Origin of the sequence: Planococcus sp. ISL-110 (assembly GCF_018613575.1) — a bacterium.
Lineage (GTDB): Bacteria > Bacillota > Bacilli > Bacillales_A > Planococcaceae > Planococcus.
The window spans coordinates 1-57671 of sequence record NZ_JAGGPX010000027.1; the positions used below are offsets into that span (position 1 = coordinate 1).

Genomic DNA, 57671 nt, shown 5'->3' on the forward strand with positions numbered 1-57671 from the left:
CTGGTGAACAATAAAGGTGATAAAAAAGAGTCAGAAGGCAGGGAAATCCTGCCTTCTGACTCTTTTTTTAGTCTCCGCTGATTTAAAGGGAGGGTTTTTCAGTGGCCTCGAATTTCCGCCATGCTTTTTGCGTACTTATGAATGGAAAAGAAGAAGTTTGCCTGCAGGTGATGCCAGGCGATGGGTTTGTTTGATCAACTCTTTTTCTTCCAGGATGGCTTTTCCTTTATCACTTGCTTCTTCGTCTGTTTCGGCCGTAAATGTTTCGTCCAATATCTGTTTCCCCGTTTTTTCGAATGCTGTCAGTTTATAGGTTCTCATATGGAATCAATCCTTTCTGAATGGATATTCATTTTAAGTATAAAGGGTTTCTTTTGAAAAGTCCTGCAATTTTTGAAACATTTTGGCAAATGCTTCGTAGTAAGTAGAAAGAAAGGGGCGAACGAAAATGGCTTTGCACGTTGAACAGGTAACAAAAAAATTCGGTGATTTTACAGCGGTGGATAATCTTTCGCTGTCAATCGAAGAAGGAGAGATGCATGGTTTTCTCGGTGCCAACGGAGCCGGCAAAACGACGACATTCCGGATGATTCTGGGCCTGCTGGATCCCACTCAGGGTACAGTCCGTTGGAAAGGAAAACCCATTACATATGCAAACAGCCCGGAAATCGGCTATTTGCCGGAAGAGCGCGGACTGTATCCGAAAATGAAGGTAGAAGAACAACTGGTGTATTTGGCACAGTTGCGCAAAATGTCGAAGCCGGATGCCAAGCGCGAAACGGCTGCCTGGCTGGAACGCTTTGAAGTGCCGCATTACGGGCAGAAAAAAGTGGAAGAGTTGTCAAAAGGCAATCAGCAAAAAATCCAATTGATTGCATCGCTCTTGCATAAACCGTCGTTGCTGATATTGGATGAACCTTTTTCGGGACTCGATCCTGTCAATGTGGAAATGCTGAAAGGAGCGATCCTGGATTTTCAGAAGCAAGGGGCGACCATTGTCTTTTCCAGCCATCGCATGGATCATGTCGAGGAGTTATGCGATGACATGAGCATTTTGGACCGCGGAAAAGTGGTAGCTGGTGGTTCGATAAAGAAAGTGAAACGGTCATTCGGCAAGCAGAAAGTCCGCTTGAATATGGAAGGTGATCTCAGTGGCTTGAGCGCCATCGCGGGTGTCGATCACTTTACTAAAACCAAAGACGGCGCATTGTTCCAGATTACGGATGAACATGTTGCGCAAGTTCTACTCGCTAAAGCGATAAATCTCGGAACACTACGCCATTTTGCAATAGAAGAACCTTCCTTGGAAGAAATTTTCATTGCGAAGGTGGGAAAAAATCATGCATAGTTTCTGGATTATTTTCAAACAGGCGTTTATAACCAAAGCCAGAACGAAATCCTTTATTATAACAACACTGGTTGTCGTTGCCTCCTTTTTTCTTTTGGCGAATATTCCGAACATCATCGCGCTTTTCGATGGCGAAGAATCTGAGGAGAATTTGCTGCATGTCCTTGATGAAACCTCGGGCCTTGTGCCGGAACTGCAGACCCAGCTTGATTTGATGGACAGTGGGATTGAAGCTGTACCGACTTATTTGACTGAAGAGGAATTGCAGAAAAGCCTGGCCGAAGGAATTATTGACGATTACCTGGTTTTAACACAGAATGGCCAATTGAGTGCCCGTTACATCTCAGAATCTGCCAATGAATTGGGCGGTGGCATTGAGATTGAAAATGCGGTTCAGGCAGTACATACGGCATTGACTGCCGAATCGCTCGGATTGGATGACAGCCAAGTGTGGCAGTTGTTCATGCCGGTCGAATTTGAGCGGGAGGCTGTTTCGGAATCTTCCAAATCACAGGAAGAGTTGAGTCAGTCCAGAGGGCTTGTTTATGTCCTGATCATGCTCATCTATGTGGCAGTCATTTACTATCCAAACATGATCGCCATGGAAGTAGCCACTGAAAAATCTTCCCGTGTCATGGAGATTCTTATTTCCAGTGTGTCGCCAGTTAAGCATATGTTCGCAAAAATCTTAGGCATCGGCAGCCTGGGGATTTTGCAAATGATGATTTTCGGACTGTCCGGCTATTTTGCCATTAAGACAGCGGGCACGGATTTAACTGAAGGCTTTTTCAGCGTCATGGGCTTTTCTGAAGTCAAAATCAGTACATTCCTGTTCGCCATCCTCTTTTTCCTGTTAGGCTATTTCCTGTATGCGGTGCTCGCAGCATTGCTGGGGTCTTTGGTCAGCCGGACAGAGGATGTGCAGCAATTGATGTTGCCAATGATGATTTTAGTCATCATCGGATCACTCATCGCGTTTTCCGGCATCTCGATACCGGAAGCCGGCTATGTGACCGTCTCATCCTTTATTCCATTTTTTGCGCCTTTAGTGATGTTCCTGCGTGTCGGCATGCTGGATCTGCCCTTGTGGGAGCCGCTGTTGTCCATTGGTATCATGCTGGTGACCATAGGGATACTGGGGTGGTTCGGCGCCCGTGTCTACCGTGGAGGAGTGCTGATGTATGGCTCCTCCCAGTCCCTGAAGGACATCCGCAAAGCTATTCGATTAGGGAATAATAAGTAGTCGAGAGTTAGCGCCGTTATAGAAAAGCCACTCTTTTATAAAAATAGACTTCTTATATAAGTTGAACTAATCATTTTTGATGGGCTATACTTTGCTGCTTCCTTGGGAGTCTCCACTGGTTTGCTCCATATCTTTTATGATTACAGGGGAAAACATAGAGTTGCTTCGAATTCACTAAATCCCTTAGCGCCGGTGCGTCCAAGGGCTGGGCAAAGCAAGAAGACTGGCGTCCTTTGCCTGGCTTCTTGCGGGAGCCATGCCCAAAGCGGCCGAAGCGTTGGATAAAAGCTGATTTCTTTAGTTCAGCTTTGATAGAACATAAGAAAGCTGTTTGCAGGAAGTTTCTTGCAAACAGTTTTTTTTATGGGATTTCCATGGTAAAATAAGAACAAATATTCGGTCTTTAAGAGGGGTTAATTATGGAATCTATTCGATTTATCCACACCGCAGATCTGCATTTGGGAAGCCCGTTCATCGGCATGAAGGGCTTGCGGAAAGAACATTGGAAAAAGCTGAAAGACAGCACGCTGGATGCATTTGATGGGCTCGTTCGGTATGCGCTCGATGAGAAGCCTGATTTTGTGCTGATTGTCGGCGACATCTATGACGGGGAAGACCGCAGCATACGCGCGCAAGCCCGTTTTCAAAAAGGAATGCAGCAGCTTGCTGAACAAGAGATTCCGGTAATTATCAGCTACGGCAACCACGACCACCTGAGCGGCAATTGGACGCGTTTTGAATTGCCCAAAAATGTCCATGCATTTGACGATTCAGTCTCCCAGTTCAGGCTGGAAACCGCCGGTGGTCCAGTGGTTTTTACCGGCTTCAGCTACGGCAAACGCCATGTCAGTGAATCGATGGTGGAACAGTATCCGGCAGCAGAAGGTTTGGAGAGCTACCAGATCGGCATGCTGCACGGCAGCCTGGACGGCGATGCGACACATGCGGTTTATGCGCCTTTCAAAAAAGAGCAGCTGCTCAGCAAACAGTATGATTATTGGGCGCTTGGCCATATCCATAAACGTCAGGAGCTTCACCGTGAACCGTCCATCGTTTATCCCGGCAATATTCAAGGGCGCCACCGTAAGGAGTCCGGAACAAAAGGCTTTTATGATGTGACCCTGTCAAAAAGGGATACTTCCTTGGAGTTCATTCCGACGTCAGTCGTTCAATTCGATCAGGTGGCCGTTTCGATCAAGGGAATACTCCATATGAATGAATTGATTGATGCTTGCCGAAGAAAGCTTAGTCTTTTTGGAGAAGCAGCAGGAACGGCGATTGTCGATATAGTGTTTACCGAAATGGATGGAGAGAGTTTTCAGCTCTTAACTGAAATTCCGGAAAGTGAACTGCTGGAAACGCTGCAAGAATCAATGGAAGCACTGGATCATTTTATCTGGATCCAAGAGATTCGGTTTCAAGAGGCAGATAACGAAGCAGAACTTTCTCCACTCGGGGCTGTGCTGGTCCAGACAATCGAAGGGTGGAACACAGAAGAATGGAAAACGATCTTGAAGGATTTATACAGGCACCCGAAAAGCAGCCGCTTTTTAGCGCCTTTGGAAGATCAATCCATCGCAGATCTTCAACTGGCAGCCGCCCAAAAAATTCGACGCAGCATGCAGGCAGGAGAGTGACGGAATGAAAATCGAAAAACTGATCATTTATGGTTTCGGCAGGCATGAAAACCGGACCATCGATCTGACTGGCCAAATGGCCTTGTTTTATGGCCCAAATGAAGCCGGAAAAACAACCATGCAGCAATTTATCGTCCAGATTCTTTTCGGCTTTCCTGCACGCAAAGGGGCATTATTGCGCTATGAACCGAAAAATGGTGGGAAATATGGCGGTCAAATTCACATATCCGATCCGCATTACGGAAAACTGGTGATTGAGCGGATAAAAGGAAAATCTGCCGGAGATGTCACTGTCTGGTTTGAAGACGGCAGGCGTGGGGCAGAAGCCGAACTAAAGCAGCTGCTGCGCAATTACGACCGCGCCTCGTTTGAAGCGATTTTTTCATTTTCCATCCATGAATTGCAAGGACTTGACGGACTGAGTGAAAAGGAATTGAGCCGTACCCTGCTGGCCTCCGGAACTACAGGCATTGATGCGGTAACACGATTGGAAAGCCAGCTGGAAAAGGAAATGGCGCTGTTGTTCAAGAAGAGCGGGCGAAACCCGGAAATGAATGTGCTTGCTGATGAGCTCCGCAGCATCGAAGGTGAGCTGAAGGAATATCGGCAGCGGACAGAGTTATATGGTCCTTATATCGAACGGCTGCGCGAAATTGACAATCGCCTGATGACTATCGAAGCTGAAGAAAAGGAAACAGACCAGGAACTGAAAAAACTCGGGAAATGGCAGCAGATGGCTCCATTGCTGGCTGATAAAAAGACTTTGGCAGAGCAGATCAAAGCATTGCGAGTTGTCCAATTTCCATTGGACGGAAAAAGGCAGATGGACCGGCTGGTGGACAAGCTGTCAGAAACAAAAGCTGGTGCAGAGCATTTGGCCAATCAGCAGAACAGCTTGCCTGCCGTTGAATCAGGAGAGCCTGTATCAGCTTTGGAAAATCTGTTGAACCGTGAATCAGATTGGCATCAGCTGCGTCTTCAATTGGAACACAAGAACAATGAACATCTGGAACTTTCGGAAGATCGCCAGTCCACATTGTCCCTTATCGGGCTTTCTGAGCAGCAGGCTTTAGAAGTGGATGTCTCTTTAAGAAACGAAGAGCAATTAGTTGGCAGGCTGAAGGATTTGGATGTGGAAGAAGAGGATCAACGTTTCCGGATGCGCAACCTGCAGGAAGAAAAAAAAAGACTGTCACAAACAGAAGCGGAGCTGACGTATTTCTTGGTGGGGGAACCTGTTGGCAAAGAGCGGCTCGCTGCGGAACAGTGGGCAGCCATTTCTGGGGAGTTAGCGGAAGCCAGAGTAGCGTCAAAAATTCAAACAGTCAACAGCGGAAATGGACAGATCGTCAACTACGCGTTGGTTGCAATGGGTTTGATTATGGCAGCTTATGGCTTTGTACAATCAACTATGCTGTTAATGGTATTAGGTCTTGCCGTAATTGGGGCAGCAGTTTGGTTATTCCTGAAAACGGCAAAGCCCGCAGAGCTCTCGGGACATTACCAGACACTCCTAAACGAATATGGCGGAAAAGAAAGTGAGTACGAGGCAATTTCGAAAAAAGTTTCAGAATTTGATCATCAACTGGATGGCTTAATAGCACAGCGGGACGCCATCAAAAAGAAAATCGCCGTCTATTCAGCAGAAAAAACTTCTTCTCCTGCAAAAGCTGCCTATCAAAAGCTTCTGCTGGAAATTGGCCTTCAGCCGGGAGCAAGCCGGACGATGGTCCTGGAACTATTCGAAAAACTTCGTGAAGTGCATAACATCCACTCGCGGCTGCAGCGGATCGACAGCGAAGTCCGCGTATTGGAAGAGCGGCAGGAAGAATGGCTTGAGAAAGCGCAAGCAGCATGCGGCAAAGAACTGGCAACCGGTGAACTGATGCCTTCTTTGCGTTCAGAGCTTGCACTGCGGAAACAGAAGCAGGAAGAATGGATCAAAGTAAATGAGAAACAAGGGGAGCTGCTGCAGGAAATCAGCCGCTTGACTATTTACCAGGAGCAGCTTGAAAAAGAGCAGCAGGCGCTGCTGGAATATACCCATGTGGAAGATGTTTTTGACTTTTACCGGACGGCGGATACCTGGGAGCGAAAACAGCAACTTGAAAAAGAGTGTGCACTTGTCGATGGGCAGTTGGAGTCTATTGGAAAAATTGATTTGCCGGCTGGCTGGCAGCCAGATGATGCTGAAATGGCTTTAGAGCGCTGGCAGATTCATCTCGCAAAGCTCAAAGCGGAGCGGAACGAGCTGCTGGCGGAACAGGCTGATAAGCAGCAATTGACCCGTTTATTATTGTCGGATAGTTCTTATGAAGAAAAGCAGCAGGAATTTGAAGAGAAGAAAGCGGAATTCATCGATTTGGCCCACCAGTGGTCCATCAATAAAGCTGTTGTGGAAGCAATCAGCCAGATAATGGCTGAATTGAAAGACAAGAAATTGCCGGCAGTGCTGGACAATGCACAGCTTTATTTCAACCGGTTGACCGCCGGTGCTTATCAGAAATTGTCCATGAATATGTCAGGTTATTTTGAAGCGGAGAGACAGGATGGAACGTATTTCCGGATTGCTGAGCTCAGTCAGGCGACGAAAGAGCAGGCTTATCTGGCGTTGAGGCTGTCTTTAGCTGTATCGATGAAGAACAGCCATCCGTTTCCTATTATTATGGACGACGCTTTTGTCCATTTTGATCGCAGTCGGCTGCAGCAAATGATAAACTTAGTAACAGAGCTGCAAAAAGAGCATCAGTTCATTTATTTCACTTGCCACGAAGGCATGCAGCAGGCTTGGCCTAATGCGCAGATCATCAAGGTGGCCAATACCGAAAGGAGCGTTCATTCATGACTAAAGGAATCACACAGCGTGCAGTCGGAGAGACGATTGATGAATTCCTGCTGATCAAGCAGTCAGTCAAAGGAGTCACAACTACTGGAAATCCGTTTATTTCATTGGTATTACAGGACAAGAGCGGAGATATTGAAGCAAAATTATGGGATACGAAAGATGAACAGGAAAAATTATTCGCAGCGGAAACAATTGTCCGTGTCGGTGGCGAAATCCACAATTACAGAGGCAAAAACCAATTGCGCATCAAAAGCATCCGGCCGGCGAAACCAGAAGAGAACCAGTTAATTTCAGACTTGATGCCGTCGTCTGAGAAATCAGCGGACGAGTTGCTCGAAGAAGTGATGAAGTATCTTTTCGAGATGGAGAATCCACAAATTCAGCGGATTACACGTTTTATGCTGAAAAAATACCAGCAGCAATTCCTGACATTTCCGGCAGCAACGCGCAATCATCACGACTATGTTTCCGGTTTGGCAGATCATGTCGTTTCCATGCTGAAGTTGGGCAAGGCATTGATCGATATCTATCCGGGCTTAAACAAGGATTTGCTGTTTGCGGGGATTATTTTGCATGATATCGGCAAAGTAATCGAGCTCTCCGGTCCGATTGCAACAAGCTATACTGTGGAAGGCAATCTGATCGGACATATCTCCATCATGGTGACAGAAGTGGCGAAAGCTGCAGAAGAGTTGGAGATTGAAGGGGAAGAAGTTATGCTGCTGCAGCATATCATCCTTTCGCACCATGGCAAGGAAGAGTGGGGCAGTCCGAAAAAACCGATGCTTAAAGAAGCTGAAATTCTGCATTATATCGACAATATCGATGCCAAGATGATGATGATGGACCGCGCTCTTGGAAAAACCAAGGAAGGCGAATTTTCTGAACGTGTCTTCGCATTGGATAATCGCTCATTCTACAAACCGAAAATTTGATAAAAAACCTCCGCTTCCTTTCTCGGAAGCGGGGGTTTTTCAGTCTATCGAGAAACTTCTAACAAGTCGTGGATTTCCGAAGCTTACCGTTCGCTTTCCGCGGGCTCGCGTCCAAGCCTCCTCAGTCACTCTGTTCCCTGCGGGGTCTCGGCCGTCTCGCTTTCCTGCAGGAGTCGAACGGACGCTTCTCCAACCCACTTAGTAAATGCTTTCTTCCTTAATGCAGCGGAAGGCGGCGACTCCAACGGGAACAGTGACGGAGCAAAGCGACAGAGCGACACGAGATGGAGCCACTGGACTCAGAGTAGCGAGGGGAGCGGCAGAAGTCGTGCCAGTAAAAGCGTCCGTCTGAAGCGAAATGAAAGCGTGAAGACTTTTTCAACAAGCTGAAAACCCCTCGCTTCCAGTAATGGAAGCGAGGGGTTTTTAAGTCTTCAGTTATTATTCTGCAGGGGCAGCTTCTGGAGCAGGAGCAGGATTCAGGATATCTTCCAAAGCGCCTTCGAGATCTTCATCTTGAATCTCTACATTTGCTTCTTCCATCAATTCAGCAACTTTCGGCAATAAAGTGGTTTGATCCGCTTTTGAAAGTGCTATTTCAGAACGAATCTCTTCTTTCTGGTCTTCCAATGCCGGTTGGTCTTCTACTTGACGTTTCTCAAGAACCTGGATGATGTGGAATCCAAATTCAGATGCTACAGGCTCACTTATTTCATCAACTTCAAGGCCATAAGCGACTTCCTCAAACTCAGGAACCATAGCTCCTGGTCCGAACCAATCAAGGTTACCACCGTTTGCACCAGAAGCTGTATCAGTTGAATTTTCTTCTGCTAATGCAGCGAAGTCACCGCCTTCATCCAATTCTTTCTTAAGGGAGTTGGCAGTTTCTTCATCAGGCACAAGAATATGGCGTGCGTTCAATTCAGTGCCTTGGCGGTCATATTGTGCTTGTATTTCTTCGTCGGTCACTTCAACGCCTTCAGTCAACGCTTTTTCCTGCAATAAATTTAAACGGATGACTTTTTTATAGCTGTCTTCAGTTTGGTTATTTTGAGCAAGAAACTCTTCAAAGCTTTCTCCAAGCTCTTCTTTATTGCTTTCGTACTCTGCATTTACTTCTTCATCGGTCACTTCGTAGTTTTCAGCAAGTACTTTTTCAATCATAAGAATCTGTACCGCTTGTTCGCCAATTGAGGTTTTCATTTCTTCGTAAAGCTCATCTTTTGTGACATCTCCAGCATCGGAAGTGATAATAACTTCCCCTTCGCCGCTGTCGCTGCAAGCGGCTAAAGCCAGTATGGATGCTGCCAATGTAATTGTTAAAAAGGATTTTTTCATTAAATTTCGCTCCCAACTTTCTATCTAGATGCAGTAGTTGCTAATAGTATAAACGTTTTGAAATCTTGAATGTTCCTAAAAAAAGACACTTGCCAGTAGGCAAGTGATTTAAGGTGTAAATTCTACGCCTACATACAACGATACCAGTAGTATTGTGATTAATATATTAATGGTACGGAATATTTTTTGATGATTTTCTTCCGGGATTTCCCGAGAAGTAACTAAGGCCAATGTCATCCGGTTGATCTGGAAAAGATAAAACACGGAGAACATAACAATGAATGCGATAATCATGGATTTCCTCCCCTCTGACTTTACTTCCTAGTATAACAAAGACGGGAAGAAAAAGCAGGAATCAGCTGACTACTGGAGGCACAAGAATCTCAAAACCGGTTTCTGTTTCTTCTATAAACGCATATTTGGGAGAATGCGCTAAATTGCGGAGGTAGATGATGTCCGTCAAGCATAAAGCACAATGATACGCTAACAGCATAGCGAAATAATGGCTGAAGGCAGGCATCAGGATACTTAACGTGACAATGGCTGTGTTTAGAATAAGAAAAGGTGTGGCCAATGACAAGAGAAAACGTACTTTGGGAACCGGTTCATTAATATGAAATGAAATGGCCGGGCAAACCTTCATCTGTTTTCGAATGATAAGTTTCAATGATTTGTGGCAACCAATCATTGGAAAGAAATGTAAAACTTTATGGATTGGATAGATAGCTAATAAAGCCAAGACGAAAAGTAGAAAATACTGATCGGATAGTGGTGTGGCATAAGCAATCGCAAGCCCGACGTAAGAGGCCATAAAAACAGCGATTCCAAAAAGTGCTGATATCATGAAAAGCCGGTCAAATCCATATTGTTTTTTTACATTGATTGTTTTCCAGCAGTGCATGTATGCATCTCCTAACTACAAAATTCATTTTTGAGTCGATACATACAATACAATGATTTATAAGGAAATGCAACCATAAATTAAACAGCGGAATTTGTTGATTATTGTTGGCTTTCTTGGTGCACAATGACATGGTTTTCTTCACTGAATCTGTTCTCGATATTTTTAAAGGATGCTTCGAAAATTTCCATGAAATCATCTCCATAAATATTACGGATTACGGCCATGATATCCATAAACTCCGGGAATTTTCCATACATCTCTCGCAAGGGCAGAGAGCCGTCAATGACAGAGTGTGGAGTCTTATGATAATTTTCAATCATTTCCTGCATCAATTTCTCGCCTTTTTCGGTTAACTGAATGTAGGTATTGCGTTTATCCGTATCGCGTTTTGAAAAAGACAGAAGTTCGCGTTCTTCCAACTTTTTTGAGAAATTAAAGGCAGTAGAAACATGCATGACACCGAATTTGGCGACATCCGATATAGAAGCTCCCTTTAAGTGGTAGGAGATCCAAAGAATGTGATGCTCATTAATATTCAAGTCATAAGGTTTTATCCACATTTGCCAATCTTTTTCTACCGCTTTCCACAGCGCTTTCGATAATTGCCCGATGCGTTGGCTAAACAACATAGCCTCTTTCATGGTATATTCCTTTTCGCTCACACAAGCACCCACTTTCTTCCGAAATATTTTCTTTATTATAGCAGTAAAGCAAACGTAATAAAAGTAAGAATAGTAAAATAATTTACAGCAAAAAATAAAATCAGAGAAAGTCTTCAAAAAAGACTGTATAAGCGGTACTTCGATACCCTTTAGATTCAGATGCAATAGAAAATTCAAAAAAAACAGCCGCCTAGTGGCAGCTGTTTTACGCGCTTTGTGTATCGTCGTCGACTTTTTCCTTTTTAGGCTTATCATCGTCTTTGTTTTTTTTGTCTTTGCTGAGGGTGTTTTGCAACTCTTCAATGGCATTTTGGATAGCCATGATTTCAAGCTGAAGGTGCTCTTTGGCGGGAGCAGTGCTCTCCGTCCAAGTTTCAAGTGATGCTTTTAATCCATCGACTGCTTCAGGCAGCTGTGATTTGGCTTCCTCGGTCAAGTGATTGACCGATTCTTTCAGGCCGTTCACTTTTACTTTGAGTTCATTCAAATACTCTTTCCATTCAGATGACGTTGATTTCACAGTTGTACGGAACTCTTGTCCTGATTGTGGAGCAGAGAATAAGGCCGTTGCAGCTCCAACTGCCACCCCTGTAGCAAGTCCTAAGAAAAATCTTGATGCTTTCATGTATAAAACGCTCCTTTCTTCCTATCAATCTCTTTTCCTTTATTTTACCTAATTAAAACATAAAGAGGAATGACTGTTCAATGAAAAAAGCTTTTCGCCATAAATAATGACGAAAAACTTCTGTGTTATGCGGCTTGTGAAACCGCTGTTTCGAATTTGGAGCGCTTGACCAATGTGATGACAATTGGGTAGATAAAGGCGAAAGCGACTCCGTTCATCAATACTGCAGGCAAGACCACCGTTACAACCAACAGGCTGAAAGGGATATTGGCACCAATTACAAAAATGGCTGCAGAAAGAAATATTGTTCCGGACAATAAAGTGCCGACTGCACAAAGTGCAATAGTAACCGGCAGTTTAGAAACGAATTTCTTCAGGATCATCACTAAAGCCAGAAATACAAAAGCGGTGATGAACTTGTCGATGATATTTGGAAAGAATCCACCCGGGAATGTAGAGAACAGTCCTGATAAGACACCAGTCGTTACCGCCAATAAAAATACGTTTTTCACATTCGGGAATAAAAGAATGCCAATAAACATCATCGTCAACATGAAATCAGGTTTCATTCCTCCGTTGATGCCTGGAATCACCACATAAAGTGTGGCTCCGACGCTTACCAGCAGCGCCATTAAAACTAGGTTCTTCGTATTCATTTCTCATCTCTCCTCAGCTAATGTGTTAGTTCTTTTTCCCGGTCGTGTCCTCATGACCGCCGGCGAAAAAACTTATTCTGATTCTATCCTGTCCACTTCAGAAAATCAAGCGTCAGCGGTTAACTTTTGTTTTACACTTTCTGCAAGCTCTTGAATGCGTTCGGAAGTGAATTCTTTCTCTTTGGTTATCCATTTTGCCCCAAAGCCATCAGTTTGCCCGTAGCGTGGGATAAAGTGCAAATGGAAATGGTATACGCTTTGGCCAGCTTTTGCGCCATTGTTGTTCAGCAGGTTCATGCCTTCAGGCTGAAACGTATCGTTGATGGCTTTTGCGATCTTCGGTGCCACGGAAAACAGCTTGCCCGCTTCTTCGGGTGTCATATCATAGACAAACTCACGATGCGTTTTGGGGATAAGCAAAGTATGGCCTTTTGACAAGGGCATGATATCCATAAAAGCAAAGACATGTTCATCTTCATAAATTTTCACGCTTGGGATCTCACCTGCAATGATTTTGCAGAAAATACAATTTGTCATTGGTATCATCCTTTCCATTTTTCCCATTTTACCATATTTGCCATATCAGAAAAGAATTCGACAGCTGATTTTGATACAATAGGTAAATGTATAAGTTAAAGAGTTTATGGGTTGCGTAACAATGAGATTTTCCTTCATTGTTGATTGTATGATTTTTAAAAGAAAGAGGTGTTGTATATGGCTATTTTGGAAGTTGACGCGTTGACAGGCGGGTATACACGCAAGCCGGTCCTGCAGGAAGTGACGTTTTCGATCGGAAAAGGGGAACTTGTTGGACTGATTGGTTTGAACGGTGCCGGCAAAAGTACTACAATCAAGCACATTATCGGATTGATGCAGCCGAAATCGGGGGAAATCCGATTGAACGGAAAAACCTTCGAAGAAGATATGGACACATACCGTTCATCTTTTTCATATATTCCGGAAACGCCGATTTTGTATGAAGAACTGACGTTGCGGGAACATTTGGAGCTGACTGCGATGGCTTATAATTTGGATCCCGAGCTGTTTGAAAAACGTTCTGCAGAACTCTTGAAGGAATTTCGGATGGAAAAGCGGCTAAAATGGTTTCCATCGCACTTCTCGAAAGGGATGCGCCAGAAAGTGATGATCATGAGTGCATTTCTTGTGAATCCGGCTCTTTACATCATCGACGAACCTTTTGTCGGACTGGATCCACTGGGCATCAAATCCTTATTGGATCAGATGGAAAAACAAAAGGAAAAAGGGGCGTCGGTGCTGATGTCGACCCACATCCTGTCTACTGCCGAACGCTATTGCGACCGGATCATCCTGCTTCATAACGGACGGATTCGGGCCAGCGGAACGATGGACGATTTGCGGAAGGCTTTCAGTATGCCCGGAGCGTCACTGGATGATTTGTATATTGCGATGACCGAGGATGAGCTAAATGAAGAATTTGCATGATATCTGGTCGAAACGGCTTCATAAGTACACAGTTGAAGTCCAAAATTACTTGAAATATATTTTCACCGGCCATATCGCAGTCGTGCTGCTTTTCGCACTTGGAGCTGCAGGATTCGCCTATAGCGAATGGATTCAGAATATCCCGCCAGAATTCCCGGGAGCGCTCGTGTTGGCAGTGATTTTCGGATTGCTGTTGGCCATCAGTCCACCGTCAACTTTATTGAAGGAAGCAGATTCGGTGTATTTTTTGCCTTTGGAAAGCAAGTTGGATGAATTTTTAAAACCGGCTTTGAAATGGTCGTTCTTTTCCCAATTGTACTTGCCGGCCATCGTCTTTATCGTGTCGTTGCCGATGGTCAATGCCCTCTATGGTCTGCCGTCGTCCTTTTTAATTGGTTTTCCGATTTTGCTGCTGCTGATCAAATGGTGGAATGTCCAGACGGAATTCGTTTTCCGCAGGCAAGGGGCAGGAGAAGCTGTCTGGCTGGACCGGCTGCTGCGTTTCTTGCTGGTCGGGCTGTTTGTATACTTTTATATAGAAGAGCAGTTGGTTATTGCTGTCCTGGTGCTGTTTGCCATCATTTTTTATGGCAAATGGATAGCCCGCAAAGCGGTAGGTAAGCCTTTCGCTTATGACCATTTTATAGGGCTGGAAGAAAACCGCATGTTGCGTTTTTATCAGTTCGCCAACTACTTTACCGATGTCCCTCATCTGAAGGGCAAAATCAAGGCCAGAACCTGGCTGAATTGGGCTTACGGGTTTATCAAGCCGGGTCCGAAAAACGCACATTTATATTTGGTTTGGAGAACTTTTGTCCGATCGGATGAATTGTTTTATTTATGGGTGCGGCTGACGGCCATCATCATGGTGGGGGCGTGGTTCATTCCATTCCAGATCGGGGTCGCATTATTTGCCGGTGCCTTGGCATTCGCGACGGTGATTCAAATCTGGCAAGGGTTGACGCATACCCAGCATTTCAGGATGGACAACTTGTTCCCGCTGACTCAGTTCAGCAGGCAGCAAGCTGTCCGGAAACTCATCATGGCAATGCAGATTTTGCAAAGTATAGCTGCAGCAGCTGTCCTGCTGCTGATAGGGGAAGCTATTACTGCCTTGTTGACTTTTGGCGTCATTCTGGCCGTTTCTCTCATTACGGTTATAGTTTTAAAAAGCAGGGAAAATTAAACCAAGCCCGGCATCTAGGAATAGATGCCGGGCTTGGTTTTTGGTTTACTTATGGAAATTAACGGCTGCAGCGCCCAGGGTTTTAGCAGCCAGCAACATGGCTTCTTCTTTAAAATCGAACTTTGGATGGTGATGAGGGTATACATCTCCGTCAGGCATCGCACCTGTAAAGAAGAACGCCCCCGGAATTTCCTCCAGGTAATAGGCGAAATCTTCTCCGCCCATTTGAGGCGGGCAGTCATAGACTTCTCCCACACCAGGAACGGTTTCTGCGATACCTTTTACATATATAGTTTCTTTTTCATGATTGACGACTGGTGGGTATCCGCGTTTGAAATGGAATTCATAGCGGCTGTTATTGGCCATACTGATTCCTTCGATGACGCGAGCCATTTCCGCTTCCATCAGGCTTCGGACATCTTCCTTGAATGAGCGGACAGTTCCGGACAAAACAGCCTGGTCGGCAATAATATTGAATGGGTTCTGTGCTACAAACGAACCGACCGACAGGACCGCGGATTCCAAGGGATCCACACGTCTGGATACCAATGACTGCAGGTTCGAGACGATCTGGGAACCGATGACGACCGCATCAATCGTTTCGTGAGGGCTTGCGCCATGGCCGCCCCGTCCCTGAACTTTGAGTTCAAAGCTGTCTGCAGCGGCCATGATCGGGCCGACGCGCGTATCGATTCTGCCAAACGGCGTCGTAGACCAAAGGTGGGTACCGAAAATGACATCAACACCGTCCAGCACGCCTGCTCTAATCATCGATTTTGCGCCTCCTGGAACCAGTTCTTCGGCATGCTGATGAATCAAAACATAGGTTCCTTCCAATCTATCACGCAGATTGTGCAGGGTTTTTCCAAGCACTAGAAGTGTAGCTGTATGGCCGTCATGGCCGCATGCGTGCATGACGCCATCGACGGTTGATTTATAGGGCACACTTTCTTTTTGGTCCTGAATCGGCAAGGCATCGAAATCAGCGCGCAACGCCACGGTTTTACCAGGTTTTGCGCCTTGTATTCTAGCGACTACACCGTTTCCGCCAACACTGTGTTTAACATCGATCCCCAATTTTTCATAGTAATCACGAATATAACGGGCTGTTTTGATTTCATGAAACGATGGTTCTGGATTCATATGCAGGTGACGGCGGATTTCCACCATTTCCGGATAAGCGGCATCTAATTCTGCGTATAATGCATCAATCATTTTCAAAACCCCTTTCTTTTTTCAAGCATATCATAAATGGCAGTGGGTGAGAGAAGGGACACCAGTCCCATGGCAGATACAAGATGCAGAGAAGGTCTTAGGGATTTTTTAGAGTCCTCCAAAATTAAAAAAGCGCAGCCGCTCCTAATTGCTGGAGTACGGCTGCGCTTTTTTTTGGTTAGTAAGTGAAGTTCATGTAAGATGCTGCAAAGTACACAATAAGAATAATCACAGATGGCAGTGCATACGATAGTGTAGAAGCACTTTCTTTTCGGTAAAGCGAAAACAAAGCAAGCAACGACATGATCAGAACACCGACAGCGATAATCATATTCGCGCCGGAAACACCTGAAATAATGGTTCCTGCAGTGTACACAGGATCAGACAGGGCAAGGATGATCATATTGAAGATATTGCTTCCGAGAATGGCACCGACAGCCATGTTGACATTGCTCAATCGCAGCGCCACAAAAACAGAGATGGCTTCCGGAAGGGAAGTTGCTGCAGCAATCAGGAAACTGCCGATAAAGCTGGAGCCGATTCCGGTAATGATAGCAATTTGGTCTCCGGTAATTGATAAGGCAGTACCAGCAGCCAAAATAACAAGAGCCGCGATAACAAAGCGGAAAATTGCTGCTTTTGGTGACAATGAAGCACTTGGATTATCAGGTTCTTCTTCCGACTCTGCAATCGCTTCTGCTTCAGGGTCCAGTGAAGGCAGTTTGTTGATGGCGACCATACCGATAATATAGGTGACTGCGATGATCAATGCATCCAGACCAACACCAAAAATTTGTGTGTCAAGACGCAGCCAAAGGGCCATGATGACAAGAACGGTTAAAAAAGTCCCGAGAATGGCAGTGTAGATATTGTTGCGCGAAGCCCGATTCAAAATCCGGCGTCTCCGGAGAAGGAAATCAAATCCAGCAAGGATGAACAAATTGAAAAGGTTTGATCCAATCATGTTCCCGACAGCGATATCAGCGTTGCCGATAGCTGCTGCCGAAAAACTGGTGGATACTTCAGGCAGGGAAGTTGCCCCTGCAAGTAATAGGGTACCGACCATCATGCCGCCCATTGCCGTTTTTGAACTGATAACATCGGCATATTGGGACAGCTTGATGGATGCGAATACGGTGAGTGCAGCTGCTAATATGAAAATAACGAAAACCAAGTAACTTCCTCCTTAAATTTGCAACAAACCAGCTCTGCATGGTTTGAGGTCATCATTCTTCTTCAGGTTTTGCTCGATAGGTACTGATATAGGACACACCCGAGAAAATATTCGGGCGCTGCGCACTGAGTGGGCTTTCCGGCTTAGCAGAATGTGCTTGAGAAAACGCTTGCGACTCTTTCCATTTTTCATAAAAAGCAGGTGACTCCCATTCAGTCAGGACGACATAGGTGTCTGAATCAAGTGGTCTCAAAACACGGAATGCGATATATCCAGGTTCGTTTTCAATCGCTCCTGCCCGATTTTTAAAGCGGTGTTCGAAAACAGGGCGCCCTTCGTCAGAGACCGGGATATTATTAAAGACAAAAAATCCTTTTTCCTTGAATTCTCCTGTTCCATCAACCACTTCATAACGCCGGGGTGTTTGGAAAATGGTCTTCCCCTCTGTTTCATGGATCATCAAGGTTGTATTTTCACCTTGCATGAGGACCATTGTCTCTTCCGAATGTTTTTCACGCATTTTCTTCATGTAATCGTAAGTTCCTGTCGTCATGTAAAAATTCATCGATACCCCTCCTTAGGAAATATACATGCTTTTCTTTTTCTTTATCCTTCCCTTTAGAAATCTACACGAAACAGGTATTGACAATCAAGTGAAAAGGAGAAGCGTCTAATTTATGACAATTGCGCCGGAAATCTATACAATAAAGTATGGAGCGTCTATAGTATAGACGGATATAGGTAGACAGACAAGATAGCAGCAGACTGAAGGGATGAAAAATTCATGACATTCAATGATACGTATCTTCGCGCAGCGCGAGGAGAAAAAACCGATCATGTGCCGGTTTGGTATATGAGGCAGGCCGGACGTTCCCAGCCGGAATACCGCAAAATTAAGGAAAAATATTCGTTGGAGGAAATTACACACCAGCCGGAGCTATGTGCATACGTAACGAAGCTTCCTGTTGATCAGTATAATAATGATGCAGCGATTCTATACAAAGACATCGTTACGCCATTGCCTGCAATCGGAGTTGACGTAAAAATCAAATCAGGGATCGGTCCTGTCATTGATAATCCAATCCGCAGTATGGCGGATATTGAACGCTTAGGTGAAATCAACCCGGAACAGGATGTTGATTTTGTCCTTGATACAATCCGCCTGTTGACGCAGGAACAATTGAATGTGCCGCTGATCGGATTTTCAGGTGCGCCTTTCACATTAGCTAGCTACATGATTGAAGGCGGTCCTTCCAAAAGCTATAACAAAACCAAAGCAATGATGGTGTCAGAACCGGCCATGTGGTTTGCACTAATGGACAAATTGGCAGACACTATCATTCCTTATGTAAAAGCACAGATCAAAGCAGGCGCAAAAGCCATCCAGATTTTTGACTCATGGGTCGGGGCACTGAATGTTGAAGATTACCGGATTTTCATCAAGCCGGTGATGGATCGCATTTTTGCCGAATTGCGCACAGAAGGTGTGCCATTGACGATTTTTGGTGTGGGAGCAAGCCATTTGGCAAAAGAATGGCATGAGCTTCCAGTGGACGTTGTTGGGTTGGATTGGCGTTTGCCGATTTCAGAAGCGCGTTCGATGGGATTGACCAAGACTTTGCAAGGCAACCTCGACCCCTCTTATTTATTGGCAGACTGGCCGGTAATCGAGGAACGTACGAAAAAGATTTTGGATATGGGCATGCAAAGCGATGGCTACGTCTTCAATCTGGGGCATGGAGTGTTCCCAGAAGTTAATCCGGATACGTTGAAGCGATTGACTTCATTTGTACACGAATACAGTACGGCTCATAAAAGTAATTTAAAGTAAGACCAAATTTCATGTTGAGGTGATTATGTTGAAGAAGACAATGGGATTATTAGTAATGGCATATGGAACGCCATACTCAGAAGACGATATTGAACGTTATTACACGCATATTCGCCGCGGCCGCAAGCCAAGCGAAGAAAGTCTGGAAGACCTGCGTAGCCGTTACAAAGCGATTGGCGGGCTGTCACCACTTGCAAAAATCACACTAGACCAAGCAAATGGCTTATGCGAGCGCTTGAACGAAGTGCAGGATGACATTGAATTTAAAATGTATCTTGGCCTGAAGCATATCGAACCGTTTGTTGAAGACGGCGTTGAAGAAATGAAGAAAGACGGCATCACAGAAGCTATTTCGATTGTCCTGGCTCCGCATTTCTCAACTTTCTCCGTGAAATCGTATAATGGCCGTGCAGCAGAAGCTGCTGAAAAAGCAGGGATTTCATTGACATCTGTCGAAAGTTGGTACACAGAGCCAAAATTCATCCAGTACTGGAGTGAGAAGATCAGTGCTTCGTTCGCTGAAATGTCAGAAGAAGAACGGGCGAAATCTTGCCTGATTGTTTCTGCGCACTCATTGCCTGAGAAAATTATCGCGAATGGCGATCCTTACCCGGATCAATTAAAAGAAACAGCTGACATGCTCCAACAAGCTACTGGCGTGAAAAACGTGGAAGTTGGCTGGCAAAGCGCCGGACAAACTGGCGAACCTTGGATTGGGCCGGATGTCCAGGACTTGACCCGCGAGTTGTTTGAACAAAAAGGATACACCTCTTTTGTCTACACACCGGTTGGTTTTGTAACAGATCATTTAGAAGTTCTTTTCGATAATGATTACGAATGCAAAGTGGTTTGCGACGAAATTGGCGCAAATTACCGCCGTCCCGAAATGCCGAACGTCCAGCCTTTGTTCATCGACGGCTTGGCAGATGTGGTATTGAGAAAACTGGCAGAAAAATAAATTTTAATGAAAGTGAGGATTAAACGTGGCCGAACAAACGCATAAAGTAATCATCGTGGGCGGGGGCATCACAGGCCTGTCTGCGGCATATTACTTACAAAAACAAGCGATTGAGCAAGGTTTGGAGATTGAAATCACATTGGTTGAAGCAGCCCATCGTCTCGGCGGGAAAATCCAGACTTTGCACAAAGACGGTTTTGTAATTGAGCGTGGTCCGGATTCGTTTGTCTCACGAAAAAATAGCATCCAGCAACTAGCTAAAGAATTAGGAATAGAAGACCGATTGGTTCAAAGTGCTCCGGGTAAAACATATGTGGCGGTCGAAAATCAGCTGTATTCGATACCGGCTGGGACCGTCATGGGTGTGCCGACGAATTTTGGGTCGTTTCTCACTTCTGGCATTACCTCCTGGTTCGGCAAAGCCCGGGCTTTGGGAGACTTTGCCCTGCCGATATCCACAACACTTGAAGATCAGCCACTCGGTAAGTTTTTAAGGCGCAGATTCGGCAATGAATTGGTCGAAAATTTAATTGAACCTCTATTTTCGGGCGTGTTTGCCGGGGATATTGACCGTTTGAGCTTAAAGGCGACTTTTCCCGAGCTGCTTGAAACCGAACAGCAGCACCGCAGTTTAATACGTGGCTTAAAGAAAAACCAAGTATCGGATTACCGAGCATTCAATACTGAAAAAAAGGGCATGTTTCAAACATTTACGGGTGGACTTGAAACACTCGTACGCACCCTGGAAAAGGAACTTGAAAACTGTACAATCCTTAAAGGTGTGAAAGTTGAAAAATTGGAACAGCATAATGGCCGGGCTAAATTACAGTTGAACAATGGCTCTACTATAGCGGCGGACGGTGTGATCCTGGCCTTGCCGCATTCCGCTCTGCCAACATTATTTGATCCTTTAGGATTGTTGAAGGGCCTGAAAGACATGCCTTCCACCTCGATTGCGACAGTATCAATTGCATTTCCAGAGGGCGCCGTCGCTCCGGATAAGGATTTTATGGGATTTGTGGTGGCACGCAACAGTGATTTCACCATTACGGCGTGTTCAGCAGCCCACCTCAAATGGCCAAGCTTAACACCGCCTGGAAAAATCGTCTACCGGTCATTTATTGGGCGCGTTGGTGATGAGGCAGTCGTAGAATTATCCGATAAGGAAATTGTCAAAGCTGTTTTAGAAGACTTGCATAAATTGTTGGACATCCAGGCAGAACCTGAATTTACAGTCGTTTCCCGCATGAAAGAAGCGATGCCTCAATACGTCGTCGGCCATGAAGAACGGATTGCCTTAGCGAAAAAAGAATTGCATGAAGCCCTTCCGATGGTACAGATTGCGGGTGGTTCTTTCGAAGGATTCGGATTGCCTGCCTGCGTCGACCAGGGAAAGGCTGCTGCTAGTCAATTAATCGAACAATTTACTGCTGAATCGTTCAGTAGAGAGGAAACCCCATTATGAAGAAATTTGTATGGCTTGGATTGCCGTTTTTGTTGCTGGCTGCATGTGGAACAGGAACAGCTGACTCTCCCGGAGCTGGCGATCCAATTGAAGAAGTGATGGTGGCATTTAACACCGAAACACAAACTGACCCAGCTGAGGAAATTGTGTTGTCTGTTACAGTGACGCAGGGAGACGAAGCAGTGGAAGACGCAGATGAAGTCATTTACGAAGTATGGGAATCCGGAGACCGCGCTAACAGCGAAATGATTCCGGCTGAACATGCGAAAGATGGCGTCTACGAAGCGCAAACAAGTTTTGAAGAAGAAGGACTGTATTATATGCAGGCACATACCACAGCTCGAAGCCTGCACGTTATGCCGAAACAGGAAATTACAGTCGGCACTCCAGACCTGGATTCCATTGTTCCGGATGACAGTGCTGATTCACAAGGCATGGATAAAATGGAAGGCCATTCCGGCCATTGATACAGAACAACAAAGGCATCGCTTAGGCGGTGTCTTTATTTATGTGAATAAGGGGGGCGATTTTTACTGCAGTTCTATAGCCGCTCCGGTCGCTCTGGAGGGGACTCCCGCGATAAGCCAGACAGCGGAAGGACGCTGCCAGTATTATCGCTCCGTCCCCTCCGTTGCCGTGCCTCAGCTGGATGTGTATTTGATAAGGTGGCAATCCTACTTGTTTGGTATAGATAGATGGATTGGAGTTCTGGAATCGCTCGGCAGCGATAGTGCACGCGCCTTCGCTCGGCTTGGGGTGGATGTGTGTGGATTTCGAGGCTTTACCTTACCAGTTCACGTTTCTACCTTAACTTTTTACTTTTCTACATTAAGTTTTTGTATTTCTACACGGATTTTTGGAAATATGATGTGAAAATAATCTGTTTAGTGATTGACCCATTACTTGGCGTGGGCCATGTTCCGTTAGAAAATATTGCTTCCATAGAGAAAGAGTGAAAGGCGGCGACTCTTGCGGGAATAGTGCGAGACGGAGCCACTGGACTGAGCGCAGCGAGGGAAGCGGCAGAGTCCGTACCCGCGGAAAGCTTACGCCTGAAGCGATTTCTCCAACCTACTCAAATTATTCTAAATCTATTTAATATAAAAATTCAACCCAAAAAACGAAGCAGCGCCGGCAAGCGCTGCTTCGTTTTTTATAAGCATGTTTTAGTTGATCTTATAATTCGTTGCAAGAATCACATTGAGTACCATAACACTCATGTTGCTCTTCCATTTTTTCTCCACAAGACGCGCACTGTTTCGGGGGCAAGTTCTTGAAAAATTCGACTACGTTTTCAATCATAACTTCCATCTCCTTTTGTTATAGTACTGTTAGTATTTAAACCAGTGTATTATAACAGTTTGGATTCGTCAACCCTAAACAATGAATTTATTCAAATAATCCGTTAAACTAGAGAAAAGAACGCAGCCAAAAGGAGAGAGATTATGTATTTCGTAGACAATAAAGGCATTACAGATCCACGGATTAACCTGGCAATTGAAGAATATCTGTTAAAGTCGATGAATGTTGAAAAGGATCCCTTCCTTCTGTTCTATATCAACGAACCTTCCATTATCATCGGGAAGAACCAAAACACTTCAGAAGAAATTAATACCGATTATGTGGATTCCAATGGCATTCATGTGGTGCGCCGCTTATCAGGTGGCGGAGCAGTTTACCACGATCATGGTAACTTGAACTACAGCTTTATCACTGTGGATGATGGCAACAGTTTCCGTAACTTCCGTAAATTTACGGAGCCTGTGGTAAAGGCGCTGCAAAGCTTGGGCGTTAATGCAGAACTTTCCGGACGCAATGATTTGATGGCGGAAGGCCGGAAAGTATCGGGCAACGCACAATTTTCAACGAGAGGGCGCATGTTCAGCCATGGTACCTTGTTGTTTGATACACAAGTGGAAGAAGTAGTGTCTGCACTGAAAGTCAGCAAAGAGAAGATCGAATCGAAAGGCATCAAGTCGATCCGCAGCCGCGTGGCGAATATTTCTGAATTTCTGAAAGAGCCGATGTCTGTGGAAGAATTCCGCAATGCTGTTCTGCACTCGATTTTCGAAGGCGAAGAAAATGTCCGCTATTACGAGCTGACGGACGAGGATTGGGAGAACATCCATGAGTTGTCGAAAGAACGCTACGGCAACTGGGGTTGGAATTATGGAAAGTCACCTAAGTTCAACATCAAGCATTCCCATCGCTTCCCAGTAGGCGGCATTGATGTCCGTTTGCAGGTGGAAAAGGGCATTGTGCAAGACGCCAATATTTATGGCGACTTTTTTGGTGTCGGTAACGTATCTGAAATCGAACAGGCGATCATCGGCTCGAAATACGAGCGTGCTTCTTTGGATAAAGCGATAGAAGGAATTGATATCCCGAAACTTCTTGGCGGCATCACGACAGACGAGTTTTTGAAATTAATTTATTAAGGATTTCCGGGAGCCTGCTTTTATGCAGGCTCTTTTGTTAAAATGGAAAGAAAAAGGAAAGGGGGGAATCATTGTGGCTGTTCAACGGATCTTCATTGTAGAAGATGATTTAAAAATTGCGGAGTTATTGGCAGAGACCCTGCGGAAATACCATTACGAAGTAGAGACCGCAAAAGACTTTGATCAAATAATCGAAGAATTCGAAGCTTTTGATCCCCATTTGATTTTACTCGATATTAACTTGCCTTCTTATGATGGTTATTATTGGTGCCGCCAGCTTAGGCAGCAAACCACTTGCCCGATATTATTCATTTCAGCCCGTTCAGGGGAAATGGATCAAGTCTTCGCGTTGGAAAACGGGGGCGACGATTTTATTACGAAACCTTTCCATTATGAAATCGTCCTTGCAAAAATAAGAAGCCATTTGCGCAGGGCTTATGGCGAGTATGCGCCGAAGCAGGAAGAGCGGTCCATCAAAGCAGGGCGCATTGTGCTGTACATGGAACGCATGGAGCTGCATGTAAAGTCAGAAGCCATTCCGCTGCAGAAAAAAGAATGCACCATTCTTGAACTCCTGCTCACCAATTACCCGAAAGTGGTTTCACGCGAGCAGCTGCTGGAGGAGTTATGGGATGACCAGGCATTTGTGGATGAAAACACCTTGAATGTCAATATGACACGCGTCCGGAAAAAGCTGTCCGATTACGGCGTACTATCCGCCATCGAAACTGTCAGAGGGGCTGGATACCGGTTGCTGCTCCATGAGGAGGAAGCATAATGCTGCGACTATTCCTCAGAGAGCATGCGGCTTTCATCGTCTTTCAGATTGTGTTGGTGGCGTTCATCATGCTACTGTACTGGCTGGACGGCTTCCGCGATCTGGATACGGCCATCTATTCTTTTGTCATCAGCAGTGTATTGGTCATTACCTTCCTGACGGCCCGCTTTACCAAACGCTATCAGTATTACCAACGGATTTTGGCTACACCGCAAAGCATGGAACATGTGCTTCAGCGTGAAGGGAAATCACCCGAACAGATTCAGAACGAAATTTACCTGCAAAAACTGTATCGCTTGTACCAGCACGAAGTGCAATCCTTGTACGCCACCCAAAACCGTCATCTGCAGTTCATGAACCAATGGGTGCACCAGATGAAAACGCCTTTGTCGGTAATGCACTTGTTGCTGCAGGAAGAGCAGGAACTCGATAAAAACAGTGTGCGTGAAGAAATGGACCGGCTGAAGACAGGATTGGATACCGTGTTGATGAATGCGCGTTTGGATACATTTGAGCAGGATATGCAGATCGAACAGGTGTTTTTACGTTCTTTGGTCAGCGAAGTCGCCACAGAGAACAAGCGGCTGTTCATATCAAAGCGAGTTTATCCGGAAATCTCAATCGGAGACGAGCATATTGTTGCAACCGATCAGAAGTGGATGAAGTTTATCATCGGCCAATTTTTGACCAATGCAGTCAAATATACGTTTGAACCGAATAAAAAAGTGATGATCGCTGCCGAATGTTCGAATGGCAATACCCTTCTGACGATTCGGGACGAAGGAATCGGCATTCCCTCTTCTGACTTGCCACGCGTAACCAAAGCATTTTTCACTGGGGAAAATGGACGGAAAACTGGAGAGTCTACAGGTATGGGGCTGTTCCTAGCGAAAGAAGTTTGCCGGAAACTGGGCCACGAACTGTCGATTTCATCAGTTCAAGGAGAGGGGACAACAGTCTCAGTGCTGTTCTTCAACCAAGATCTTGCAACACAGGAGGAAAATGATGACAGTAGTGAAAATCGACGAAGTGACAAAAGTATACGAGGGCAAAGTGACGCACCGGGCAGTCAACCAGCTGAGCTTCACAGTGGAAAAAGGTGAATTTCTGGCTGTGATGGGACCTTCAGGAAGCGGAAAAACGACGCTGCTGAATTTAATTTCCACAATTGACTCGCTGACTTCCGGAGAGATTTTGATTGATGGCATCAATCCGCATCTGTTGGATAAGAATGAGTTGGCATTGTTCCGCAGAAGGGAATTGGGTTTTGTTTTTCAGGACTTTAATCTGCTGCAGATGCTGACGGTCGAAGAAAATCTGGTGCTGCCGTTGACGCTCGACTATGTTCCTATCGATGAAATGGCGCGTCGGGTGCTGGTCGTTGCCAAACGCCTGGGGCTGACTTCGATACTTCATAAGAAGCCAAATGAAATTTCGGGAGGAGAAGCCCAGCGGACGGCAATTGGCCGGGCACTTATTCACCAGCCTTCGCTCATTCTGGCTGATGAACCAACAGGCAATCTGGACTCTAAATCGTCGCGTGACGTGCTTGAAATTTTATCGAAGGCGGCCAACGACAGTGAAACGACAATTATCATGGTGACGCATGATCCGATTGCTGCAAGTTACTGCGATCGCGTTCTGTTTATCAAAGACGGTGAATTTTTCAATGAAATCTATGGAGATGAACGGCGCCAGACATTTTATCAGCGGATTTTAAATGTCCTGTCGTTGCTAGGAGGATCCGTGAATGACCTTTCGGCAACTCGCTTACCATAACGTTGTCCGCAACCGGAGAAACTATGCGGCTTTCTTTCTGGCCAGTGTTTTTTCAGTCATGGTATTTTTTGTCTACTCGATGTTCATTTTTCATCCGGCGTTTGAAGAAGAAGGTCTTTGGCTGCTTGCTATTCGGGGGATGCTGATTGCGGAAGTGGTCTTGTATATTTTCACCTTGTTTTTTCTGTTTTATTCAATGAGCGCCTTTTTGCAGGCCCGATCAAAGGAATTTGGGGTGCTCATGCACTTAGGAATGACAAAAAAACAATTGTATAAATTGATTTTCTTTGAAATGCTCATCATCGGTACGATTTCAACTGCGACAGGAATCGCATTTGGTTTCGCTTTTTCCAAGTTCTTTTTTATGATCGGACGGGAAATCATGGAACTGGCGATCTTGCCGCTATATGTTTCATGGGAACCATTTCTGCTGACAATTGCGGCGTTTGCCAGCCTATTCGTCATTATTTCGTTTATCAGTGTCGGATTTATCCGCACAAAGCGGGTTGTCGATTTGCTGCAGGGCTTTTGGAAGGTGGAAGAAGAGACGAAATCGTCGACGGTGCTGTCTATTATGGGGATTGTCTTTTTGGCCATCGCCTACACATTCGCTGCAAATGTTTCAGACCGAACCGTTTATCAGATGATCTTCATCGTTCCGCCGCTTGCCACGTTTGGCACGTATTTATTTTTTACCCATACGATTCATTCTTTATTGCGGCTGTACAAGCGAAAAAAGAATATCTACTGGAAAAAAACACGTTTGGTGTCGCTGGCGGAAGCTTCAGTCAAACTGAAAGACAGTGCCCAGATGTTCTTCATCGTCACCATCGTATCCACAGTCGCTTTTTTGACAGTGGGAACATTGGCGTCTTTCATGTCCTATACAGGCGATTTTCGCGAGTCAAATCCGCTTGGTCTTGTCTATATTTCATTTAATGGCAATGAACAGGAAACAGAGCATATCGAACGCCTGACGAGGCAATTGGAAACTGAGCAATTGTCCTATGACCTGGTGGAACTGACCGTCAAGCGCCAAACGTCGGAGGCTACTGGAAACGATGTAGATATCTTATCACTGTCTTCATTCAACCGTCTGGCAGGTGCGCTTGATTTTGAACCGGCACAATTGCAACAAGGCGAAGGGCTGTTTGTCCCGTTTTCATTAGACTCGTTAAAAGAGCTGGAAAGCACCAGTGTCGATACAGTACTGTTCGAGAGCGACGTGCCCCTGTCGATCCGCTCTACTTATCCACATGTAGTCTTTCCCATCCATACTTTGAATGTCAATACGATTGTGGTCAGTGACGCCGATTATGAAGCGATCGACCAGCCCCTATTGGGATATGAAGCTGGAACATCGGACTTTACGTATTACGCTTTCGATGTGCTGAATTGGACAGAGACGGTGAATATCGGAAGCAGCCTTACAAATACCGTAAACGAAGCAGTGGAAACTGCTGATTTCGGTGAAGTAAACTTTTTCTTTGAGAATCCCGGTGATGATTACCGCTGGTTTAAATCATCATTTGCCTTGCTGCTGTTTATTGGCGTGATGGTGGCTGCTGTTTTCCTGCTGGCGGCTGGCAGCTTTATTTATTTTAAACTTTATACAGGCCTTGAGCGAGATCGGAAGCAATACAAACTGTTGGTTCGCTTGGGTATGACGGAGAAGGAATTGGGCAAAATCGTCAACCGTCAGCTGATTCCCCAATTCTTCTTGCCATGGAGTTTAGCCTTGCTGCATAGTGCATTTGCATTTATTTCGCTGCAGGTAGTGTGGGAGGAATTTGCCGAGCTGTCGATTCTTGGCGAGATGGCGCTGGTACTCGGAGGATTTACCGTTGCACAAATTCTATATTTTTTCTTGATCCGCTGGCGCTATGTCGCCCATCTACAGGCACCGTAAATTTACGGTGCCTGTTGTATTGTCTGAAGATTTATTTTATAATGAAAACAGGGTAAAATATGAATGAGTATTCATTCAACACGAAAGAGGGATGGAAATGAATTTAATGTCACGCGTTCACGAAATTGCTGAGCAAGATTCTGCAAGAATCGCTTATAGCTTCATGGGGAAAGACACAAGCTATGGTGAATTTGATCAGTCTGTTGCTGTTTTTGCAGGTGCTTTACAGGGGTTAGGCGTGGAAAAAGGGGACCATGTCGCATTTCTTCTCGGCAACACACCGCATTTCTTAATTTCTTTATATGCCACGATGCGGCTTGGTGCTACAGCTGTGCCGATCAATCCGATTTATAGCCCGGATGAAATCGCTTACATAGTCAATAACAGCGATGCTAAGGTAGTGGTGGCACTCGATATGCTTTTGCCGCTTGTCGAAGGAGCGCATAACGCCTTGCCGGCTGTTGAATCGTATATCATTTGCGAGACAAATCCATCAACACCGGAGAAAATGGCACAATTGCCTGAAGATGTGAAAGGTAAAGTCCATTCGTTTACAGGACTGTTGGGCAAATCAGCACCGCAAACCGAATTTGCAGAAGTCCAAAAAGACGATAATGCGGTCATTTTGTATACATCCGGTACGACCGGGAAACCGAAAGGCGCGATGTTGACACATCAGAATTTATATTCGAACGCACGTGATGTAGGTGAATACCTTCAGATCGGTGCAGATGACAGGGTGGTGGCAACTTTGCCGGTATTCCATGTATTTGCGCTGACGGTCGTTGTCAACGCCCCTCTTTTGCAGGGTGCGACAATTATTTTAGTGCCGCGCTTTAATCCGAAAGAGGTATTCGAAGCCATCAAGACGTCAAAAGCGAGCGTTTTTGCCGGGGTGCCGACCATGTTCAATTTCATGAATCAATTGCCGGACGTCGACCCTGCGGATTTTGCTTCTGTACGTTTAGCGGTATCGGGTGGCTCCGCAATGCCAGTAGCTTTGCTGCATAGTTTTGAAGAAAAGTTCAATGTCCGCATTTCAGAAGGCTATGGTTTGTCAGAGGCTTCGCCAGTCACTTGCTTTAACCCGATTGACCGCGAGCGGAAAGCCGGTTCGATCGGTACTTCCATCATCAATGTGGAAAATAAAGTCGTCAATGAGTTGGGTGAAGAGGTGGCAGCGAATGAAGTCGGTGAACTGATTGTCCGCGGACCGAACGTCATGAAAGGCTATTACAAAATGCCAGAAGAAACCGCTTCAGCGATTCGTGATGGCTGGTTATACACAGGTGATTTGGCCCGTGTCGACGAAGAAGGCTATTTCTATATTGTCGACCGTAAAAAAGACATGATCATCGTGGGTGGCTATAATGTATACCCGCGTGAAGTCGAAGAAGTGCTGTTTGCGCATCCGTCGATTCTGGAGGCAGCGGTTGTCGGCTTGCCGGATCCCGATTTTGGCGAAGAGGTCAACGCTTATGTTGTGTTGAAAGATCCATCCGTCTCAGTGGATGAATTAAAAGCGTATTGCGCAGAGCATTTAGCGAAATACAAAGTTCCAAGACAAATTGAAGTCCTGGAAGAACTGCCGAAAAACACAACAGGAAAAATCCTGCGTCGTTCATTAAAAGACCAGGCTAGGCAAAAATAAGTTGTTTAAGAGTGGCTCCGGCAGAAAATCCGGAGCCTTTTTCTATGCGTGCCAGGCATGGCAACTATCTAGGTGGTGAAGGTCCGCTGTTGGGGACACATCGACCAACCACTAAGGAAGCGCAAGGTGCTTATCGTGAGGTGAGGGCTGGAGAAAGCGTGGAATAAAATCTTGGCTCGACGAACAGAAACCTGATACAAAGGCTTTATAAAGGGATAAGGCTCCAACACAAGTCGAAGTCCGAAAGATGTGCGTAACTTTGTTGGGTAAATCAGGCGAGTATGAATTGAAACGCCGTATACGAGAACCGTACGTACGGTGTTGTGAGAGGGGCGAAAATAAATCACTTTATTTTCCCTCTACTCGATTTGTAGGAAGAAATCGAGCCAGGCGAGCCTCTTAGATATCGCTTTGCTGTTTTTGAGGAAAGCGTAGCTGATTTATGGAATATCTACAAGAAAAAAATCTGCTATATAACTTGAACTTAAGGTTTTCGCCTGCTGACTTGCTCCAACTTTTATGAATAAGCGAAAAACATAAGTTTACTTTGATATTCACTCCATCTCTTAGCGCCGGCGCGTCCAAGGGCGAGGCGAAGCAAGGAGACTGGCGTCCTTTGCCTGGCTTCTTGCGGGAGCCCTGCCCAGAGCGGCCGAAGCGATGGGGAAAAGTGGGCTTCTTTAGTTCAACATATATATTTATAAATTATAAACTCGAAATAGAGTCAGTTTGGAATTTGATTGAAAAAACTGACATTTTTTATTATAGTTAAGGAGTAGTATTACGAATTTCGAAATAGTTGGATCCAAGGAGGAAACAGAATGGCGAAAAAAGCAATCGAAATTAAAGATTTAACAAAGTTGGTGTCAGTAACAGATCCCCGAATTTCACCGGATGGCAAAAGAGTGGTATTTGTCCATACGCAAATCGATGAAGAAGAAAATACATATACAGCCCATCTTCACCACATCCATCTGGAAACCGGACAGCAGAACCAGTGGACGCACGGCAAAGAACGGGTAAGTTCGCCGAGGTGGTCGGCAGATGGAACAGCTGTCGCTTTTTTATCGGATCGGAATGAGAAAAATCAAGTGTTCGTGATGTCTGCGAATGGCGGGGAAGCGCGTTCGCTGACTGATTTTGAAAAAGGGGTCAACGGATTTGAGTGGTCACCATGCGGGACGAAGATCTGGTTTAATGCTTTGGCAAAAGAAGGAAAAACCTTCACCGACAAGGAAGAAAAAGAAGAAAACAAGCAACCCGAACCTTACCATGTAGACAAAATGAAATACAAGATGGACGGCATGGGCTTACTGCCTAAAGAATTTCATCGCCATATCGGATCCGTGGAGATTGATTCGAAGAACGTCGAGCAGCTGACGGAAGGAAGCTACCATTATAGCCTTGAAGCCGTTTCGCATGACGGCAAGAAACTGATTTACGGCGTGACACGTGAAGAAAACCTAGATTTTGTTTTCCGCCAGCCTCTTTATATATACGATGTTGAAACAAAACAAGAATCGGCACTGATAGAAGAAGAAGGCTATTTTGGTGGTGCGGCTTTTTCATTTGATGATTCGCAAGTCGCTTTTGTAGGCAGCATGCGGCAATATGAAAATGCGACGCATACTGAAATTTATGTAGCGGATTTAAACGAAAATACCCACATCTGCCTGACCGAAGGGCTGGATGTCCCTGTCGGTGATTATGTAGTAGCCGATCACCAGCAGGGAGCAACTGCACCGGGGGTGGTCTGGACAAAAGACGATCATTTGTATTTCCAGGTGTCGACGATGGGGGATGTGCGCCTGTATTTCGCCTCGCTTGACGGCATGATTTTTCCGGCGTCTCCTGACATGGAACATGTTTATGGCTATGATATTTCGCAGGATGGCGAATTTGCAATCGCAGCCATCAGCAATCCGGTCAGTCCGGGTGAACTGTATCAGTTGACGATTGCGACAGGTGAACGCCAGATTTTGACTGGATTCAATCAGAAATTCCTGGAAGAAACAGAATTGGTTGAAGCACAGCCGATCATCACAAAAGGTTCAAAGGATTGGGCAGTCCATGGCTGGCTGATGAAGCCATACGGCTATCAGGAAGGCCAAAAATATCCGTTGGTCGTCAATATTCACGGCGGCCCGCATGCGATGTACGCCAATACTTTTGTCCATGAAATGCAATTGCTGGCAGCACGCGGTTTTGGTGTGCTGTATGTTAATCCGCGTGGCAGCCATGGCTACAGCCAAGAGTTTGTAGATGCAGTGCGCGGTGAATATGGGGAAGGCGATTACGAAGACATCATGAATTCTGTAACTGAGACAGTGGAATCGAACGACTGGATCGATGCCAATCGTTTAGGCATCACAGGCGGCAGCTATGGCGGCTTTATGACCAACTGGATTGTCGGCCATTCAGACCGTTTCAAAGCAGCGGTGACCCAGCGCTCCATCTCCAATTGGGTGTCGTTTTTCGGTGTTTCGGACATCGGCTATTATTTCAGTGAATGGCAGATTGGTGCGGATATGACGGATGTCGATAAGTTATGGCAGCATTCGCCATTGAAGTACGCCAAGAATGTCCAGACACCGTTGCTGATCCTTCATTCTGAAAATGACTATCGCTGCCCGATCGAACAGTCGGAACAATTGTATGTGACATTGAAGAGTATGGGGAAAAAAACAGAATTTGTCCGTTTTCCGGAAGCCGACCACAATTTGTCGCGGACCGGCAAACCGAATCTCCGCTTTGCGCGTTTAGAGCAGATTACGGATTGGATGGAAAAATATCTGTAAGTAGGAAAAAACGGAGCGGCTGATAAAAGCCGCTCCGTTTTTAATTTGGGAAAGCATAAAGGTTAGTTTTTTCCTTATCTTCCTTTAAATACAGGTTTGCGTTTTTCGCCGAAAGCGGCAAGTGCTTCCAACCGGTCTTCTGTTGGAATAGTGATCTCATAGGCCTTGCGTTCGATTTGGAGTCCCGTCTGCAAATCAGTGTTCATGCCGTTCTTGATGGCAAATTTTGCCTGTTGAAGAGCGATCGGCCCATTGGCGAGAATTGAATCGGCAAACGCACCTGTTACATCTGCAAGCTGTTCACGCGCTGCCAAACGTGTCACTAGTCCATACTCCAGCGCTTCCGCTGATTTAAGGCGGCGGGCAGTCAAAATCAGTTCCAATGCTTTTGCTTCGCCAATCAAGCGCGGCAAACGCTGTGTGCCGCCAGCTCCTGGAATAATGCCCAGGCTGGTCTCAGTCAGCCCGAGCAGGGTATCGTCTGCGGCAATTCGGAAATCGCATGCCAGCGCCAGCTCCATGCCGCCGCCGAACGCAAAGCCGTTCATCATGGCGATGGTCGGCTGCGGCAAACTCTCAATTGTGGAAAATACTTCACCAATCTTGAAGATATTGCGTTTAACATGCTGTTCCGTCAGATTTTTGCGTTCTTTCAAGTCTGCTCCGACACTGAATGCCTTTTCGCCTGCTCCTGTGAATACCACGACGCGGATATCCGGATTGATGCGGATTGCTTCCACAACCTGGCCAAGTTCGAGAAGCATGTCATAATTAAAGGCATTCATTGCTTCCGGACGATTTAACGTAATAAAAGCTAAATTGTTTCGCTGTTCGTAATGAATTGTGTCCATTTCCATCCCCCTTGTGTCGTTCCATCCTTTAAAAACATACCACTTTTTGGACTATTTCGCCATCAGACTCTATAATGAAAACCATGGGAGGGACAGCACTTATGAATCAAATTACGTTTATCCGCGTCTTCCGGATTGTCTGGCTGGCAGTCAAAATCTTTTGGCAAGTGACGTTCTTCCAAAAGCGCAATCGTGGCAATTGGAACCCGCTGGTTGAAAAAAGATGGAACGAGATGATAACAAAACAAGCCAAGGAATATAAGAACCTGGCTCTGAAGCTGGGTGGACTCATGATCAAACTGGGCCAGTTCCTATCAACGCGGGCGGATATTATGCCGCCGTCATTTCTTGCAGAATTGGAAGGATTGATTGACCGCGTGCCGTCTGTTCCAAGAAGTAGCATCGTCTCTGTGCTTGAACAGGAATGGAATACACCTCATACCGATTACCTGGATCACATGTCGGATTCGGCAGTGGCTTCAGCTTCCATTGGTGAGGTGTATAAAGGCGTATTGAAAAACGGCATGGAAGTGGCCGTTAAAGTACAGCGGCCAGGAACAGACCACATTTTGCGTGCCGACTTTAAGGCGATCCGCATTGTCATCTGGTTGGCTGAAAAATTCACTCCGTATGCGAAACAAATTGATTTTAAATTATTGTATGCGGAAATGACGGAAACGATTGGCGCTGAATTGAATTTCCTGAAAGAGCTTCAAAATGGCCGTTCTTTTGCCGATCGCTTTGATGCCATGGAAGGTGTCCGCATTCCGATGTATTTCGACGAATTTACGACACGTCGTGTATTGGTCATGGAGTGGATTGAAGGGGCGCGCATCACAGATCTGGCCTTTATTGAAAAAAATGAACTAGATCGCCATGAAATTTCAGAGCGCCTGTTTATTTTGTTCTTGGAACAGGTTTTGTACGGTGGACAATTCCACGCCGACCCTCACGGAGGCAACATCCTGCTGGAACCGGATGGCGGCATTGTTTTGATCGACTTCGGAATGATCGGCAACATCAGCAAAAAGGATTCCCAAGCAGTATTGCGTGCAGCTGAAGGAATCATCTTCAAGAACTACGATCAAGTGCTGGATTCACTGGAAGACCTCCGGTTCTTATTGCCACAGGCTGATCGTGCAGTTTTAGGTGATGCCATTTCGCGCCTGATCACTGCCTACGAGTCGAACGAGCTGTCGCAGATGGACAGTTTTGTTGTTGAGCGCTTGCTGAATGATATTCAGGAAATCGTCCGGACACAACCGGTCCAATTGCCTGCAGAGTTCGCCTTTTTCGGTCGAGCCACCTCTATTTTTGTCGGTGTCCTGCATGTTCTGGATCCCAATGTGGATTTGCTGGCGCTTGCCCGCCCGCGAATATTGGAATGGGCGTCTTCACAGAAAGAAGGCAAAGGCATCTTTGGCAAAGAGGATGTTCTGCGCTGGGCGCTGAATGCTACGGGGCCGTTGCGTGTATTGCCCCAAAAGGTCATCAGTTACCTGGAGGAACCTGAACGTCTCCGGCATTATTTCGAGAATCGGGATGGCCGGGAACGGGAGTACCGGCGTGATTTGCAGTCACGAATGTTTGCGGGTATTTTCACCATCATTTCATTTACAGGGATTTCTGTATCGGTGTGGTTTTGGAACGAACCGTATTTGTGGGTCTCATCGGTATTCTTTGTAGGCTCTTTGTGGGCCTACCGATCAATCAAATAAAACAAAGAGTTGTCGCCCAAAGTCACTTACATGACTTCAGGCGACAACTCTTTTTATAGTTGGAACTGATAGGTAGAGAGGGCAAGCATTTGCAGAAAGAATTGAAGGGAATGAAGATCCATATGCAGTGGCTTCACATGAAATAGGTTGAGCGGCAATGAGGATAGAACCTTTCCAAGAAACTTTTGCCATGTTGCACAAACGGAATTACTCGAGCGGCTGTTGTTTGCGCGGAGGGAATGTCCGTTTTGTCACATAGGCCATAGGGTGATTATGGACACGCTGCGCCTTTTTGAAATAGCGGCGGAGAGAACCGGCAAAAGAATGCTGATTCCGCAATGCGATGGGGGATACATCCAGGTAAACCGTCTCGCTATTGCTTAAATAAATGATGCTGCCTTTGCCGCTGCTGTCGCTTTCGATCAGGTCAATGGCATCGTAATTAAACCAAACACATTCTTTGTTTTTTGGAGAGTGGGTCGGGAAGAAAATTAGTGGGTTGCCGTAATACTCGCCTATGATGATGGGGGGCTTGTGTTTTACGCCGACCGCTTTTTGCGCATAGAGTGTAGCACTTTCCAGTGAAGCACGGTAGAATCGGCAGGAAGTTGTCACTGTTTTATAAACAGCTTCTTCAACCACCAATTCACTGCGGTCTTCAATCACTCGCATCCAGGTACGATGGCCGTCTGTATAGGGCAAAAGGGCATACGTATTTGTGCAGATTGTATACGAGGACGGTCTATGATTCTTTTTACTCATGAAAATTAACCCCCTAAATTTACTTTACATACCTTATTATAATAAAAAATGGGAATTTCGCAATGCACATTAGATTGAAAATAAAATTTTTTCTATTTCATCGGAATTTTCAAATAAATCTTGATTTCTTCAGTGTCTCTAATGTATACTAATGAAAAGCATTCGGGGTGAGGAAGAATGGAAAACTATTATTCTTATGCTGATTTCATGAAAGCGATGGCCCAAACAAAGAAAATTACAGAAGCGGAAAAACTGCTGAACGATATCTACTTGGATCTGTTCTTGAAGCATGTACACCGTTCTCAGCAGGAAGAACGATTGATGACTCTTATCAACGAAGCCCTGGATAGTCATGATCAAAAAGCGTTCACCATATATGCTGCCCAACTGCAGACTTTAAAGCACGAAGAAACTGAATAGACGTCTGCCGCAAAGAGGCCGCTGAAAAAAAGGAAATTGGATTAAATCCAATTTCCTTTTTTTCTGCCTGCAAATAAAAAGGATGTCTGGAAATGTTTATTTCAGCAGAAACCTTTTCTGGCGCTTCCCACGGCAGTCAATCGATCCATCAATCTCAACTATATGCCATAATTTTTATTTGTCTTCACACAAAAAACATACGTTCGCTTTTTGTTAGTGGTTTTTTAGGGCATATGGTAAAGTAGAGGTATTGAAAAAACGGGAGGACATCTGATCATGAAACAGGAATTTAATCTTCAAGCCCCTTATGAACCAGCTGGCGATCAGCCCCAGGCCATTGCCGAACTGACACAGGGCATCATCAATGGCAAGCGCTGCCAGACATTGCTTGGAGCCACAGGTACGGGAAAAACCTATACTATGTCAAATGTCATCCAGCAGGTGAAAAAGCCGACGCTCGTCATGGCTCACAACAAAACATTGGCCGGCCAGCTCTACAGCGAATTCAAGGAGTTTTTTCCTGACAACGCAGTTGAATATTTCGTCAGTTACTATGATTACTATCAACCGGAGGCTTACGTGCCGCATTCGGATACGTTCATCGAAAAAGATGCCAGCATCAACGATGAAATAGATAAGCTTCGCCACTCTGCGACCAGCTCATTATTTGAACGGGACGATGTTATCGTCATTGCCTCTGTGTCCTGCATCTATGGACTTGGTTCACCGAAAGAATACCGTGAACTGGTCGTTTCCCTTCGTAAAGGGATGGAAATTGAACGCAATCAGCTGCTGCGGAAATTAGTCGATGTTCAATATGAACGCAACGACATTAATTTCATCCGCGGAACATTCCGCGTACGCGGAGACGTCGTTGAAATTTTCCCGGCGTCGCGTGATGAAAGATGCCTGCGCGTCGAATTTTTTGGTGATGAAATTGATCGGATCCGTGAAGTGGATGCCCTGACTGGTGAAATTATCGGCGAACGCGATCACGTCGCCATCTTCCCAGCTTCCCACTTCGTAACGCGTGAAGATAAGATGGTCAAAGCAATTGAAAACATCGAAGCGGAATTGGAAGAGCGCCTAAAGGAAATGCGTGCAGAAGATAAACTGCTTGAAGCGCAGCGTCTTGAACAGCGGACGCGCTATGATTTGGAAATGATGAGGGAAATGGGCTTCTGCTCCGGCATTGAAAACTATTCACGGCATTTGACGCTTCGTCCGGCAGGTGCCCAGCCCTATACATTGATAGATTACTTCCCTGAGGATTTTCTCCTGGTAGTGGATGAAAGCCACGTGACTTTGCCACAGGTGCGCGGGATGTTCAATGGTGACCAGGCACGTAAAAAAGTGCTGGTCGACCATGGTTTCCGTCTGCCGTCAGCGATGGATAACCGGCCGTTGACTTTTCATGAGTTTGAAGAACATATCAGCCAGGCAGTGTTTGTATCAGCAACGCCGGGCCCTTATGAATTGGAGCATACGCCGGAAATGGTCGAACAGATCATCCGGCCAACGGGCTTGCTTGATCCGACCATCGAAATCCGGCCGATTGAAGGCCAAATCGATGATCTTATGTATCAAATCCGCCAGCGGGCTGAAAACAACGAGCGTGTGCTGGTGACCACATTGACGAAGAAGATGTCGGAAGATTTGACAGCTTATCTGAAAGATGCCGGCATCAAAGTCAATTACCTGCATTCCGAAATCAAGACGCTGGAACGGATTGAAATCATCCGGGAGCTGCGGCTGGGCGTATACGATGTTTTGGTCGGCATCAACTTGCTGCGTGAAGGACTGGATATCCCAGAAGTCTCGCTGGTAACTATTCTGGATGCCGACAAAGAAGGGTTCCTGCGTTCAGAACGTGCACTGATCCAAACGATGGGCCGAGCCGCGAGAAACTCAAACGGCCACGTTATTATGTATGCTGATAGAGTGACGGATTCGATGCAAAAAGCGATAGATGAAACGACACGCCGCCGTACAATACAGGCCGATTACAACGAAAAACATGGCATTACGCCAATTACGATACAGAAAAAAATCCGTGATGTTATCCGCGCGACAGCTGCAGCGGAAGAGTCAGAGGAATATATTTCAAAAGCGATATCAGGCAAAAAGCTCAAAAAAGAAGAGCGCCTGAAACTGATCAGCTTATTGGAAACAGAAATGAAAGAAGCGGCAAAAGCACTCGATTTCGAACGGGCTGCAGAGTTGCGTGATACAGTGCTTGAATTGAAAGCGGAAGGATGATGGAGAGTGAAGAAGCAGGAAATTCGCATACAGGGCGCACGTGCGCATAATTTAAAGAATATTGACGTTGTCATTCCGCGTGACAAGCTTGTTGTAATGACCGGGCTGTCAGGATCCGGAAAATCCTCCCTGGCATTCGACACGATTTATGCAGAAGGGCAGCGGCGATATGTAGAATCATTATCTGCCTATGCCCGCCAGTTTTTGGGGCAGATGGACAAGCCCGATGTCGATTTGATTGAAGGGTTGTCGCCAGCTATTTCAATTGACCAGAAAACCACCAGTAAAAATCCACGTTCAACAGTGGCGACAGTAACGGAAATCTATGATTATATGCGCCTGATGTTTGCGCGGATCGGCAAGCCGATCTGTCCGAATCATGGAATTGAAATTTCATCTCAGACAATTCAACAGATGGTGGACCGAATTGTGGAGTACCCGGAACGCACCAAGATGCAAATTTTGGCCCCCATTGTATCGGGCCGCAAAGGCACTCACGTCAAGCTGCTTGAAGACATCAGAAAGCAAGGTTATGTGCGCGTCCGTGTTAATGGAGAACTAATTGATTTGGACGATAACATTACACTGGATAAAAACAAAAAACATAATATTGAAGTGGTCATTGACCGCATCATCATTAAAGAAGGCATTGCGCCACGTCTGAGCGATTCTCTGGAATCAGCTCTAAGGCTAGCGGATGGGCGAGTATTAGTGGATGTAATGGAACAGGAGGAACTGCTGTTCAGTGAACATCATGCATGTCCGATATGTGGATTTTCCATCGGAGAATTAGAGCCGAGAATGTTCTCGTTCAACTCGCCTTTCGGGGCGTGCCCGGAATGCGATGGATTGGGAATGAAGCTGGAAGTCGATCCTGAATTGGTGATTCCGGATTGGAGTGTATCGCTCAATAAAGGAGCCATTGTTCCGTGGCAGCCAACCAGTTCGCAATACTATCCGCAATTATTAAAAGCAATCTGCCAGCATTACAAAATCGACATGGATATACCCGTCAGTGAACTGCCGGAAGAACACATCAATGTCATTATGCGCGGCTCTGGAAACGACAAAATCCGTTTCCGCTATGAAAACGACTATGGCCAGATTCGCGACAATCATATTCATTTTGAAGGGGTGCTTTCCAATGTGGACCGCCGCTACCGTGAAACTTCGTCTGATTATATCCGCGAACAAATGGAGAAATATATGGACGAACAGCCATGTACGGTCTGTGAAGGCTATCGCCTGAAACCGGAAACGCTGGCTGTTAAAGTCAATGGCCTGCATATCGGTACGGTCGCTGAGTTCTCCATCATCGAAGCCAATCAGTTTTTTGATCAATTGAAGCTATCTGAAAAAGATATGCAGATCGCCAAATTGATCTTGCGGGAAATTCAGGAACGTGTCGGCTTCCTGATCAATGTCGGGTTGGATTACCTGACCTTGAACCGGGCATCAGGAACTTTGTCCGGAGGGGAAGCACAGCGTATCCGTTTGGCGACCCAAATTGGATCAAGGTTGACCGGCGTATTGTATATCCTGGATGAACCATCGATTGGACTTCACCAACGCGATAATGAACGGCTCATTGAGACTTTGAAAAGCATGCGGGATATCGGCAATACACTTATTGTCGTCGAGCATGATGAAGATACGATGCTGGCGGCAGATTATCTAATTGATGTCGGACCGGGAGCAGGCGTTCACGGAGGGGAAATCATTGCAGCAGGGACACCTGACAAGGTGATGAAAAATAAAAAGTCGTTGACTGGCCAATATTTAAGCGGCAAGAAGTTTATTCCATTGCCTGCACAGCGAAGAACTCCAAGCGACCGGAAGATTTCCATCCGTGGCGCAAATCAAAATAATTTGAAAAAAGTGGATGTCGATATTCCACTTGGCCTATTTACAGCTGTGACAGGCGTTTCGGGCTCAGGAAAAAGTACACTCATCAACGAGATCCTTTACAAGACATTGGCACATCGATTGAACCGCGCCAAAGCGAAGCCTGGCCATTTTGACTCAATAGAAGGCACAGAAGAACTGGAAAAAGTCATTGAGATCGATCAGTCGCCGATCGGCCGGACACCGCGATCAAATCCGGCAACGTATACCGGCGTTTTTGATGACGTCCGGGATGTCTACGCCACAACGAACGAAGCGAAAGTCCGCGGCTACAAAAAAGGCCGTTTCAGTTTTAATGTCAAGGGCGGTCGCTGTGAAGCTTGCCGTGGAGATGGTATTATAAAAATAGAAATGCACTTTCTTCCGGATGTTTACGTGCCTTGCGAGATTTGCCATGGCAAACGCTATAACCGGGAAACGCTGGAAGTGAAATATAAAAACAAAAGCATTGCTGATGTACTGGCGATGACGGTGGAAGACGCCTATTCATTTTTCGAGAACATTCCAAAGATCAATCGGAAGCTGAAGACCATTGTTGATGTGGGACTCGGTTATATCACCATGGGACAACCTGCAACAACCTTATCCGGAGGAGAAGCGCAGCGCGTCAAACTGGCATCCGAGCTTCATAAACGTTCAAACGGCAAGTCTTTCTATATTCTGGATGAGCCAACGACCGGTCTTCATGCCCATGATATCTCCCGGCTGCTGACCGTTCTGCAGCGCCTTGTCGAAAATGGCGATACGGTATTGACCATCGAACACAATCTGGACGTCATCAAGACAGCGGATTATGTCATCGATTTAGGTCCCGAGGGCGGCGACAAAGGCGGAACCATATTGGCGACAGGCACTCCGGAAGAAATTGCTGCTGTTGAAAATTCCTATACCGGAAAGTACCTAAAGCCGATTCTTGAACGGGATCGCGCACGGATGGAAGCAACGGTCAAAGGAGCCAGCCGGAAGAAAAAAGTGGTGAAATGAAACTTTTCACGCTGCCAAACGTAACAATTAGAAGAACAGATCTGTTTGTTCCGGTAAGCTTTTGCTTATCGGCATTCAGGCAAAGAGGAGGCCAAAACACATGCAAAGCGAAAAAGAACGCATTTTAGACATGGTTGAGAACGGCACGATTTCAGCGCGGGAAGCAGTTGAATTGCTGCGCGCTATAGATGGCAACAGTTCTTCTTCGAATGAACCGAATTATGGCCGCAACAACCAGAAAGAAAAATCAGGCAAACGCGGTTTTTTCAGACCAGAAGACATTATGAAAAAAGTATCAAAGGATTTTTCGAAAAATGTATCGAAAAACGTTTCGAAAAATGTATCGCGTGATTTCAACGATTTTGGCAACCGAATGATGGACTTTATGCACTCTTCAGTAGACAAGCTGAAAACCATGGATTTCGACTCGCCATTCGGTGAAGCAGTTCAATTCAGCCATACCTTTACTGATGAAATGACAGACTTGAATACCATTATTGCGGATATTGCCAATGGGCAATTGGAAATCTTCCCATCGCAAGATGGCTTGCTTCGCGCAGAATGCAGCGTGAAGGCCTATCGTTCGGAATCGCCGGCACAGGCAAAAGAAGAATTTCTGGATAAGTTCGTCTTCATCGCTGATGAACACAAGTTGCGAATCATAAGTGATTTCAAGACGACCCAAGTAAATGTCATTCTTTATGTGCCTCAGGCTTCCTATGACCACATCACGGCTCGCTTATTCAATGGCGGATTCACTATGAAACGCATCGATGCTGCGCTAATCAAAGTAAAGACGGCAAATGGCAAAATCGATTTGAAGCACGTGGAATTTGACGATGCCGAACTGGAAACAGCCAATGGCGCGATTCATGTTCAGGAAACAAAAGGCAAAGTGCTGGAAGCCGAAACCTTGAATGGCCGCATCTATATTGATGGCGATATTCAAACGATTGTTTCCAAGTCTTTGAATGGCAATATTGTAGCCACCACAAGATGCAAAGAAGCACGCAAGTTGGAAACAAAGACTCTTGCAGGAAATATAGAAATTTACATTCCAGCGCATTTGCCGCTGAAAGGCGAAGTTTCATCAAATCTTGGCAAGATGGATGTTCTGCTTTCCGATATCGACAGCACGCATGAGCAAGGACAATTCATGCAAAAATCGATTAGGTTCTCAAAACAGGGAACTGAACCGGCTGCAGCTCCATTATTGGTTTATGGCGAAACCAAAACAGGTTCTGTCCTGCTTCGCTATTTAACAATCGAATAAAAAAATTCCAAAGCCGGCGCAGGTATCTTGTGCCGGCTTTTCTTATGAAAGCCTCGTAGTTGGTGTTTTTAAAATTTTTAACTTACTATGTGAATAAAAGAAAGGTTTTGAGGTATGGTAGCTACTATTTTAATTGGATTAACAATCTTGGTGATGCTGATTAACTTGTATTATTTCTTCTCGAATAAACAACATAAGGAAAGTTACATCCATACTTCGCTGTTTACAAAATTATTTCTTATAATGACGGTAGTCACTTTTGGCTTTGCTGTAATTTATTACTTACTGTCTTTTAACATGGATGCTTTAAGACTCAATGATGAAACAGGCAGAAGAGCGGGTAACGATTTTTGGGATTATTTATACTTTAGTGGAGTGACGATGCTATCCATCGGTTATGGCGATATGGTACCGATGGGCTCTGCCCGCTTTTTTGCTGTCGTTCAAGCGGCATTGGGGTTGTTGTTGCCATCTGCCTATTTTGTGAAAGCATTCAATGAAATGGGCAGCCATGAAAAAGAAGGACAAGGAAATCGAAGCGATAAAAAAGGCGAAGAATAATTAGAGGGGCCAGGAGTGGAAGAATGGTCAATAAAGATGTGTCCCCTACGAGTTACGTATAGCTGTAGAAAAACAAAAAAATCCGGACAGCCATCAAAGGCTGTCCGGATTTTTTTCATTTTTTATCTGGATACAATTCCTGCAGAAAATCAATGGATTGCCTGATCAGTTGCTGCAGAACGTCGAGGTCAACGTCTTCGGTTTTATTGATGTAGACGCAGGCCTTTCCACTGGTGTGCTTGCCGAATTTCTCGAGCAATGGTCCGCGTGCATCGTCTCCGGTTGCAAAGTACAGGCTGATTTTCGCTTTGCGGGGAGAAAAACCGACAAGCGGTGCATCGCCTTCATGGCCCGTTTTGTATGCATAGTGATAGGAGCCGAAGCCGATAATGCCAGATCCCCACATTGTTGCCGGAAAGCTGCTGGTTTGCTCGAATAGCCTCAGTAATATATAGGCATCCTGCCGTTTTTTGGGATTATCTACCGATTCGATAAATCGAATGACATCAGCATCGGTTTCTTTTGTTTTGTGTTCGTGCATGGCCAATCCCTCTTTTCCTTTAGATGGATTCCTACAAACAATGCATCGCTTTTTCTGCTCTATCCCATGGCACTTTATAGCCCTGGCCTTTGGCACAGAAAATGGAAGTGGATGTATAGAGAGGATCTGCGGTTTTGACATAGCCAATCCGGGCAATCACTTTTTCTTCATGATGACAGAGATCATAGCCATCGAAGAGCAGGCTCAGTGCTCCCTTGCCATGGGTGCAGGCAGCGAGTTCTGAACCGTAATTCATGAATGTGGCAACCGGCACACGGCCTTCAATCGTCGTTTTCCCATCTTTTGTTTCAGGCGCTTCAAAGCTTCCGTAGGCCTGCTGAATGTCGGACAGCACCTTGCCCATCTGTTCGAGGTCGACTTTGATCTTGAAGCGGTAAAACGGTTCAAGTAGCCGGTTTTGTGCCTGTTCCAGCCCTTGGCGAAGTGCGCGGAAAGTGGCTTCCCGAAAGTCGCCGCCTGAGGTGTGTTGATTGTGTCCGCGGCCGGTCACTAACATCACTTTGACATCGGTCAAGGGGGAGCCGGTCAATAAGCCGTGATGGTCGCGCTCTGTCAGGTGATGGAGGATAAGGTTTTGATGGCCGACAGATAACGCATCGGCATGGCAGTTGTTATCTACCTGAAAGCCGCTGCCGCGTTCACCCGGAATGATTTTCAGGTGAACTTCCGCGTAATGCCGAAGCGGTTCGAAATGGCCGTAGCCCATGACAGGCGAGCCAATGGTTTCCTTGTATAGAATTTCCGGCTCGCCAAACTGAATGGCATGGCCGAACCGTTCAAAAACCACCTGCTCCAGGACTTCCAATTGAATGGCACCCATAACCTGAATTTGGATTTGTTGAAAATATTCATCCCAATAGACAGACAGAGAAGGGTCTTCAGCACCGAGAGTCTTGAAACTGGCCAGCACTTCTTTTGCATGGGTGGAAAGATCAAAAAGGACAGTCGATTTTAAAGTCGGCATCACATTAAATCCGGTGCTTTCCTGCCGAGCGCCAACGGCATCGCCAATTGCTGCTTCCGTTAATCCGGCGATGGCGAACAATTCACCTGCCCGTGCTTGTTCGGCAGTGTGGAATTTATGGCCATTGTAAACGCGAATCTGTGTGACTTTTTCTTCAAGATGATTCGGGCCATACCTCAGTTTGTCGCGAACCCGCAGCGTTCCGCTGAACGCTTTCAGGAAGCAAATCCGATTGCCGTTTTCATCGTGGCGGATTTTGTAGATTTGTGCTCCGAAATCTTCGTGGTCAGCGTAGGAGCTGACCGTCAATTGATCGAGTTGCGTAAGAAATTCCAGTATGCCGGTGTCCTGTAGGGCAGAGCCGCTGGCGCAGGGGAAAACTTGGGCGTCCGCAATCATGTTCCGAAAAGCCTCCAACCAAAGTGCCTCATCATAACCGGGCTCCAAATACTGTGTCAGCAAGTCCTCATCCCGTTCGGCAATAAATTCAATCAGCTCTTCGCTCATGTTCCCGTTTTGAAAAGAGCTCTTGATGTCACAGGCATCCCTGGAAAAATTCAAGCGGATTTCCTTCAGGACCTGATCGGGGTCAGCCCCTTCACGATCGGTTTTATTGATGAAGAAAAAGACCGGCACTTTGTGTTTCCGAAGAAGCTGCCACACGGTTTCGGTATGTCCTTCGATGCCATCGACTGCGCTGACGATGATGATGGCATAATCCATCACTTGGATCGAGCGCTCCATTTCAGGAGAAAAATCGACGTGCCCGGGGGTATCAATGAGAAAATAAGTGGATTCGTTAAATGAAAAGTTAGCTTGGTCAGCGAAAATCGTAATGCCGCGACTTTTTTCGATGGTGTGGCTGTCGAGGAACGCGCTTTGGTGATCAACCCGTCCACGCTGGCGGATACTTTTTGTATGGTACAGCAATTGTTCTGAGAATGTGGTCTTGCCGGCATCGACATGCGCAAGAATTCCGATGGTTTTGTTCATGTGGTCACCTCTTTATCTCCAGTTTAGCAGAAGTTGGTTTTAACAATAGAGAAAAACGCGAAAGCCGGTGTGGCTTTCGCGTTCAGGTATCATGTGTTCAACTAGAACGTAATCAACGGCTGGCGTCGTAACAAGCGATGCCGAAACAAATGCCAAGTGCGCAGCGTTTCCGGTAAGCGGCAGATTTGAGCAGTTCCATCTCCTGTTTATGTGTCATAAAACCACATTCCACTAGGATGGCCGGCATATGCGTATCGCGAAGAACAGCAAAGTCACCATGTTTGACTCCACGATCTTTCCGGCCTGTCACCAGCAACAGGGAGCGTTGGACTAAGACTGCAAGTTCTTTGGTTGCTGGCTGTGGCCGGCTGTAAGTGAAGGTTTCCAGACCATTGGCCATGTTGAAAGTGTGGCCAAAGGCATTTGCATGAATGGAAACGAACAGATCCACCTTCAAACGATTTGCAAGTGCTGTCCGCTCGTGCAATGGAACGTCCAGATCGTTTTGATGGGCGAAAAAAACAGTGTGGCCTTCCAGCACCAAACGCTTTTTGACCTCTTCGGCAACGGCCGAATTAAAATGGAATTCTCGCAGCCTGCCATCGGGCGAGCGCTTTCCAGGCGTGTCTGGACCATGTCCGGCATCGATCATTATCTTCATTATGAAAAACCTCCTTTTGTGGTCTATATAGTGGAAGAGACCGACAAAGGGGACAAAAATCTTCAAATTTAATTTTTACATGTTAAAATAAAAGCAAACCGCATACGAAAAGTACAACTTCGATGAAAATTCGAAATAATGTGTGGATAAGGAATGAGGGGGAACATATGGGACAAGTAACGACGAAACAAGTGATGGAAACGTTCGAGCTGGATTTGATCAGTGGAGAAGAAGGCATCGGCCGTCATATTCCCATCAGTGATATTTCAAGACCCGGTTTGGAAATGGCCGGATATTTTACCCATTATCCAGCAAACCGTGTGCAACTGCTCGGCAAAACCGAGCTTTCTTTTTTTGCGATGCTATCGCCGAAAGAACGGCTGGACCGCATGATGAAACTATGCACCGACGATACGCCGGCCATCATCGTGTCGCACGGTGTTCCGGTTCCGGAAGAATTGGTCATCGCTTCAAGTAACCGTCATGTGCCGGTTATGACCACACCGATGTCAACTACTCGCTTTTCCAGTTTGCTGACGAATTTCCTGGAAAGCCAATTGGCGCCCACGACGGCTATCCATGGTGTGCTGGTGGATATCTATGGTGTAGGTGTCCTGCTGACAGGAAAAAGCGGCGTCGGTAAAAGCGAGACGGCATTGGAACTTGTCAAAAAAGGCCATCGCCTGGTAGCTGATGATTGCGTAGAAATCCATCAGGAAGGGGAAAATACATTGGTTGGCCATCCACCGAAGCTGATCGAGCATTTGCTCGAGATTCGCGGAGTTGGCATCATTGATATCATGACTTTGTTTGGTGCCAGTGCAGTTCGTACGTTCAAGCGGATTTCCCTGGTCATCGATCTGGAACTATGGGATCCGGATAAAACTTATGACCGCCTTGGACTGGAAGAAGAGAAGATGAAAATCATCGATACGCACTTGACGAAACTGACAATTCCTGTTCGTCCTGGACGGAACTTGTCCGTTATCATCGAAGTCGCGGCGATGAATTATCGCTTGAAACGAATGGGTGTCAATGCCGCTGAAGAGTTTTCAAAGCGTCTGGATGATGTCATAGCACAAGATACAAACTAAGCGAATGGGAAGGTGCACAACATGTTTTCAATATTGGCTTCAATAGACCCGACCGCTTTTTCACTCGGCCCGATTTCGGTCCAGTGGTACGGTGTCATCATCGCTGCAGGCATTGTTATTGCCTTTTTGGTGGGGCAGCGTGAGATGGTCAAACGGGGACTGCATCCCGAATATTTAACAGATCTGCTGATTTGGGCGGTGCCGCTGGCGATTGTCGGTGCCCGCATTTATTATGTCGCGTTTGAGTGGGAAAGTTACAAAGACAATCCCGGCGAAATTATTGCTATCTGGAACGGCGGCATCGCGATACATGGCGCCTTGATTGCATCTGTGATTGTTGCGTATCTGTTCACCAAAAAACGCAATACGCCTTTTTTGAAAGTGGCGGATATCCTGGCACCGAGCATCCTGATCGGCCAAGCGATTGGCCGATGGGGCAATTTCATCAACCAGGAAGCACATGGCGGAGAAGTATCCCGTACCTTCCTGGAAAATCTGTTTATTCCTGATTGGATCATCAATCATATGTACATAGATGGAGCTTACTACCATCCGACTTTCCTTTATGAATCCATGTGGAGCCTCGTGGGCATCATCATTCTGCTGCTGCTCCGGAGGGTCAATCTGGTGCGCGGCGAAATGTTTTTCTTCTATATGATCTGGTATTCGGTTGGCCGCTTTTTTATCGAAGGCATGCGGACAGACAGCCTTTATGTGGTCGGTGATCTTCGGGCCGCACAGCTGGTGTCGGTGATTGCCATTGTCATCGGCGTGGTATTTATTGTTTACCGCCGCGTGGCAATCAAAAACCCGCCGCACTATAAAGACAAATAACCAAGAAAAGAGCGATCAGATGTCGACGTTAAGAAATGGATTGAAAGCGGGGCTGAAAACGACCTGGTCATTGGGGAAAATCATTTTTCCCATTACCCTGCTCGTCACAATGCTTCAATACACACCGGTTCTGCCTTTTATCATCGATTTGGTGGCACCGATCATGGGCTTGTTCGGCTTAAGCGGCGATGCCGCCATTCCGCTGGTCCTCGGCAACGCGCTGAATCTCTATGCCGGAATTGCCGGTATCCTATCGCTGGAATTGACTGTCAAGGAAGTTTTTATTCTGGCCGTCATGCTGTCTTTTTCACATAATATTTTTATCGAAACCGGCGTAGCATTGAAGGTGGGCGTCAAGCTATGGGTGGTTCTGGTTGTCCGCTTCGGCCTTGCTGGACTGTCGGCGATCATCATCAATCTGCTGTGGAAAGGCGGGGGGGAAGTGGCACAATACGGCTTCGCGCCTGAAGCGGCTGCTGCACCTGAAAGCTGGTTGGGGATTTTGCTGATTGGGCTTGAAAAAGCTTCGTTCGGCGTCCTGCAATTGGCGATGATCGTTATTCCATTGATGATCATGATCCAAATTCTGAAAGACAAACAATACCTGCAAAAGATATCGAATCTGCTGGGACCTTTGACACGCTTATTGGGTGTAGAAAAAAATGCGTCTTTGACACTTGCTTCGGGATTGGTTTTCGGCCTGGCGATGGGAGCGGGTGTTATGATCCAGGCAGTTCAGGAAGATGGCGTCAGCAAAAAAGATGCGACGTTGGTATTCATTTTCCTTGTCGCCTGCCATGCCATCGTAGAAGATACACTGATTTTCATTCCGCTGGGCATCCCGATATGGCCTTTGCTGGCGATCCGTGTCGTCACGGCAGTCCTGCTGACCATCTTTGTTTCTTATATGTGGCGTAGAGCAGAAGAAAAACAGAAGGAAGTGGTTTCTACATGACGGTAAAACAAATCAATACCCTACTATTCGATTTTGATGGTACCCTGCTGGATACCAATGAATTGATCATCCAGACTTTTTTGTTCGTTTTGGACGAGCATTACCCGGGACGTTATGATCGGAGTGAAGTGCTGCATTTTATTGGTCCATCGCTGGAGCAGACATTTACAGCCATCGATCCGGAGCGTGTTGAAGAACTGACAGTTCAATATCGCACCCTCAACCGGACGATGCACGATGAACTGGTTGAAGAATACGATGGCGTGGCGGAAACGCTGCGGCTACTGAAAGCACAGGGCTTGAAGATGGCGATCGTATCGACCAAAAGAAGCGAAACGATCCGCCACGGCCTGAACTTTATGGGCGTCAGCGATATTTTTGATGTGCTGGTCGGCCTGGATCATGTCAGCAATCCAAAACCGCACCCAGAGCCTTTGCATCTGGCATTAGAGCAATTAGGTGCTTCCCATGATGAGGCTTTGATGATCGGCGACAATTCGCATGACATCGAAGGCGGAAAAAATGCGGGGGTCCGGACGGCTGGTGTTGCCTGGACTGCAAAAGGCGAAGCCTTCCTGGCCGGCTTTAATCCTGACTATATGCTTCAGCACATCAGTGATTTGTTGGAACTGACTAAAGAGGCTGTGAAATGAGAAACACACAACGCCATTTTGTGGAAGGTCCCAATTCGCTTTGGCATATATACAAAACCGTACCATTCTGGAAGGTCACCAAAAACTTTTTGGTGATTCAGACAGCCAGGTATACACCGTTTTTACCGATGAAAAACTGGATGTACAAAACTTTCCTTAACATGAAAATCGGAGAGCATTCCTCTTTTGCGTTGATGGTCATGCCGGACGTCATGTTTCCGGAAAAGATCACGGTCGGAAAAAATTCTGTAATCGGCTATAATACGACCATTCTTGCACATGAATATTTAATAGATGAATACCGGCTCGGCGATGTGGTCATCGGAGACCGCGTCATGATCGGAGCAAACACCACGATTTTGCCCGGCATCACCATCGGAAACGGTGCCATTGTTTCCGCTGCCACGCTCGTCCATAAAGATGTGCCAGCTGGAGCTTTTGTCGGCGGAAATCCGATGAGCATCATCTATACAGCTGAACAAATGGCGGAGCGCCAAGCAAAATCCTGAAAGCATCCTATGCTTTCAGGATTTTTTCGAGTATATCCCTTGACGATGGATGGAAAAATGCGCTAAAATAATAATTACTTCACCGCATTAGCAGACTAAAGTAAAATAACCAATATTAGGGAGTTTTATAAATGACCATTCAAATGTTCGAAAAACCGTTAGGCATGAGAGATGATTTTCCATTCATTGCGAAAAAGAAAGCGGAGCTCCGCGCAAATGGAACGTCCATTATCCAACAGGCAGGCTATGACCTGCTGCAGACGCCAACTTTGGAGTACTACGAAACGATCGGAAAAATCTCGGCAATCGCAGATAATGCCTTGTTCAAATTATTGGACAGCCAAGGAGAAACTTTGGTTTTGCGTCCCGATATGACTTCACCGATTGCCCGTATCGCTGCATCCAAGCTATTAAAAGAAAAGATGCCGGTACGGCTTGGCTATTATTCGAACGTTTTCCGCGCCCAAAAGCGTGAAGGCGGCCGTCCAGCTGAATTTGAGCAGATGGGCGTCGAACTGATCGGCGATGATTCTTTATATGCCGATGCAGAAGTCATCATTCTGGCATGGAACGTCTTGAAGAACCTGGATATCAAATCCAGCCGCTTTGTGATCGGCCACACACAATTGCTGCAGCTGATCCTGAAAGATTTCGGTTTGGATCAGGAGCAAATCGAGAAAGTGCATAGCACTTTCGTCTCGAAAAACAGTGTCGGCTTTGAAAGCCTGGCAAAGCAATTGCCAATAGAACCATCGCGTTGGGAATCGTTTATCGGGTTGATGTCAACATCCACTGTGGAAGAATGGCAGCAGTGGATCGACCCTCACAACGCCAAACAAAATTCTTTATTCGAAGATATGAAAAAACTGAAGAAAATATTGGATCGCAGCGGCCTGGCCGACTCGGTAACTTACGATTTATCATTTAACAGCCACATGACCTATTACACCGGCTTGGTGTTTGAAGTATACGGAGCAGGCAACGGCTTTCCGCTGGGCAATGGGGGACGTTATGACGGCCTGATGAAGCAATTCGGGCTGCAGGTCGGTGCAACAGGCTTCGGACTGCGCGTTGACCGGCTGCTGGAAATCATTTCCGCTGTTCCGGAAGAGGAAGATCATACCTTGATCTTGTTTGATGAACAAAATGAAGACCGGGCGTTTGATCAAGCACAAGAGCTTCGCGAGCAGGGTGCCCGTGTCACGCTGCAATTTGCGCCAGCCGTTTTGGCGGTTGATAAATTCAGCGGACTGTTCAGCAATGTCCTACGATTGGAAGGTGCCAACTGATGGATGCATTAACGATTGCAATGCCCAAGGGCCGAATATTTGAAGAAGCCTATGAATTATTGGTAAAGGCTGGTTATGACTTGCCGAAAGAATTGGACGACTCACGGAAGTTGATCGTCGAAGCGCCAAATGAGAATATCCGCTTTATTCTGTCCAAACCCATGGATGTTCCTGCATATGTGGAACATGGAGTAGCGGATATCGGCATCGCCGGTAAAGACGTCATGCTCGAGCACGACCGGGATGTCTATGAACTATTGGACCTTGGCATCAGCCGCTGCTATATCGCGACGGCCGGTATGCCGGACACACCGATGAATGAAGTAACGCCGCGTGTAGCGACCAAATATCCAAAAGTGGCGTCGCAATATTACAGAGGCAAAGGCGAGCAGGTCGAAATCATCGAATTGAACGGTTCGATTGAATTGGCGCCGATGATCGGTCTGGCCGACCGTATTGTGGATATCGTCTCCACCGGCAAAACCTTGAAGGAAAATGGATTGGTCGAATACGAAAAAATCGTCGACATCACGTCGCGCTTGATTGCCAATCCGGTCAGCTACCGTTTAAAGCAGAAACGCATTACGGAACTTGTGGAAAAGTTAAGAAAGCAGGCGAGCGTATGAAAGTGACTCGTTTATCAGCAGGAATCTCCATCAGAAGAACGATTGCCGAAGGCACCGGCCAGCAGGTCGAGGCTGTGAAAGGCATCATCCAGGACGTACGGGACAATGGAGATGAAGCGATGTTCCGGTATGCAGAAAAATGGGACGGCGCAAAACTGTCTTCGCTGCGTGTAACGAAGGAAGAAATTGCACAGGCGGTTGATCGCTTTGACCGCCAATTGCTGGAGGATTTGACGGAAGCGGCAACGAACATCCGCAGCTACCACGAAAGCCAGCAGCAGCAGGGCTACCGGCAGGACAACGTAGACGGCTCGTATGTGGCCCAGCGTGTCACGGCCATCGAATCCGCTGGACTGTATGTGCCAGGCGGGACAGCTGCTTATCCGTCTTCTGTGCTGATGAACGTTATTCCGGCTCAGGTCGCAGGCGTTTTGCGCATTGTGCTGATCTCGCCTCCGGGAAAAGATGGCACCTTGTCGGATGGCGTACTGGCAGCGGCCCATATTCTGGGCATCACAGAAGTCTATAAATCGGGCGGGGCCCAAGCCATTGCGGCTTTAGCATATGGTACGGGGTCCATCGCGCCGGTCGATAAAATTACCGGCCCCGGCAATATTTTTGTGGCTTTAGCGAAACGGGAAGTGAATGGCGATGTCGCGATCGACATGATTGCCGGACCAAGCGAAATTGCCATCATTGCCGATGATTCCGCCTATGCCGATGAAGTGGCGGCGGATTTGTTATCACAGGCAGAACACGATCCGATGGCCAGTGCGGTGTTATTGACGACCAGCGAAGACTTGGCGGACGCGGTTTCCAAAGAAGTGGAACGGCAACTAACAGCTTTACCGCGTCAGGCCATTGCCAGCCTGGCGATTGCAGACCACGGCATGATTTATTTGGGAGATACGATGGAACAACTGATCGAAGCTGCCAACCAATTGGCTCCGGAGCATTTGGAGATCATGACGGAAGATGCAGAAGCGGTAGCGGACAAAATCCGCCATGCCGGTGCTATCTTTATCGGGCGCTATTCGTCCGAACCGATCGGCGATTATTTTGCGGGAACCAATCACGTCCTGCCCACCAACAGCACGGCACGTTTTTCAAGTGCATTATCTGTCTATGATTTTGTTAAGCGAACCAGCATTGTCCGCTACAGCGAACAGGCCTGGAACAACAATAAAGAAAAAATCGCCCGTCTGGCGCGTCTTGAAGGCTTGGAAGGCCATGCGCGTGCAGTCGAGTCGCGATCGTGGGAAAAGGGGAATGAACAATGAGACAAGCTGAAATTAAACGAAACACCAATGAAACCAAAGTAGCCATCAATTTCTCATTGGATGGAGAAGGCAAATCGGCAATCGATACCGGCGTTCCGTTCATGGACCATATGCTCGATTTGTTCATCAAGCATGGCTTGTTTGACGGCGATATCAAAGCAGATGGCGATACCCATATCGACGATCACCACACAACAGAAGACATCGGCATCGTGCTGGGCCAGGCAGTTAAAGAGGCACTTGGTGATAAAAAAGGCATCCGCCGTTACGGCAATGCATTTGTGCCGATGGACGATGCGCTGGCACAAGTGGTCATCGACTGTTCGAACCGGCCGCATCTGGAATTCCGCTGCGAACTTCCGAACGAAAAAGTGGGCACATTCGATACAGAGCTGGTCCATGAATTTCTATGGAAATTTGCGCTCGAATCTCGCATGAATGTCCACGTCATCGTTCATTACGGGAAAAATACACATCATATTATCGAAGCGGTGTTCAAGGCATTGGCACGGGCACTTGATGAAGCGACGAGCATTGATCCGCGCGTTAAAGGAGTGCCATCGACAAAGGGGCTGTTGACATGATCATCGGCATCATTGATTATGGCATGGGCAATTTGTTCAGTGTCGAGCAGGCCTTGAAGAAACTGGAGTGTACGGTCATCATATCGGACGATCCGGCTGTCCTGCTTGAAGCGGAAGGGATTCTTCTTCCGGGCGTCGGTGCTTTCCCGGATGCGATGGAATTGCTGAACCAAAAAGGCCTTTCTGAATTTATCCAATCGCTGCCGGAGAAAAACATTCCGCTACTGGGGATTTGCCTCGGCATGCAGTTATTGTATGAAGACAGCTCGGAAGTAAAACCGACCAAAGGGCTGGGCTTATTGGTAGGACAAATCCGCCGATTTGAAAAAGGTACGCACCGGATCCCGCATATGGGCTGGAACCGGCTTGAATTTTCGCGTGTACCTTACTGGTTGGATGAGGTATTGAGCGATACCCATGTCTATTTTGTCCATTCCTTTTTGGCGGTCAATACAAAAGAACAGGAAGTCTGGGCGACAGCAAGCTACGGAAATCACGACGTTCCAGGAGTGGTCGGCAACGGGCTGATTACAGGAATGCAATTTCATCCGGAAAAATCAGGCGATTTCGGCCATTATTTATTAGAGCAGTGGATTGCAAATGTCAGGAGGAATCTAAATGACTGAGTTTCAAATTTTTCCCGCCATCGATTTGCGGAACGGCAAATGCGTGCGTCTTTTCCAGGGGGATTACGCCCAGGAAACCATCTATGGTGATTCACCGGTCGAAATGGCGAAAAAATTCGTCGAAGCCGGTGCACAGTGGATACACATGGTCGATTTGGACGGCGCGAAAGACGGCGTCCGGATCAACGACCAAGTTGTCATCGAAGCTGCAAAGCTCGGTGCCAAGGTACAGGTAGGCGGAGGTATCCGGACACGCGAAGACATCGAGCATTATTTATCGAATGGCATTGAACGCGTCATTATCGGCAGCCTTGCTATCCGCAATCCGGAACTTGCGGTGTCATTTATTGAGGAATTCGGCGCCGACCGGATCGTCATCGGCATCGATGCCAAAAACGGCATGGCTGCAACAGAAGGCTGGATCGAAACATCCGGACAGGCGGCGACCGAAGTGGCAAATTATTTTGCTGCTAAAGGCGGCAAGCATTTTATCTACACGGATATCGCAACTGATGGCACGTTAGCAGGGCCAAATATCGAAGCCAACAAAGCATTGGCTGATTCTGAAGACGCGCAAGTTATCGTCTCCGGCGGCATCGGTTCACTAGAAGACGTCCGGAATGTCAAACTGGCTTCTATCCACAGCAATATTGCAGGTGTTATCATAGGGAAAGCCCTGTACGAAAAACGCTTTACACTGGAGGAGGCCTTGTCATGCTGACAAAACGCATCATCCCGTGTTTGGATGTCAAAGAAGGTCGCGTCGTCAAAGGCGTCAGCTTCGTTTCGCTGCGTGATGCGGGAGATCCTGTTGAACTGGCTCGTTTCTACGACAAGCAAGGAGCGGACGAATTGGTGTTTTTGGACATCTCAGCTTCTCATGAAGGCAAGGAAACCATGGTCGAAGTGGTCAAAATCGTCGCGACGGAGCTTTCGATTCCCTTTACAGTAGGAGGCGGAATCCGGAGTCTGGATGATATGAAACGCATGCTGCGTGCCGGCGCCGATAAAGTGTCGCTGAATACGGCGGCTCTCGATCGTCCGGAACTGATCAAAGAAGGAGCGGACTTTTTCGGTTCCCAGTGCATCGTCGTGGCTATTGACGCCAAAAGGAATGGCGACAGCTGGGACGTCTATACGCATGGCGGCCGCAATAAGACCGAGTGGAATGCCATTGAATGGGCGAAAAAGAGCGTTGAGCTTGGAGCCGGTGAACTGTTGTTGACGAGCATGGACAAAGATGGCTCAAAAGACGGCTTTGATCTGGAATTGACGCAAGCTGTGCGTGAAGCGGTAGAAGTGCCGGTCATTGCCAGCGGCGGAGCAGGAAACAAAGAGCATTTCAGCGAAGTTTTTAAAACGGTGGATGCTGATGCCGCTTTGGCCGCATCTATTTTCCATTACAAAGAAACCAGCGTAGCTGAAGTAAAAGAGTATTTGCGGAAAGAAGGAGTGAATGTCCGATGACAACAATACAATATGACCAAGACGGGCTGATTCCTGTCATTATCCAGAATGCCGAAACAAAAGAAGTACTGACTTTGGCTTATGCCAATGAAGAAGCAGTTCAAAAAACGATGGACACCAATGAGACGTGGCTGTATTCACGAAGCCGCAGCGAACTATGGAACAAAGGTGCAACCAGCGGCAACACCCAAAAAGTGGTAGCTGTACGTCTGGACTGCGACGGCGATTCACTCATCTATGAAGTAGTTCCAAACGGACCGGCTTGCCATACCGGCAAGGACAGCTGTTTCTTTGAGACCATTCACGGCGAACGCAATGATTCTCCAGCAGATATGTTTGCGCAATTGACTTCATTGATCAAAACACGCGAAGAAGAAATGCCTGAAGGAGCGTACACGACTTACCTGTTTGAAGAAGGGGTAGACAAAATTTGCAAAAAAGTAGGCGAAGAAGCTTCTGAAGTCATCATTGCAGCGAAAAATCGGGATGCTGAGGAATTGGCTATGGAAACAGCCGATTTGTTCTATCATACATTGGTGCTCCTGCAGGAACAAAAAGTAGACTTCAGCCAAGTGGTCAACGTATTAAAAGAGCGCCACGCTACAAAAAACGACAAGTAAATAATAGGGGAATATGCTATAATTACAGCACATTTGAGTATAGGGACGATTTTAATCGTTCCTTTTACTTTTTCGGAGGCATATTTTGGAGAATAAAAAAATAAACTACAAGAACGTGCTGTCTTTTATTCCGACAGGGGAATTTTATTACAGAAAAGCGCTGAAAGAGCTTCAGCGCGAAAATTATCCGAGAGCACATAAATATTTGCGACGTGCTTCAGAGTTGAGCCCGAAAGACCCACTCATCCTGACGCAATACGGCATTGTGCTGATGGAAATGCAGGAGTTCGAGCAGGCAATGGATATGCTGCACTCGGCACATGAATTGGATTCGAAAGAACCTGATATCTTGTTTTTCCTCGCCGAAGTCCATGCACACATG

The 57671-nt window shown here is 46.4% G+C and carries 55 protein-coding genes (1 of these 55 running past the window's edge); 38 read left to right on the forward strand and 17 right to left on the reverse strand.

What is annotated here, in order from left to right; translation table 11 throughout:
- Positions 1 to 135 precede the first annotated feature (135 nt).
- Positions 136 to 321: a YhzD family protein gene (locus tag J7I83_RS15065; protein WP_215102045.1), complete on the reverse strand. Its 186-nt coding sequence runs from the start codon at positions 319 to 321 to the stop codon at positions 136 to 138.
- Positions 322 to 448: 127 nt separating this feature from the next.
- Between J7I83_RS15065 and J7I83_RS15070 the strand changes: the two genes are divergently transcribed.
- The 5 genes from J7I83_RS15070 to yhaM all read left to right on the forward strand — a co-directional run bounded on the left by J7I83_RS15070 (position 449) and on the right by yhaM (position 8008).
- Complete coding sequence (locus tag J7I83_RS15070) at positions 449 to 1348, forward strand: ABC transporter ATP-binding protein (RefSeq protein WP_215102047.1); 900 nt, start codon at positions 449 to 451, stop codon at positions 1346 to 1348.
- Positions 1341 to 2591 carry an ABC transporter permease gene (locus J7I83_RS15075; protein ID WP_215102049.1) on the forward strand — a complete coding sequence of 417 codons (1251 nt, stop codon included), beginning with the start codon at positions 1341 to 1343 and terminating at the stop codon, positions 2589 to 2591. The genes J7I83_RS15070 and J7I83_RS15075 overlap by 8 nt, the downstream gene beginning before the upstream one ends.
- 419 nt (positions 2592 to 3010) lie before the next feature.
- Complete coding sequence (locus J7I83_RS15080) at positions 3011 to 4228, forward strand: metallophosphoesterase family protein (protein ID WP_215102051.1); 1218 nt, start codon at positions 3011 to 3013, stop codon at positions 4226 to 4228.
- 4 nt (positions 4229 to 4232) lie between these two features.
- Complete coding sequence (locus J7I83_RS15085; RefSeq protein ID WP_215102053.1) at positions 4233 to 7073, forward strand: ATP-binding protein; 2841 nt, start codon at positions 4233 to 4235, stop codon at positions 7071 to 7073.
- Positions 7070 to 8008, forward strand: a complete 939-nt coding sequence (yhaM, locus tag J7I83_RS15090) for a 3'-5' exoribonuclease YhaM (protein WP_215102055.1) — start codon at positions 7070 to 7072, stop codon at positions 8006 to 8008. The genes J7I83_RS15085 and yhaM overlap by 4 nt, the downstream gene beginning before the upstream one ends.
- Before the next feature lie 441 nt (positions 8009 to 8449).
- Here yhaM and J7I83_RS15095 read toward each other — a convergent pair whose 3' ends face one another.
- From J7I83_RS15095 to J7I83_RS15120, 7 genes are all read right to left on the reverse strand, one after another.
- Positions 8450 to 9346, reverse strand: a complete 897-nt coding sequence (locus J7I83_RS15095) for a peptidylprolyl isomerase (protein WP_215102056.1) — start codon at positions 9344 to 9346, stop codon at positions 8450 to 8452.
- 108 nt (positions 9347 to 9454) lie between these two features.
- Positions 9455 to 9640: a hypothetical protein gene (locus J7I83_RS17900; protein WP_006828367.1), complete on the reverse strand. Its 186-nt coding sequence runs from the start codon at positions 9638 to 9640 to the stop codon at positions 9455 to 9457.
- A gap of 61 nt (positions 9641 to 9701) precedes the next feature.
- On the reverse strand, positions 9702 to 10247 hold the full coding sequence (locus tag J7I83_RS15100; protein WP_215102057.1) for a DUF3267 domain-containing protein: 546 nt from the start codon (positions 10245 to 10247) through the stop codon (positions 9702 to 9704).
- Positions 10248 to 10348: 101 nt separating this feature from the next.
- Entirely contained in the window at positions 10349 to 10912 is a 564-nt protein-coding gene (locus J7I83_RS15105) for an HTH-type transcriptional regulator Hpr (RefSeq protein WP_215102285.1), read from the reverse strand.
- A 205-nt stretch (positions 10913 to 11117) separates the two neighbouring features.
- Positions 11118 to 11537, reverse strand: coding sequence for a YtxH domain-containing protein (locus J7I83_RS15110; protein ID WP_215102058.1), 420 nt, complete (start codon positions 11535 to 11537; stop codon positions 11118 to 11120).
- Between the two features lie 125 nt (positions 11538 to 11662).
- Positions 11663 to 12193 (reverse strand): tryptophan transporter, encoded by a 531-nt coding sequence (locus tag J7I83_RS15115; protein ID WP_215102059.1) that lies wholly within the window; start codon positions 12191 to 12193, stop codon positions 11663 to 11665.
- 105 nt (positions 12194 to 12298) lie between these two features.
- The gene (locus J7I83_RS15120; RefSeq protein ID WP_215102060.1) at positions 12299 to 12730 is read right to left on the reverse strand and encodes an HIT family protein; all 432 of its coding nucleotides are present in this window, start codon (positions 12728 to 12730) and stop codon (positions 12299 to 12301) included.
- 177 nt (positions 12731 to 12907) lie between these two features.
- On the opposite strand from J7I83_RS15120, the gene J7I83_RS15125 reads away from it, so the two are divergent.
- Together J7I83_RS15125 and J7I83_RS15130 are read left to right on the forward strand one after the other, a co-directional pair.
- The gene (locus tag J7I83_RS15125) at positions 12908 to 13657 is read left to right on the forward strand and encodes an ABC transporter ATP-binding protein (protein ID WP_215102062.1); all 750 of its coding nucleotides are present in this window, start codon (positions 12908 to 12910) and stop codon (positions 13655 to 13657) included.
- Entirely contained in the window at positions 13641 to 14843 is a 1203-nt protein-coding gene (locus J7I83_RS15130; protein WP_215102064.1) for an ABC transporter permease, read from the forward strand. The genes J7I83_RS15125 and J7I83_RS15130 overlap by 17 nt, the downstream gene beginning before the upstream one ends.
- A gap of 45 nt (positions 14844 to 14888) precedes the next feature.
- On the opposite strand, the gene J7I83_RS15135 is transcribed toward J7I83_RS15130, so the two are convergent.
- The 3 genes from J7I83_RS15135 to J7I83_RS15145 all read right to left on the reverse strand — a co-directional run bounded on the left by J7I83_RS15135 (position 14889) and on the right by J7I83_RS15145 (position 17797).
- Positions 14889 to 16058 (reverse strand): M20 metallopeptidase family protein, encoded by a 1170-nt coding sequence (locus J7I83_RS15135; RefSeq protein WP_215102066.1) that lies wholly within the window; start codon positions 16056 to 16058, stop codon positions 14889 to 14891.
- A gap of 178 nt (positions 16059 to 16236) precedes the next feature.
- Positions 16237 to 17232, reverse strand: coding sequence for a sodium:calcium antiporter (locus tag J7I83_RS15140; protein ID WP_215102068.1), 996 nt, complete (start codon positions 17230 to 17232; stop codon positions 16237 to 16239).
- A gap of 52 nt (positions 17233 to 17284) precedes the next feature.
- Complete coding sequence (locus tag J7I83_RS15145) at positions 17285 to 17797, reverse strand: antibiotic biosynthesis monooxygenase family protein (protein WP_215102070.1); 513 nt, start codon at positions 17795 to 17797, stop codon at positions 17285 to 17287.
- A 219-nt stretch (positions 17798 to 18016) separates the two neighbouring features.
- Between J7I83_RS15145 and hemE the strand changes: the two genes are divergently transcribed.
- Genes hemE through J7I83_RS15165 form a run of 4 tightly spaced genes read left to right on the forward strand, consistent with a single transcriptional unit; the run spans position 18017 to position 21953 of the window.
- Positions 18017 to 19063, forward strand: coding sequence for a uroporphyrinogen decarboxylase (hemE, locus tag J7I83_RS15150; RefSeq protein WP_215102072.1), 1047 nt, complete (start codon positions 18017 to 18019; stop codon positions 19061 to 19063).
- Between the two features lie 25 nt (positions 19064 to 19088).
- Positions 19089 to 20021, forward strand: a complete 933-nt coding sequence (gene hemH / locus J7I83_RS15155) for a ferrochelatase (protein ID WP_215102073.1) — start codon at positions 19089 to 19091, stop codon at positions 20019 to 20021.
- A 25-nt stretch (positions 20022 to 20046) separates the two neighbouring features.
- Complete coding sequence (gene hemY / locus J7I83_RS15160; protein WP_215102075.1) at positions 20047 to 21486, forward strand: protoporphyrinogen oxidase; 1440 nt, start codon at positions 20047 to 20049, stop codon at positions 21484 to 21486.
- On the forward strand, positions 21483 to 21953 hold the full coding sequence (locus J7I83_RS15165) for a FixH family protein (RefSeq protein WP_215102077.1): 471 nt from the start codon (positions 21483 to 21485) through the stop codon (positions 21951 to 21953). The genes hemY and J7I83_RS15165 overlap by 4 nt, the downstream gene beginning before the upstream one ends.
- 709 nt (positions 21954 to 22662) lie before the next feature.
- Here J7I83_RS15165 and yhfH read toward each other — a convergent pair.
- Positions 22663 to 22788, reverse strand: a complete 126-nt coding sequence (gene yhfH / locus J7I83_RS15170) for a protein YhfH (RefSeq protein ID WP_215102079.1) — start codon at positions 22786 to 22788, stop codon at positions 22663 to 22665.
- A 143-nt stretch (positions 22789 to 22931) separates the two neighbouring features.
- Here yhfH and lplA point away from each other — a divergent pair, with 143 nt between their 5' ends.
- The 7 genes from lplA (at position 22932) to J7I83_RS15205 (ending at position 32839) form a co-directional block, all read left to right on the forward strand.
- A complete protein-coding gene (lplA, locus tag J7I83_RS15175) occupies positions 22932 to 23924 on the forward strand; it encodes a lipoate--protein ligase (protein ID WP_215102080.1) in 993 nt (330 codons plus the stop codon).
- Positions 23925 to 23997: 73 nt separating this feature from the next.
- Positions 23998 to 24702 (forward strand): response regulator transcription factor, encoded by a 705-nt coding sequence (locus tag J7I83_RS15180; protein WP_215102081.1) that lies wholly within the window; start codon positions 23998 to 24000, stop codon positions 24700 to 24702.
- Entirely contained in the window at positions 24702 to 25805 is a 1104-nt protein-coding gene (locus J7I83_RS15185) for a sensor histidine kinase (RefSeq protein WP_215102082.1), read from the forward strand. The genes J7I83_RS15180 and J7I83_RS15185 overlap by 1 nt, the downstream gene beginning before the upstream one ends.
- The gene (locus J7I83_RS15190) at positions 25708 to 26481 is read left to right on the forward strand and encodes an ABC transporter ATP-binding protein (protein ID WP_285228709.1); all 774 of its coding nucleotides are present in this window, start codon (positions 25708 to 25710) and stop codon (positions 26479 to 26481) included. The genes J7I83_RS15185 and J7I83_RS15190 overlap by 98 nt, the downstream gene beginning before the upstream one ends.
- Complete coding sequence (locus J7I83_RS15195; protein ID WP_215102084.1) at positions 26453 to 28390, forward strand: ABC transporter permease; 1938 nt, start codon at positions 26453 to 26455, stop codon at positions 28388 to 28390. The genes J7I83_RS15190 and J7I83_RS15195 overlap by 29 nt, the downstream gene beginning before the upstream one ends.
- 97 nt (positions 28391 to 28487) lie before the next feature.
- A complete protein-coding gene (locus J7I83_RS15200) occupies positions 28488 to 30041 on the forward strand; it encodes a fatty acid--CoA ligase family protein (protein ID WP_215102085.1) in 1554 nt (517 codons plus the stop codon).
- Between the two features lie 821 nt (positions 30042 to 30862).
- Complete coding sequence (locus tag J7I83_RS15205) at positions 30863 to 32839, forward strand: S9 family peptidase (protein ID WP_215102086.1); 1977 nt, start codon at positions 30863 to 30865, stop codon at positions 32837 to 32839.
- Between the two features lie 74 nt (positions 32840 to 32913).
- Here J7I83_RS15205 and J7I83_RS15210 read toward each other — a convergent pair whose 3' ends face one another.
- Entirely contained in the window at positions 32914 to 33690 is a 777-nt protein-coding gene (locus tag J7I83_RS15210) for an enoyl-CoA hydratase-related protein (RefSeq protein ID WP_215102088.1), read from the reverse strand.
- 101 nt (positions 33691 to 33791) lie between these two features.
- Here J7I83_RS15210 and J7I83_RS15215 point away from each other — a divergent pair, with 101 nt between their 5' ends.
- Positions 33792 to 35408, forward strand: a complete 1617-nt coding sequence (locus tag J7I83_RS15215; protein WP_215102090.1) for an ABC1 kinase family protein — start codon at positions 33792 to 33794, stop codon at positions 35406 to 35408.
- 207 nt (positions 35409 to 35615) lie between these two features.
- Here J7I83_RS15215 and J7I83_RS15220 read toward each other — a convergent pair whose 3' ends face one another.
- Entirely contained in the window at positions 35616 to 36170 is a 555-nt protein-coding gene (locus J7I83_RS15220; RefSeq protein WP_215102092.1) for a competence protein ComK, read from the reverse strand.
- A 177-nt stretch (positions 36171 to 36347) separates the two neighbouring features.
- Here J7I83_RS15220 and J7I83_RS15225 point away from each other — a divergent pair, with 177 nt between their 5' ends.
- The 5 genes from J7I83_RS15225 to J7I83_RS15245 all read left to right on the forward strand — a co-directional run bounded on the left by J7I83_RS15225 (position 36348) and on the right by J7I83_RS15245 (position 43572).
- Positions 36348 to 36590, forward strand: coding sequence for an IDEAL domain-containing protein (locus J7I83_RS15225; protein ID WP_215102093.1), 243 nt, complete (start codon positions 36348 to 36350; stop codon positions 36588 to 36590).
- A 276-nt stretch (positions 36591 to 36866) separates the two neighbouring features.
- Positions 36867 to 38849 (forward strand): excinuclease ABC subunit UvrB, encoded by a 1983-nt coding sequence (uvrB, locus tag J7I83_RS15230; RefSeq protein WP_215102094.1) that lies wholly within the window; start codon positions 36867 to 36869, stop codon positions 38847 to 38849.
- Positions 38850 to 38855: 6 nt separating this feature from the next.
- On the forward strand, positions 38856 to 41738 hold the full coding sequence (uvrA, locus tag J7I83_RS15235) for an excinuclease ABC subunit UvrA (RefSeq protein WP_215102095.1): 2883 nt from the start codon (positions 38856 to 38858) through the stop codon (positions 41736 to 41738).
- Between the two features lie 100 nt (positions 41739 to 41838).
- On the forward strand, positions 41839 to 43011 hold the full coding sequence (locus J7I83_RS15240; RefSeq protein WP_215102096.1) for a DUF4097 family beta strand repeat-containing protein: 1173 nt from the start codon (positions 41839 to 41841) through the stop codon (positions 43009 to 43011).
- Between the two features lie 114 nt (positions 43012 to 43125).
- On the forward strand, positions 43126 to 43572 hold the full coding sequence (locus J7I83_RS15245; protein ID WP_215102097.1) for a potassium channel family protein: 447 nt from the start codon (positions 43126 to 43128) through the stop codon (positions 43570 to 43572).
- 115 nt (positions 43573 to 43687) lie between these two features.
- Here J7I83_RS15245 and J7I83_RS15250 read toward each other — a convergent pair whose 3' ends face one another.
- The 3 genes from J7I83_RS15250 to J7I83_RS15260 all read right to left on the reverse strand — a co-directional run bounded on the left by J7I83_RS15250 (position 43688) and on the right by J7I83_RS15260 (position 46752).
- The gene (locus J7I83_RS15250; RefSeq protein ID WP_215102098.1) at positions 43688 to 44113 is read right to left on the reverse strand and encodes a DUF1801 domain-containing protein; all 426 of its coding nucleotides are present in this window, start codon (positions 44111 to 44113) and stop codon (positions 43688 to 43690) included.
- Between the two features lie 31 nt (positions 44114 to 44144).
- Positions 44145 to 46091, reverse strand: coding sequence for a GTP-binding protein (locus tag J7I83_RS15255; protein WP_215102099.1), 1947 nt, complete (start codon positions 46089 to 46091; stop codon positions 44145 to 44147).
- Between the two features lie 112 nt (positions 46092 to 46203).
- Positions 46204 to 46752, reverse strand: coding sequence for an N-acetylmuramoyl-L-alanine amidase family protein (locus J7I83_RS15260; protein ID WP_215102101.1), 549 nt, complete (start codon positions 46750 to 46752; stop codon positions 46204 to 46206).
- A gap of 167 nt (positions 46753 to 46919) precedes the next feature.
- Between J7I83_RS15260 and hprK the strand changes: the two genes are divergently transcribed.
- The 14 genes from hprK to J7I83_RS15330 all read left to right on the forward strand — a co-directional run.
- Entirely contained in the window at positions 46920 to 47846 is a 927-nt protein-coding gene (hprK, locus tag J7I83_RS15265) for an HPr(Ser) kinase/phosphatase (protein WP_215102102.1), read from the forward strand.
- Positions 47847 to 47867: 21 nt separating this feature from the next.
- Positions 47868 to 48680, forward strand: a complete 813-nt coding sequence (gene lgt / locus J7I83_RS15270; protein ID WP_215102104.1) for a prolipoprotein diacylglyceryl transferase — start codon at positions 47868 to 47870, stop codon at positions 48678 to 48680.
- Between the two features lie 19 nt (positions 48681 to 48699).
- Positions 48700 to 49635 (forward strand): nucleoside recognition domain-containing protein, encoded by a 936-nt coding sequence (locus tag J7I83_RS15275; RefSeq protein ID WP_215102106.1) that lies wholly within the window; start codon positions 48700 to 48702, stop codon positions 49633 to 49635.
- Positions 49632 to 50288, forward strand: coding sequence for a pyrophosphatase PpaX (ppaX, locus tag J7I83_RS15280; RefSeq protein WP_215102108.1), 657 nt, complete (start codon positions 49632 to 49634; stop codon positions 50286 to 50288). Before J7I83_RS15275 ends, ppaX begins: the two co-directional genes overlap by 4 nt.
- Positions 50285 to 50797 (forward strand): acyltransferase, encoded by a 513-nt coding sequence (locus J7I83_RS15285; RefSeq protein WP_215102110.1) that lies wholly within the window; start codon positions 50285 to 50287, stop codon positions 50795 to 50797. The genes ppaX and J7I83_RS15285 overlap by 4 nt, the downstream gene beginning before the upstream one ends.
- Positions 50798 to 50928: 131 nt before the next feature.
- Positions 50929 to 52086, forward strand: a complete 1158-nt coding sequence (locus J7I83_RS15290) for an ATP phosphoribosyltransferase regulatory subunit (RefSeq protein ID WP_215102111.1) — start codon at positions 50929 to 50931, stop codon at positions 52084 to 52086.
- Complete coding sequence (gene hisG / locus J7I83_RS15295) at positions 52086 to 52712, forward strand: ATP phosphoribosyltransferase (RefSeq protein ID WP_215102112.1); 627 nt, start codon at positions 52086 to 52088, stop codon at positions 52710 to 52712. Before J7I83_RS15290 ends, hisG begins: the two co-directional genes overlap by 1 nt.
- Positions 52709 to 53992 (forward strand): histidinol dehydrogenase, encoded by a 1284-nt coding sequence (gene hisD / locus J7I83_RS15300; RefSeq protein WP_215102113.1) that lies wholly within the window; start codon positions 52709 to 52711, stop codon positions 53990 to 53992. Before hisG ends, hisD begins: the two co-directional genes overlap by 4 nt.
- A complete protein-coding gene (gene hisB / locus J7I83_RS15305; RefSeq protein WP_215102114.1) occupies positions 53989 to 54576 on the forward strand; it encodes an imidazoleglycerol-phosphate dehydratase HisB in 588 nt (195 codons plus the stop codon). The genes hisD and hisB overlap by 4 nt, the downstream gene beginning before the upstream one ends.
- On the forward strand, positions 54573 to 55202 hold the full coding sequence (gene hisH / locus J7I83_RS15310) for an imidazole glycerol phosphate synthase subunit HisH (protein WP_215102115.1): 630 nt from the start codon (positions 54573 to 54575) through the stop codon (positions 55200 to 55202). Before hisB ends, hisH begins: the two co-directional genes overlap by 4 nt.
- Positions 55195 to 55923: a 1-(5-phosphoribosyl)-5-[(5-phosphoribosylamino)methylideneamino]imidazole-4-carboxamide isomerase gene (gene hisA / locus J7I83_RS15315; protein ID WP_215102117.1), complete on the forward strand. Its 729-nt coding sequence runs from the start codon at positions 55195 to 55197 to the stop codon at positions 55921 to 55923. Before hisH ends, hisA begins: the two co-directional genes overlap by 8 nt.
- A complete protein-coding gene (gene hisF / locus J7I83_RS15320; protein WP_215102119.1) occupies positions 55917 to 56669 on the forward strand; it encodes an imidazole glycerol phosphate synthase subunit HisF in 753 nt (250 codons plus the stop codon). Before hisA ends, hisF begins: the two co-directional genes overlap by 7 nt.
- Positions 56666 to 57289, forward strand: a complete 624-nt coding sequence (gene hisIE, locus J7I83_RS15325) for a bifunctional phosphoribosyl-AMP cyclohydrolase/phosphoribosyl-ATP diphosphatase HisIE (protein ID WP_215102121.1) — start codon at positions 56666 to 56668, stop codon at positions 57287 to 57289. Before hisF ends, hisIE begins: the two co-directional genes overlap by 4 nt.
- A gap of 85 nt (positions 57290 to 57374) precedes the next feature.
- A protein-coding gene (locus J7I83_RS15330) for a tetratricopeptide repeat protein (protein ID WP_215102123.1) crosses the window boundary here: on the forward strand, positions 57375 to 57671 show its start. The gene runs 1227 nt beyond the window's last position; only the first 297 of its 1524 coding nucleotides appear in the window; its start codon is at positions 57375 to 57377; the stop codon falls past the right edge of the window.

Excerpts from the sequence above, each read along its gene's own strand:
- J7I83_RS15065 (WP_215102045.1), bottom strand. The coding sequence starts at position 321 with ATGAGAACCTATAAACTGACAGCATTCGAAAAAACGGGGAAACAGATA.
- J7I83_RS15070 (WP_215102047.1), top strand. The coding sequence starts at position 449 with ATGGCTTTGCACGTTGAACAGGTAACAAAAAAATTCGGTGATTTTACA.
- J7I83_RS15075 (WP_215102049.1), top strand. The coding sequence starts at position 1,341 with ATGCATAGTTTCTGGATTATTTTCAAACAGGCGTTTATAACCAAAGCC.
- J7I83_RS15080 (WP_215102051.1), top strand. The coding sequence starts at position 3,011 with ATGGAATCTATTCGATTTATCCACACCGCAGATCTGCATTTGGGAAGC.
- J7I83_RS15085 (WP_215102053.1), top strand. The coding sequence starts at position 4,233 with ATGAAAATCGAAAAACTGATCATTTATGGTTTCGGCAGGCATGAAAAC.
- yhaM (WP_215102055.1), top strand. The coding sequence starts at position 7,070 with ATGACTAAAGGAATCACACAGCGTGCAGTCGGAGAGACGATTGATGAA.
- J7I83_RS15095 (WP_215102056.1), bottom strand. The coding sequence starts at position 9,346 with ATGAAAAAATCCTTTTTAACAATTACATTGGCAGCATCCATACTGGCT.
- J7I83_RS17900 (WP_006828367.1), bottom strand. The coding sequence starts at position 9,640 with ATGATTATCGCATTCATTGTTATGTTCTCCGTGTTTTATCTTTTCCAG.
- J7I83_RS15100 (WP_215102057.1), bottom strand. The coding sequence starts at position 10,247 with ATGCACTGCTGGAAAACAATCAATGTAAAAAAACAATATGGATTTGAC.
- J7I83_RS15110 (WP_215102058.1), bottom strand. The coding sequence starts at position 11,537 with ATGAAAGCATCAAGATTTTTCTTAGGACTTGCTACAGGGGTGGCAGTT.
- J7I83_RS15115 (WP_215102059.1), bottom strand. The coding sequence starts at position 12,193 with ATGAATACGAAGAACCTAGTTTTAATGGCGCTGCTGGTAAGCGTCGGA.
- J7I83_RS15120 (WP_215102060.1), bottom strand. The coding sequence starts at position 12,730 with ATGACAAATTGTATTTTCTGCAAAATCATTGCAGGTGAGATCCCAAGC.
- J7I83_RS15125 (WP_215102062.1), top strand. The coding sequence starts at position 12,908 with ATGGCTATTTTGGAAGTTGACGCGTTGACAGGCGGGTATACACGCAAG.
- J7I83_RS15130 (WP_215102064.1), top strand. The coding sequence starts at position 13,641 with ATGAAGAATTTGCATGATATCTGGTCGAAACGGCTTCATAAGTACACA.
- J7I83_RS15135 (WP_215102066.1), bottom strand. The coding sequence starts at position 16,058 with ATGATTGATGCATTATACGCAGAATTAGATGCCGCTTATCCGGAAATG.
- J7I83_RS15145 (WP_215102070.1), bottom strand. The coding sequence starts at position 17,797 with ATGAATTTTTACATGACGACAGGAACTTACGATTACATGAAGAAAATG.
- hemE (WP_215102072.1), top strand. The coding sequence starts at position 18,017 with ATGACATTCAATGATACGTATCTTCGCGCAGCGCGAGGAGAAAAAACC.
- hemH (WP_215102073.1), top strand. The coding sequence starts at position 19,089 with ATGTTGAAGAAGACAATGGGATTATTAGTAATGGCATATGGAACGCCA.
- J7I83_RS15165 (WP_215102077.1), top strand. The coding sequence starts at position 21,483 with ATGAAGAAATTTGTATGGCTTGGATTGCCGTTTTTGTTGCTGGCTGCA.
- yhfH (WP_215102079.1), bottom strand. The coding sequence starts at position 22,788 with ATGATTGAAAACGTAGTCGAATTTTTCAAGAACTTGCCCCCGAAACAG.
- lplA (WP_215102080.1), top strand. The coding sequence starts at position 22,932 with ATGTATTTCGTAGACAATAAAGGCATTACAGATCCACGGATTAACCTG.
- J7I83_RS15185 (WP_215102082.1), top strand. The coding sequence starts at position 24,702 with ATGCTGCGACTATTCCTCAGAGAGCATGCGGCTTTCATCGTCTTTCAG.
- J7I83_RS15190 (WP_285228709.1), top strand. The coding sequence starts at position 25,708 with ATGACAGTAGTGAAAATCGACGAAGTGACAAAAGTATACGAGGGCAAA.
- J7I83_RS15195 (WP_215102084.1), top strand. The coding sequence starts at position 26,453 with ATGACCTTTCGGCAACTCGCTTACCATAACGTTGTCCGCAACCGGAGA.
- J7I83_RS15200 (WP_215102085.1), top strand. The coding sequence starts at position 28,488 with ATGAATTTAATGTCACGCGTTCACGAAATTGCTGAGCAAGATTCTGCA.
- J7I83_RS15205 (WP_215102086.1), top strand. The coding sequence starts at position 30,863 with ATGGCGAAAAAAGCAATCGAAATTAAAGATTTAACAAAGTTGGTGTCA.
- J7I83_RS15210 (WP_215102088.1), bottom strand. The coding sequence starts at position 33,690 with ATGGACACAATTCATTACGAACAGCGAAACAATTTAGCTTTTATTACG.
- J7I83_RS15215 (WP_215102090.1), top strand. The coding sequence starts at position 33,792 with ATGAATCAAATTACGTTTATCCGCGTCTTCCGGATTGTCTGGCTGGCA.
- J7I83_RS15220 (WP_215102092.1), bottom strand. The coding sequence starts at position 36,170 with ATGAGTAAAAAGAATCATAGACCGTCCTCGTATACAATCTGCACAAAT.
- J7I83_RS15225 (WP_215102093.1), top strand. The coding sequence starts at position 36,348 with ATGGAAAACTATTATTCTTATGCTGATTTCATGAAAGCGATGGCCCAA.
- uvrB (WP_215102094.1), top strand. The coding sequence starts at position 36,867 with ATGAAACAGGAATTTAATCTTCAAGCCCCTTATGAACCAGCTGGCGAT.
- J7I83_RS15240 (WP_215102096.1), top strand. The coding sequence starts at position 41,839 with ATGCAAAGCGAAAAAGAACGCATTTTAGACATGGTTGAGAACGGCACG.
- J7I83_RS15245 (WP_215102097.1), top strand. The coding sequence starts at position 43,126 with ATGGTAGCTACTATTTTAATTGGATTAACAATCTTGGTGATGCTGATT.
- J7I83_RS15250 (WP_215102098.1), bottom strand. The coding sequence starts at position 44,113 with ATGCACGAACACAAAACAAAAGAAACCGATGCTGATGTCATTCGATTT.
- J7I83_RS15255 (WP_215102099.1), bottom strand. The coding sequence starts at position 46,091 with ATGAACAAAACCATCGGAATTCTTGCGCATGTCGATGCCGGCAAGACC.
- J7I83_RS15260 (WP_215102101.1), bottom strand. The coding sequence starts at position 46,752 with ATGAAGATAATGATCGATGCCGGACATGGTCCAGACACGCCTGGAAAG.
- hprK (WP_215102102.1), top strand. The coding sequence starts at position 46,920 with ATGGGACAAGTAACGACGAAACAAGTGATGGAAACGTTCGAGCTGGAT.
- lgt (WP_215102104.1), top strand. The coding sequence starts at position 47,868 with ATGTTTTCAATATTGGCTTCAATAGACCCGACCGCTTTTTCACTCGGC.
- J7I83_RS15275 (WP_215102106.1), top strand. The coding sequence starts at position 48,700 with ATGTCGACGTTAAGAAATGGATTGAAAGCGGGGCTGAAAACGACCTGG.
- ppaX (WP_215102108.1), top strand. The coding sequence starts at position 49,632 with ATGACGGTAAAACAAATCAATACCCTACTATTCGATTTTGATGGTACC.
- J7I83_RS15285 (WP_215102110.1), top strand. The coding sequence starts at position 50,285 with ATGAGAAACACACAACGCCATTTTGTGGAAGGTCCCAATTCGCTTTGG.
- J7I83_RS15290 (WP_215102111.1), top strand. The coding sequence starts at position 50,929 with ATGACCATTCAAATGTTCGAAAAACCGTTAGGCATGAGAGATGATTTT.
- hisG (WP_215102112.1), top strand. The coding sequence starts at position 52,086 with ATGGATGCATTAACGATTGCAATGCCCAAGGGCCGAATATTTGAAGAA.
- hisD (WP_215102113.1), top strand. The coding sequence starts at position 52,709 with ATGAAAGTGACTCGTTTATCAGCAGGAATCTCCATCAGAAGAACGATT.
- hisB (WP_215102114.1), top strand. The coding sequence starts at position 53,989 with ATGAGACAAGCTGAAATTAAACGAAACACCAATGAAACCAAAGTAGCC.
- hisH (WP_215102115.1), top strand. The coding sequence starts at position 54,573 with ATGATCATCGGCATCATTGATTATGGCATGGGCAATTTGTTCAGTGTC.
- hisA (WP_215102117.1), top strand. The coding sequence starts at position 55,195 with ATGACTGAGTTTCAAATTTTTCCCGCCATCGATTTGCGGAACGGCAAA.
- hisF (WP_215102119.1), top strand. The coding sequence starts at position 55,917 with ATGCTGACAAAACGCATCATCCCGTGTTTGGATGTCAAAGAAGGTCGC.
- hisIE (WP_215102121.1), top strand. The coding sequence starts at position 56,666 with ATGACAACAATACAATATGACCAAGACGGGCTGATTCCTGTCATTATC.